69 protein-coding genes, 2 tRNA genes and 1 pseudogene (1 of these 72 only partly in view) are annotated in these 52,326 nt (G+C 71.1%); 19 read left to right on the forward strand and 53 right to left on the reverse strand.

The window, feature by feature from the left end; genetic code table 11:
* The 9 genes and pseudogenes from ACIP64_RS19395 to ACIP64_RS19435 form a co-directional block, all read left to right on the forward strand.
* A pseudogene (locus tag ACIP64_RS19395) lies at positions 1 to 141 on the forward strand (6-phosphogluconate dehydrogenase); the annotation flags it as partial.
* A gap of 66 nt (positions 142 to 207) precedes the next feature.
* Positions 208 to 1,338, forward strand: a complete 1,131-nt coding sequence (gene recF / locus ACIP64_RS19400) for a DNA replication/repair protein RecF (RefSeq protein WP_401588027.1) — start codon at positions 208 to 210, stop codon at positions 1,336 to 1,338.
* On the forward strand, positions 1,335 to 1,871 hold the full coding sequence (locus tag ACIP64_RS19405) for a DUF721 domain-containing protein (RefSeq protein WP_401588030.1): 537 nt from the start codon (positions 1,335 to 1,337) through the stop codon (positions 1,869 to 1,871). Before recF ends, ACIP64_RS19405 begins: the two co-directional genes overlap by 4 nt.
* Before the next feature lie 271 nt (positions 1,872 to 2,142).
* Positions 2,143 to 4,185 (forward strand): DNA topoisomerase (ATP-hydrolyzing) subunit B, encoded by a 2,043-nt coding sequence (gene gyrB, locus ACIP64_RS19410; RefSeq protein WP_401588032.1) that lies wholly within the window; start codon positions 2,143 to 2,145, stop codon positions 4,183 to 4,185.
* Between the two features lie 43 nt (positions 4,186 to 4,228).
* Entirely contained in the window at positions 4,229 to 6,826 is a 2,598-nt protein-coding gene (gene gyrA, locus ACIP64_RS19415; RefSeq protein ID WP_401588035.1) for a DNA gyrase subunit A, read from the forward strand.
* Between the two features lie 6 nt (positions 6,827 to 6,832).
* Positions 6,833 to 7,531 carry a DUF3566 domain-containing protein gene (locus ACIP64_RS19420; RefSeq protein WP_401588038.1) on the forward strand — a complete coding sequence of 233 codons (699 nt, stop codon included), beginning with the start codon at positions 6,833 to 6,835 and terminating at the stop codon, positions 7,529 to 7,531.
* Positions 7,532 to 7,584: 53 nt separating this feature from the next.
* Positions 7,585 to 7,661, forward strand: a tRNA-Ile gene (locus ACIP64_RS19425).
* A 577-nt stretch (positions 7,662 to 8,238) separates the two neighbouring features.
* On the forward strand, positions 8,239 to 8,379 hold the full coding sequence (locus ACIP64_RS19430; RefSeq protein WP_319132034.1) for a DLW-39 family protein: 141 nt from the start codon (positions 8,239 to 8,241) through the stop codon (positions 8,377 to 8,379).
* A 401-nt stretch (positions 8,380 to 8,780) separates the two neighbouring features.
* Complete coding sequence (locus ACIP64_RS19435; protein ID WP_401588040.1) at positions 8,781 to 10,007, forward strand: hypothetical protein; 1,227 nt, start codon at positions 8,781 to 8,783, stop codon at positions 10,005 to 10,007.
* A gap of 12 nt (positions 10,008 to 10,019) precedes the next feature.
* Here the strand turns inward: ACIP64_RS19435 and ACIP64_RS19440 are convergent, their stop codons facing one another.
* Positions 10,020 to 11,135 (reverse strand): serine/threonine-protein kinase, encoded by a 1,116-nt coding sequence (locus ACIP64_RS19440; protein ID WP_401588043.1) that lies wholly within the window; start codon positions 11,133 to 11,135, stop codon positions 10,020 to 10,022.
* Positions 11,128 to 11,706 (reverse strand): helix-turn-helix domain-containing protein, encoded by a 579-nt coding sequence (locus ACIP64_RS19445; RefSeq protein ID WP_401588045.1) that lies wholly within the window; start codon positions 11,704 to 11,706, stop codon positions 11,128 to 11,130. Before ACIP64_RS19445 ends, ACIP64_RS19440 begins: the two co-directional genes overlap by 8 nt.
* Before the next feature lie 109 nt (positions 11,707 to 11,815).
* Here ACIP64_RS19445 and ACIP64_RS19450 point away from each other — a divergent pair.
* Positions 11,816 to 11,888 (forward strand) — tRNA-Ala (locus ACIP64_RS19450).
* Between the two features lie 476 nt (positions 11,889 to 12,364).
* A complete protein-coding gene (locus ACIP64_RS19455) occupies positions 12,365 to 12,598 on the forward strand; it encodes a helix-turn-helix transcriptional regulator (protein WP_401588047.1) in 234 nt (77 codons plus the stop codon).
* A gap of 172 nt (positions 12,599 to 12,770) precedes the next feature.
* Here ACIP64_RS19455 and ACIP64_RS19460 read toward each other — a convergent pair whose 3' ends face one another.
* Positions 12,771 to 12,950, reverse strand: coding sequence for a hypothetical protein (locus ACIP64_RS19460; protein WP_401588050.1), 180 nt, complete (start codon positions 12,948 to 12,950; stop codon positions 12,771 to 12,773).
* A gap of 338 nt (positions 12,951 to 13,288) precedes the next feature.
* On the opposite strand from ACIP64_RS19460, the gene ACIP64_RS19465 reads away from it, so the two are divergent.
* Positions 13,289 to 13,537, forward strand: a complete 249-nt coding sequence (locus ACIP64_RS19465) for a GntR family transcriptional regulator (protein WP_401588052.1) — start codon at positions 13,289 to 13,291, stop codon at positions 13,535 to 13,537.
* Between the two features lie 60 nt (positions 13,538 to 13,597).
* Positions 13,598 to 13,777, forward strand: coding sequence for a hypothetical protein (locus ACIP64_RS19470; RefSeq protein WP_401588055.1), 180 nt, complete (start codon positions 13,598 to 13,600; stop codon positions 13,775 to 13,777).
* 78 nt (positions 13,778 to 13,855) lie between these two features.
* Here the strand turns inward: ACIP64_RS19470 and ACIP64_RS19475 are convergent, their stop codons facing one another.
* A complete protein-coding gene (locus tag ACIP64_RS19475) occupies positions 13,856 to 14,074 on the reverse strand; it encodes a hypothetical protein (protein WP_401588058.1) in 219 nt (72 codons plus the stop codon).
* 154 nt (positions 14,075 to 14,228) lie between these two features.
* Here ACIP64_RS19475 and ACIP64_RS19480 point away from each other — a divergent pair, with 154 nt between their 5' ends.
* Together ACIP64_RS19480 and ACIP64_RS19485 are read left to right on the forward strand one after the other, a co-directional pair.
* Entirely contained in the window at positions 14,229 to 14,393 is a 165-nt protein-coding gene (locus tag ACIP64_RS19480) for a hypothetical protein (protein ID WP_401588061.1), read from the forward strand.
* Positions 14,390 to 14,674, forward strand: coding sequence for a hypothetical protein (locus ACIP64_RS19485; RefSeq protein ID WP_401588063.1), 285 nt, complete (start codon positions 14,390 to 14,392; stop codon positions 14,672 to 14,674). The genes ACIP64_RS19480 and ACIP64_RS19485 overlap by 4 nt, the downstream gene beginning before the upstream one ends.
* A gap of 59 nt (positions 14,675 to 14,733) precedes the next feature.
* On the opposite strand, the gene ACIP64_RS19490 is transcribed toward ACIP64_RS19485, so the two are convergent.
* Positions 14,734 to 15,129, reverse strand: coding sequence for a DUF6205 family protein (locus tag ACIP64_RS19490; protein WP_401588066.1), 396 nt, complete (start codon positions 15,127 to 15,129; stop codon positions 14,734 to 14,736).
* A gap of 92 nt (positions 15,130 to 15,221) precedes the next feature.
* Here ACIP64_RS19490 and ACIP64_RS19495 point away from each other — a divergent pair, with 92 nt between their 5' ends.
* Complete coding sequence (locus tag ACIP64_RS19495; protein ID WP_401588069.1) at positions 15,222 to 15,404, forward strand: hypothetical protein; 183 nt, start codon at positions 15,222 to 15,224, stop codon at positions 15,402 to 15,404.
* A gap of 34 nt (positions 15,405 to 15,438) precedes the next feature.
* Positions 15,439 to 15,720, forward strand: coding sequence for a hypothetical protein (locus ACIP64_RS19500; RefSeq protein WP_401588072.1), 282 nt, complete (start codon positions 15,439 to 15,441; stop codon positions 15,718 to 15,720).
* Positions 15,721 to 15,785: 65 nt separating this feature from the next.
* Here ACIP64_RS19500 and ACIP64_RS19505 read toward each other — a convergent pair whose 3' ends face one another.
* From ACIP64_RS19505 to ACIP64_RS19685, 37 genes are all read right to left on the reverse strand, one after another.
* Entirely contained in the window at positions 15,786 to 16,154 is a 369-nt protein-coding gene (locus tag ACIP64_RS19505; protein WP_401588075.1) for a hypothetical protein, read from the reverse strand.
* On the reverse strand, positions 16,144 to 16,578 hold the full coding sequence (locus ACIP64_RS19510; protein ID WP_401588078.1) for a hypothetical protein: 435 nt from the start codon (positions 16,576 to 16,578) through the stop codon (positions 16,144 to 16,146). The genes ACIP64_RS19505 and ACIP64_RS19510 overlap by 11 nt, the downstream gene beginning before the upstream one ends.
* Positions 16,578 to 16,952 (reverse strand): hypothetical protein, encoded by a 375-nt coding sequence (locus ACIP64_RS19515; protein WP_401588081.1) that lies wholly within the window; start codon positions 16,950 to 16,952, stop codon positions 16,578 to 16,580. Before ACIP64_RS19515 ends, ACIP64_RS19510 begins: the two co-directional genes overlap by 1 nt.
* Positions 16,953 to 17,005: 53 nt before the next feature.
* On the reverse strand, positions 17,006 to 17,959 hold the full coding sequence (locus ACIP64_RS19520; protein ID WP_401588084.1) for a peptidoglycan-binding protein: 954 nt from the start codon (positions 17,957 to 17,959) through the stop codon (positions 17,006 to 17,008).
* Entirely contained in the window at positions 17,959 to 18,252 is a 294-nt protein-coding gene (locus ACIP64_RS19525) for a hypothetical protein (RefSeq protein WP_401588087.1), read from the reverse strand. The genes ACIP64_RS19520 and ACIP64_RS19525 overlap by 1 nt, the downstream gene beginning before the upstream one ends.
* A 59-nt stretch (positions 18,253 to 18,311) precedes the next feature.
* Positions 18,312 to 18,842: a hypothetical protein gene (locus ACIP64_RS19530; protein ID WP_401588090.1), complete on the reverse strand. Its 531-nt coding sequence runs from the start codon at positions 18,840 to 18,842 to the stop codon at positions 18,312 to 18,314.
* A gap of 8 nt (positions 18,843 to 18,850) precedes the next feature.
* Positions 18,851 to 22,051: a hypothetical protein gene (locus tag ACIP64_RS19535; RefSeq protein WP_401588093.1), complete on the reverse strand. Its 3,201-nt coding sequence runs from the start codon at positions 22,049 to 22,051 to the stop codon at positions 18,851 to 18,853.
* Between the two features lie 8 nt (positions 22,052 to 22,059).
* A complete protein-coding gene (locus ACIP64_RS19540; protein ID WP_401588096.1) occupies positions 22,060 to 25,386 on the reverse strand; it encodes a hypothetical protein in 3,327 nt (1,108 codons plus the stop codon).
* A 2-nt stretch (positions 25,387 to 25,388) separates the two neighbouring features.
* Positions 25,389 to 25,517 carry a hypothetical protein gene (locus ACIP64_RS19545; protein ID WP_401588098.1) on the reverse strand — a complete coding sequence of 43 codons (129 nt, stop codon included), beginning with the start codon at positions 25,515 to 25,517 and terminating at the stop codon, positions 25,389 to 25,391.
* Between the two features lie 68 nt (positions 25,518 to 25,585).
* Positions 25,586 to 26,089: a hypothetical protein gene (locus tag ACIP64_RS19550; RefSeq protein ID WP_401588100.1), complete on the reverse strand. Its 504-nt coding sequence runs from the start codon at positions 26,087 to 26,089 to the stop codon at positions 25,586 to 25,588.
* Positions 26,089 to 26,559: a phage tail tube protein gene (locus ACIP64_RS19555; RefSeq protein WP_401588103.1), complete on the reverse strand. Its 471-nt coding sequence runs from the start codon at positions 26,557 to 26,559 to the stop codon at positions 26,089 to 26,091. The genes ACIP64_RS19550 and ACIP64_RS19555 overlap by 1 nt, the downstream gene beginning before the upstream one ends.
* A gap of 9 nt (positions 26,560 to 26,568) precedes the next feature.
* Positions 26,569 to 27,003 (reverse strand): minor capsid protein, encoded by a 435-nt coding sequence (locus ACIP64_RS19560; protein ID WP_401588106.1) that lies wholly within the window; start codon positions 27,001 to 27,003, stop codon positions 26,569 to 26,571.
* Between the two features lie 63 nt (positions 27,004 to 27,066).
* Positions 27,067 to 27,417 (reverse strand): minor capsid protein, encoded by a 351-nt coding sequence (locus ACIP64_RS19565; protein ID WP_401588109.1) that lies wholly within the window; start codon positions 27,415 to 27,417, stop codon positions 27,067 to 27,069.
* 9 nt (positions 27,418 to 27,426) lie between these two features.
* Positions 27,427 to 27,744, reverse strand: a complete 318-nt coding sequence (locus ACIP64_RS19570; RefSeq protein WP_401588112.1) for a hypothetical protein — start codon at positions 27,742 to 27,744, stop codon at positions 27,427 to 27,429.
* Positions 27,744 to 28,418 (reverse strand): hypothetical protein, encoded by a 675-nt coding sequence (locus tag ACIP64_RS19575; protein ID WP_401588114.1) that lies wholly within the window; start codon positions 28,416 to 28,418, stop codon positions 27,744 to 27,746. Before ACIP64_RS19575 ends, ACIP64_RS19570 begins: the two co-directional genes overlap by 1 nt.
* A 2-nt stretch (positions 28,419 to 28,420) precedes the next feature.
* Positions 28,421 to 31,342 carry a hypothetical protein gene (locus tag ACIP64_RS19580; RefSeq protein ID WP_401588853.1) on the reverse strand — a complete coding sequence of 974 codons (2,922 nt, stop codon included), beginning with the start codon at positions 31,340 to 31,342 and terminating at the stop codon, positions 28,421 to 28,423.
* 25 nt (positions 31,343 to 31,367) lie between these two features.
* Positions 31,368 to 31,814 (reverse strand): hypothetical protein, encoded by a 447-nt coding sequence (locus tag ACIP64_RS19585; protein ID WP_401588117.1) that lies wholly within the window; start codon positions 31,812 to 31,814, stop codon positions 31,368 to 31,370.
* Between the two features lie 8 nt (positions 31,815 to 31,822).
* On the reverse strand, positions 31,823 to 32,335 hold the full coding sequence (locus ACIP64_RS19590; protein WP_401588119.1) for a hypothetical protein: 513 nt from the start codon (positions 32,333 to 32,335) through the stop codon (positions 31,823 to 31,825).
* 13 nt (positions 32,336 to 32,348) lie between these two features.
* The gene (locus ACIP64_RS19595; protein ID WP_401588121.1) at positions 32,349 to 32,621 is read right to left on the reverse strand and encodes a hypothetical protein; all 273 of its coding nucleotides are present in this window, start codon (positions 32,619 to 32,621) and stop codon (positions 32,349 to 32,351) included.
* Positions 32,621 to 33,211 carry a hypothetical protein gene (locus ACIP64_RS19600; protein ID WP_401588123.1) on the reverse strand — a complete coding sequence of 197 codons (591 nt, stop codon included), beginning with the start codon at positions 33,209 to 33,211 and terminating at the stop codon, positions 32,621 to 32,623. The genes ACIP64_RS19595 and ACIP64_RS19600 overlap by 1 nt, the downstream gene beginning before the upstream one ends.
* Complete coding sequence (locus ACIP64_RS19605; RefSeq protein ID WP_401588126.1) at positions 33,208 to 33,603, reverse strand: hypothetical protein; 396 nt, start codon at positions 33,601 to 33,603, stop codon at positions 33,208 to 33,210. Before ACIP64_RS19605 ends, ACIP64_RS19600 begins: the two co-directional genes overlap by 4 nt.
* 2 nt (positions 33,604 to 33,605) lie before the next feature.
* Positions 33,606 to 34,670: a major capsid protein gene (locus ACIP64_RS19610; RefSeq protein WP_401588128.1), complete on the reverse strand. Its 1,065-nt coding sequence runs from the start codon at positions 34,668 to 34,670 to the stop codon at positions 33,606 to 33,608.
* 16 nt (positions 34,671 to 34,686) lie between these two features.
* Positions 34,687 to 35,478: a hypothetical protein gene (locus ACIP64_RS19615; protein ID WP_401588131.1), complete on the reverse strand. Its 792-nt coding sequence runs from the start codon at positions 35,476 to 35,478 to the stop codon at positions 34,687 to 34,689.
* A gap of 108 nt (positions 35,479 to 35,586) precedes the next feature.
* The gene (locus tag ACIP64_RS19620) at positions 35,587 to 36,690 is read right to left on the reverse strand and encodes a phage minor capsid protein (protein WP_401588133.1); all 1,104 of its coding nucleotides are present in this window, start codon (positions 36,688 to 36,690) and stop codon (positions 35,587 to 35,589) included.
* Positions 36,671 to 38,242 carry a phage portal protein gene (locus ACIP64_RS19625; protein ID WP_401588136.1) on the reverse strand — a complete coding sequence of 524 codons (1,572 nt, stop codon included), beginning with the start codon at positions 38,240 to 38,242 and terminating at the stop codon, positions 36,671 to 36,673. Before ACIP64_RS19625 ends, ACIP64_RS19620 begins: the two co-directional genes overlap by 20 nt.
* A 174-nt stretch (positions 38,243 to 38,416) precedes the next feature.
* Entirely contained in the window at positions 38,417 to 39,694 is a 1,278-nt protein-coding gene (locus ACIP64_RS19630) for a PBSX family phage terminase large subunit (RefSeq protein ID WP_401588139.1), read from the reverse strand.
* A complete protein-coding gene (locus ACIP64_RS19635; protein ID WP_401588141.1) occupies positions 39,684 to 40,241 on the reverse strand; it encodes a helix-turn-helix domain-containing protein in 558 nt (185 codons plus the stop codon). Before ACIP64_RS19635 ends, ACIP64_RS19630 begins: the two co-directional genes overlap by 11 nt.
* Positions 40,242 to 40,391: 150 nt before the next feature.
* Positions 40,392 to 40,943, reverse strand: a complete 552-nt coding sequence (locus tag ACIP64_RS19640; protein ID WP_401588144.1) for a hypothetical protein — start codon at positions 40,941 to 40,943, stop codon at positions 40,392 to 40,394.
* A 469-nt stretch (positions 40,944 to 41,412) separates the two neighbouring features.
* On the reverse strand, positions 41,413 to 42,168 hold the full coding sequence (locus ACIP64_RS19645) for a hypothetical protein (protein ID WP_401588147.1): 756 nt from the start codon (positions 42,166 to 42,168) through the stop codon (positions 41,413 to 41,415).
* Complete coding sequence (locus ACIP64_RS19650) at positions 42,165 to 42,773, reverse strand: hypothetical protein (protein WP_401588149.1); 609 nt, start codon at positions 42,771 to 42,773, stop codon at positions 42,165 to 42,167. The genes ACIP64_RS19645 and ACIP64_RS19650 overlap by 4 nt, the downstream gene beginning before the upstream one ends.
* Positions 42,770 to 43,117: a hypothetical protein gene (locus ACIP64_RS19655; RefSeq protein ID WP_401588152.1), complete on the reverse strand. Its 348-nt coding sequence runs from the start codon at positions 43,115 to 43,117 to the stop codon at positions 42,770 to 42,772. Before ACIP64_RS19655 ends, ACIP64_RS19650 begins: the two co-directional genes overlap by 4 nt.
* 76 nt (positions 43,118 to 43,193) lie before the next feature.
* The gene (locus tag ACIP64_RS19660) at positions 43,194 to 43,367 is read right to left on the reverse strand and encodes a hypothetical protein (protein ID WP_401588154.1); all 174 of its coding nucleotides are present in this window, start codon (positions 43,365 to 43,367) and stop codon (positions 43,194 to 43,196) included.
* Positions 43,364 to 44,215 (reverse strand): protein transporter Sec31, encoded by an 852-nt coding sequence (locus ACIP64_RS19665; protein WP_401588156.1) that lies wholly within the window; start codon positions 44,213 to 44,215, stop codon positions 43,364 to 43,366. Before ACIP64_RS19665 ends, ACIP64_RS19660 begins: the two co-directional genes overlap by 4 nt.
* Entirely contained in the window at positions 44,212 to 44,436 is a 225-nt protein-coding gene (locus ACIP64_RS19670) for a hypothetical protein (protein ID WP_401588159.1), read from the reverse strand. Before ACIP64_RS19670 ends, ACIP64_RS19665 begins: the two co-directional genes overlap by 4 nt.
* Before the next feature lie 171 nt (positions 44,437 to 44,607).
* Complete coding sequence (locus tag ACIP64_RS19675; protein ID WP_401588162.1) at positions 44,608 to 44,790, reverse strand: hypothetical protein; 183 nt, start codon at positions 44,788 to 44,790, stop codon at positions 44,608 to 44,610.
* Positions 44,790 to 44,996, reverse strand: coding sequence for a hypothetical protein (locus ACIP64_RS19680; RefSeq protein WP_401588164.1), 207 nt, complete (start codon positions 44,994 to 44,996; stop codon positions 44,790 to 44,792). The genes ACIP64_RS19675 and ACIP64_RS19680 overlap by 1 nt, the downstream gene beginning before the upstream one ends.
* Entirely contained in the window at positions 44,993 to 45,244 is a 252-nt protein-coding gene (locus ACIP64_RS19685) for a hypothetical protein (protein ID WP_401588166.1), read from the reverse strand. The genes ACIP64_RS19680 and ACIP64_RS19685 overlap by 4 nt, the downstream gene beginning before the upstream one ends.
* A gap of 148 nt (positions 45,245 to 45,392) precedes the next feature.
* On the opposite strand from ACIP64_RS19685, the gene ACIP64_RS19690 reads away from it, so the two are divergent.
* Positions 45,393 to 45,674 (forward strand): hypothetical protein, encoded by a 282-nt coding sequence (locus tag ACIP64_RS19690; RefSeq protein WP_401588169.1) that lies wholly within the window; start codon positions 45,393 to 45,395, stop codon positions 45,672 to 45,674.
* Entirely contained in the window at positions 45,667 to 46,035 is a 369-nt protein-coding gene (locus ACIP64_RS19695) for a DUF6221 family protein (protein ID WP_401588172.1), read from the forward strand. The genes ACIP64_RS19690 and ACIP64_RS19695 overlap by 8 nt, the downstream gene beginning before the upstream one ends.
* Before the next feature lie 120 nt (positions 46,036 to 46,155).
* On the opposite strand, the gene ACIP64_RS19700 is transcribed toward ACIP64_RS19695, so the two are convergent.
* The 11 genes from ACIP64_RS19700 to ACIP64_RS19750 all read right to left on the reverse strand — a co-directional run.
* Entirely contained in the window at positions 46,156 to 46,347 is a 192-nt protein-coding gene (locus ACIP64_RS19700) for a hypothetical protein (RefSeq protein WP_401588175.1), read from the reverse strand.
* Positions 46,348 to 46,349: 2 nt separating this feature from the next.
* Positions 46,350 to 47,153 carry a hypothetical protein gene (locus ACIP64_RS19705; protein WP_401588177.1) on the reverse strand — a complete coding sequence of 268 codons (804 nt, stop codon included), beginning with the start codon at positions 47,151 to 47,153 and terminating at the stop codon, positions 46,350 to 46,352.
* A 537-nt stretch (positions 47,154 to 47,690) separates the two neighbouring features.
* The gene (locus ACIP64_RS19710; protein ID WP_401588180.1) at positions 47,691 to 48,473 is read right to left on the reverse strand and encodes a hypothetical protein; all 783 of its coding nucleotides are present in this window, start codon (positions 48,471 to 48,473) and stop codon (positions 47,691 to 47,693) included.
* A gap of 90 nt (positions 48,474 to 48,563) precedes the next feature.
* The gene (locus ACIP64_RS19715) at positions 48,564 to 49,478 is read right to left on the reverse strand and encodes a hypothetical protein (protein ID WP_401588183.1); all 915 of its coding nucleotides are present in this window, start codon (positions 49,476 to 49,478) and stop codon (positions 48,564 to 48,566) included.
* A 173-nt stretch (positions 49,479 to 49,651) separates the two neighbouring features.
* On the reverse strand, positions 49,652 to 50,161 hold the full coding sequence (locus ACIP64_RS19720) for a hypothetical protein (RefSeq protein ID WP_401588186.1): 510 nt from the start codon (positions 50,159 to 50,161) through the stop codon (positions 49,652 to 49,654).
* A gap of 90 nt (positions 50,162 to 50,251) precedes the next feature.
* Positions 50,252 to 50,797, reverse strand: coding sequence for a hypothetical protein (locus tag ACIP64_RS19725; RefSeq protein WP_401588189.1), 546 nt, complete (start codon positions 50,795 to 50,797; stop codon positions 50,252 to 50,254).
* Positions 50,798 to 50,903: 106 nt separating this feature from the next.
* Positions 50,904 to 51,074, reverse strand: a complete 171-nt coding sequence (locus tag ACIP64_RS19730; protein ID WP_401588192.1) for a hypothetical protein — start codon at positions 51,072 to 51,074, stop codon at positions 50,904 to 50,906.
* Entirely contained in the window at positions 51,071 to 51,520 is a 450-nt protein-coding gene (locus ACIP64_RS19735; protein ID WP_401588195.1) for a hypothetical protein, read from the reverse strand. The genes ACIP64_RS19730 and ACIP64_RS19735 overlap by 4 nt, the downstream gene beginning before the upstream one ends.
* Positions 51,517 to 51,669, reverse strand: a complete 153-nt coding sequence (locus ACIP64_RS19740; RefSeq protein ID WP_401588197.1) for a hypothetical protein — start codon at positions 51,667 to 51,669, stop codon at positions 51,517 to 51,519. The genes ACIP64_RS19735 and ACIP64_RS19740 overlap by 4 nt, the downstream gene beginning before the upstream one ends.
* Positions 51,662 to 52,009, reverse strand: a complete 348-nt coding sequence (locus ACIP64_RS19745; RefSeq protein ID WP_401588200.1) for a hypothetical protein — start codon at positions 52,007 to 52,009, stop codon at positions 51,662 to 51,664. Before ACIP64_RS19745 ends, ACIP64_RS19740 begins: the two co-directional genes overlap by 8 nt.
* Before the next feature lie 56 nt (positions 52,010 to 52,065).
* On the reverse strand, positions 52,066 to 52,326 hold the 3' portion of the coding sequence (locus ACIP64_RS19750) for a hypothetical protein (RefSeq protein WP_401588203.1). 189 nt of this gene lie beyond the right edge of the window; only the last 261 of its 450 coding nucleotides appear in the window; its start codon lies beyond the right edge, outside the window; its stop codon occupies positions 52,066 to 52,068.

The following is a 52,326-nucleotide window of genomic DNA, read 5'->3' on the forward strand; positions in this document are numbered from 1 at the left end:
GACCACGCCGTGCCGCTGCCCGCGATCACCGCGTCGCTCTTCGCGCGCTTCGCCTCGCGCCAGGACGACTCCCCCCAGATGAAGATGATCGCCGCGCTGCGCAACCAGTTCGGCGGCCACGCCGTCGAGTCCAAGAAGTAGCCGCACCGGCGGTCATGTCCACCGGGTGCCCAGCGCGCCCACGAGGGAAGGAGGCGTCGCACAGCCATGCACGTCGCGCATCTGTCGCTCGCCGACTTCCGCTCCTACGCCCGGGTCGAGGTCCCGCTCGACCCGGGCGTCACCGCTTTTGTCGGCCCCAACGGCCAGGGCAAGACCAATCTGGTCGAGGCGGTCGGCTATCTGGCCACCCTCGCCAGCCACCGGGTCGCCAGTGACGCCCCGCTGGTGCGCATGGGCGCGGACCGGGCGATCGTCCGGGCGGCCGTGGTCCAGGGCGACCGCCAGCAGCTGGTGGAGCTGGAGATCAACCCGGGCCGCGCCAATCGCGCCCGGCTCAACCGCTCCTCCCAGGTCCGCCCGCGCGATCTGCTGGGCATAGTCAGGACCGTGCTGTTCGCCCCCGAGGACCTGGCCCTGGTCAAGGGCGATCCCGGCGAGCGCCGGCGCTTCCTCGACGAGCTGCTCACCGCCCGCGCGCCCCGGATGGCGGGTGTGCGCAGCGACTACGAGCGCGTGCTCAAGCAGCGCAACACCCTGCTGAAGTCGGCGGCCATGGCCCGCCGTCACGGCGGCCGCGGTGCCGATCTGTCCACGCTCGACGTGTGGGACCAGCATCTGGCCCGGGCCGGCGCCGAGCTGCTGGCGCAGCGCCTGGACCTCACGCACGCGCTCCAGCCGCTGGCCGACAAGGCGTACGAGCAGCTGGCACCGGGCGGGGGCCCGGTCGCGCTGGAGTACCGCAGCTCGGTCGGTGAGCGCATGGCGGGGGCGTCCGGCCGCGAGGAGCTGTACGGACTGCTGCTGGAGGCCCTGGGGGAGGTCCGCAAGCAGGAGATCGAGCGCGGGGTCACCCTGGTCGGCCCGCACCGCGACGACCTGTCCCTCAATCTGGGCCGGCTCCCCGCGAAGGGGTACGCCAGCCACGGGGAGTCCTGGTCGTACGCCCTGGCACTGCGGCTGGCCTCGTACGAGCTGCTGTGCGCGGACGGCGGCGAGCCCGTACTGGTGCTCGACGACGTCTTCGCGGAGCTGGACGCCCGGCGCCGCGACCGCCTGGCGGAACTGGTGGCCCCCGGCGAGCAGGTGCTCGTGACGGCGGCTGTGGACGACGACGTGCCGGGCGTGCTGATCGGCGCCCGCTACGCGGTGGAGAGCGGCGGCGTGGAGCGGGTATGAGCGAGCAGCAGGCACAACCTCCCGCGCAGGACAGGCCGCTGTCCGGCGTCGACCTGGCGCGTGTGGCGCTGCGGGCGGCGAAGGAGCAGGCGCGCGCCAAGGGCGCCGCGGCCCAGCAGAAGAAGCAGGCCCGCCGCGGCGGGCTGCGCAGCGGCGCCCGGGCCGACGGCCGCGATCCGCTGCCGCTCGGGGCGGCGATCAACCGGCTGATCACCGAGCGCGGCTGGGAGGCGCCGGCGGCCGTGGGCGGGGTGATGGGCCGTTGGCCGCAATTGGTCGGTGCCGACGTGGCGCTGCACTGCGAGCCGCAGCGGTACGACGAGGAGGAGCGGGTTCTCACCGTCCAATGCGACTCCACGGCCTGGGCGACCCAGCTGCGGCTGCTCGCGCCGACCCTGGTGGCCAGGCTTAATGCCGATCTCGGTCATGGCACCGTTAAGTTGATCAAGGTTCTGGGGCCGGGGGGGCCGGTGCGGTCGTACGGGCGTCTGAGGGCTCCCGGGAGCCGTGGGCCGGGCGATACGTACGGATAGGCCGGAAACCTGCTGTGCGTAATCAGGTCGAAGCCCTGTGCGCCCGCGTGAGCGGTTTTGAGACCCGGTGCGCGTGTAGGGAGTCGGCAGGAGGCACTTCCGTCGGGTACGCGGGAACTCAGGTACCGCCAAAGCCCCATCTATGTCGGCGCTACCGGTAGACTGGTGGCAAGACGCCCGCCCCTGGCCTCCGGCACCCGGGGGGACCCAGCGGGACCCGTCGATCGATGTCGAAGTGATGCAGCCGCTCCCGCTCCGCGGGTCCCGGCTCATGCTGTGCCAGAAAGGGCGCTTCGTGGCCGATTCCGGCAACCCCAACGAGATCAATACGTCCGCAGCCGAAGGCTCCGCCGCGCCCCCGCACGGGGGCGCGTACGACGCCAGCGCGATCACCGTCCTCGAGGGCCTGGACGCGGTTCGCAAGCGCCCGGGCATGTACATCGGCTCGACGGGAGAGCGCGGCCTGCACCACTTGGTGTACGAGGTCGTCGACAACTCCGTCGACGAGGCGCTGGCCGGTCACGCGGACACCATCGAGGTCACGATCCTCGCCGACGGCGGCGTGCGCGTGATCGACAACGGCCGCGGCATCCCGGTGGACATCGTGCCGTCCGAGGGCAAGCCCGCGGTCGAGGTCGTGCTCACCGTGCTGCACGCCGGCGGCAAGTTCGGCGGCGGCGGCTACGCCGTCTCCGGCGGTCTGCACGGCGTCGGCGTCTCCGTGGTGAACGCCCTGTCCAACAAGGTCGCGGTCGAGGTCAGGCGTGAGGGCTTCCGCTGGACCCAGGACTACAAGCTCGGTGTCCCCACCGCCCCCCTGCAGAAGAACGAGCCGGTCTCCGAGACCGGTACGAGCGTGACGTTCTGGGCCGACGGCGACATCTTCGAGACCACCGAGTACTCCTTCGAGACGCTGTCGCGGCGCTTCCAGGAGATGGCCTTCCTCAACAAGGGCCTGACGATCTCGCTGACCGACGAGCGCCCCGAGCACGCGGACCTGGAGAACGAGGGCCAGCCGCGCACGGTGACGTACCACTACGAGGGCGGCATCGTCGACTTCGTGAAGTACCTCAACTCGCGCAAGGGCGAGACGGTCCACCCCTCGGTGATCGACATCGAGGCCGAGGACAAGGAGCGCCTCCTCTCGATCGAGGTGGCGATGCAGTGGAACACCCAGTACAGCGAGGGTGTCTACAGCTTCGCGAACACCATCCACACCCATGAGGGCGGTACGCACGAGGAGGGCTTCCGCGCCGCGCTGACCACGCTGGTCAACAAGTACGCGCGCGAGAAGAAGCTGCTCCGCGAGAAGGACGACAACCTCACGGGCGAGGACATCCGCGAGGGTCTGACGGCGATCATCTCGGTCAAGCTCGGCGAGCCGCAGTTCGAGGGCCAGACGAAGACCAAGCTGGGCAACACCGAGGCGAAGACCTTTGTCCAGAAGGTCGTGTTCGAGCACCTGACGGACTGGCTGGACCGCAACCCCAACGAGGCCGCGGACATCATCCGCAAGTCGATCCAGGCGGCCACCGCGCGCGTCGCGGCCCGCAAGGCGCGCGACCTGACGCGCCGCAAGGGACTGCTGGAGACGGCGTCGCTGCCGGGCAAGCTGAGCGACTGCCAGTCCAACGACCCGAGCAAGTGCGAGATCTTCATCGTCGAGGGTGACTCCGCCGGCGGTTCGGCCAAGTCCGGCCGCAATCCGCAGTACCAGGCGATCCTCCCGATCCGCGGCAAGATCCTCAACGTGGAGAAGTCGCGGATCGACAAGATCCTGCAGAACACGGAGATCCAGGCGCTCATCTCGGCCTTCGGCACCGGTGTGCACGAGGACTTCGACATCTCGCGGCTGAGGTATCACAAGATCATCCTGATGGCCGACGCCGACGTCGACGGGCAGCACATCAACACCCTGCTGCTGACCTTCCTGTTCCGCTTCATGCGGCCGCTGGTCGAGGCCGGTCACGTCTATCTCTCCCGTCCCCCGCTCTACAAGATCAAGTGGGGCCGGGACGACTTCGAGTACGCGTACTCCGACTCCGAGCGCGACGCCCTGATCGAGCTGGGGCGGCAGAACGGCAAGCGCGTGCGCGAGGACTCGATCCAGCGCTTCAAGGGCCTCGGCGAGATGAACGCCGAGGAGCTGCGGGTCACCACGATGGACGTCGACCACCGTGTGCTGGGCCAGGTCACCCTGGACGACGCGGCCCTCGCCGACGACCTCTTCTCGGTGCTGATGGGCGAGGACGTCGAGGCCCGGCGCTCCTTCATCCAGCGCAACGCCAAGGATGTCCGCTTCCTCGACATCTGAGTCGGCCCCCATCAGCCGCAGCTCGAAAGGACTTTGACCAGCAATGGCCGACGACACCTCCCCTGCCTCCGGCGGGGATTCCCCCACCCCCGTCACGCCCGAGGGCGCCGCCGCGACGGGCACCATGCGGATCGAGCCCGTGGGCCTCGAGACGGAGATGCAGCGCAGTTACCTCGACTACGCGATGTCCGTCATCGTCTCCCGCGCGCTGCCCGACGTCCGCGACGGACTCAAGCCCGTCCACCGCCGCGTGCTGTACGCGATGTACGACGGCGGCTACCGCCCCGAGCGCGGCTTCTACAAGTGCGCCCGCGTCGTCGGCGACGTCATGGGCACGTACCACCCGCACGGCGACTCCTCGATCTACGACGCGCTGGTCCGCCTCGCGCAGCCGTGGTCGATGCGCATGCCGCTGGTCGACAGCAACGGCAACTTCGGTTCGCCCGGCAACGACCCGGCGGCCGCCATGCGGTACACCGAGTGCAAGATGGCGCCGCTGTCGATGGAGATGGTCCGGGACATCGACGAGGAGACCGTCGACTTCCAGGACAACTACGACGGCCGCAACCAGGAGCCGACGGTCCTGCCGTCGCGCTTCCCCAACCTGCTGATCAACGGCTCCGCCGGTATCGCGGTCGGCATGGCGACCAACATCCCGCCGCACAACCTGCGCGAGGTCGCCGAGGGCGCCCAGTGGTGCCTGGCCAACCCCGACGCGACGAACGAGGAGCTGCTGGACGCCCTCATCGAGCGCATCAAGGGCCCCGACTTCCCGACCGGCGCCCTCGTGGTCGGCCGCAGGGGCATCGAGGAGGCGTACCGCACCGGCCGCGGCTCCATCACGATGCGCGCGGTCGTCGAGGTCGAGGAGATCCAGGGCCGGCAGTGCCTGGTCGTCACCGAGCTGCCGTACCAGGTGAACCCGGACAACCTGGCCCAGAAGATCGCCGACCTGGTGAAGGACGGCCGGGTCGGCGGAATCGCCGACGTCCGCGACGAGACCTCGTCGCGCACCGGCCAGCGCCTGGTGATCGTGCTGAAGCGCGACGCCGTCGCCAAGGTCGTGCTGAACAACCTGTACAAGCACACGGACCTGCAGACGAACTTCGGCGCCAACATGCTGGCGCTGGTCGACGGCGTGCCGCGCACGCTCTCGCTCGACCAGTTCATCAAGCAGTGGGTGACCCACCAGATCGAGGTCATCGTCCGCCGGACCCGCTTCCGGCTGCGCAAGGCCGAGGAGCGCGCCCACATCCTGCGCGGCCTGCTGAAGGCCCTGGACGCGATCGACGAGGTCATCGCCCTCATCCGGCGCAGCGCGACGGTCGACGTCGCGCGAGAGGGCCTGATGGGCCTGCTGGAGATCGACGAGATCCAGGCCAACGCGATCCTGGAGATGCAGCTCCGCCGTCTGGCGGCCCTGGAGCGGCAGAAGATCGTCCAGGAGCACGACGAGCTCCAGGCGAAGATCAACGAGTACAACCGCATCCTGGCCTCGCCCGAGATGCAGCGCGGCATCATCAGCACGGAGCTGACGGCGATCGTCGAGAAGTTCGGCGACGACCGGCGCTCGGCACTGGTGCCCTTCGACGGCGACATGTCCATCGAGGACCTGATCGCCGAGGAGGACATCGTCGTCACGATCTCCCGCGGCGGCTACGTCAAGCGCACCAAGACCGACGACTACCGCTCCCAGAAGCGCGGCGGGAAGGGGGTGCGCGGCACGAAGCTGAAGGAGGACGACATCGTCGACCACTTCTTCGTCACCACCACGCACCACTGGCTGCTGTTCTTCACCAACAAGGGCCGGGTCTACCGCGCCAAGGCCTACGAGCTGCCGGACGCCGGCCGCGACGCCCGCGGGCAGCACGTGGCCAACCTGCTGGCCTTCCAGCCGGACGAGCAGATCGCCCAGGTGCTGGCCATCCGCGACTACAACGCGGCGCCCTACCTGGTGCTGGCCACCCGTTCGGGCCTGGTGAAGAAGACCCCGCTGAAGGACTACGACTCGCCCCGTTCCGGCGGTGTCATCGCGATCAACCTCCGGGAGACCGAGGACGGCGGCGAGGACCTGCTGATCGGCGCGGAACTGGTCGGACCGGACGACGATCTGCTCCTGGTGAGCCGCAAGGCGCAGTCCATCCGCTTCACGGCGACGGACGAATCGCTGCGGCCGATGGGCCGGGCCACATCGGGCGTGAAGGGCATGAGCTTCCGCGAAGGGGACGAACTGCTCTCGATGAATGTCGTCCGACCGGGTACGTTCGTCTTCACCGCCACTGATGGCGGGTACGCCAAGCGGACCAGTGTGGACGAGTACCGGGTCCAGGGCCGCGGCGGACTCGGCATCAAGGCGGCGAAGATCGTCGAGGACCGGGGTTCACTGGTCGGGGCGCTGGTGGTCGAGGAAACGGATGAGATCCTTGCCATCACACTCGGCGGCGGAGTGATCCGCACCCGCGTCAACGAGATCCGCGAGACCGGGCGTGACACCATGGGCGTCCAGCTGATCAATCTCGGCAAGAAGGATGCCGTTGTGGGCATCGCGCGCAATGCCGAGGCGGGGGCGGAGGCCGAAGAGGTCGTCGCCGCCGAAGAGGCCGAGGGCGAGCAGCCCGCGGCTGCCGAGTCGGAGGAGTAAGTAGCCGTGAGTGGAGCCGAGGGCGCCGCGGGTGGGACGGGAGCGGAAGGGGCGCAGCCGATGCCGGCTGCGGCTCCGGACGCGATCGGTGGTGCCCCTGGCTCACGTACGGACAGCGGCCCGCATCAGGGGGGAACCACCGTGACTGACACCCGTCCGCCGCACCACCAGCACGCGGTGCGACAGCAGACGCAGACCTACGGGGCCGTGCCCGGCGCCGTCGAGCAGGCCCCCCAGGGCCCGCACCAGCCGCCGCAGGCGTACGCGCCCCCGGCAGGCCCTCCGGCCACCGCTGGCGTCCGCCAGCCGCGTCCGGCGGCCCGGCAGGTCCCGCGGACCCGCAAGGCACGGCTGCGGGTGGCCAAGGCCGACCCGTGGTCGGTGATGAAGGTCAGCTTCCTGCTCTCCATCGCCCTGGGTGTCTGCACGATCGTGGCGGTCGCCGTGCTGTGGATGGTGCTCGACACCATCGGCGTCTTCAGCACGGTCGGCGGGACCCTCAGCGAGGCCACCTCGTCCGGCTCGGACGGCGGCTTCGACCTGGTGTCGTTCCTGTCGCTGTCGCGCGTGCTGACCTTCACCTCGGTCATCGCCGTCATCGACGTCGTGCTGGCCACCGCCCTGGCCACGCTGGGCGCCTTCATCTACAACATGTCGGCGGGCCTGGTCGGCGGCGTCGAGCTGACCCTGGCGGAGGACGAGTAACCGATTTTGGGACATGGCCCCGTGTGCGCTAATCTTTCAACGCGACGCAGCGCGGGGCTATAGCTCAGACGGTTAGAGCGCTTCCCTGATAAGGAAGAGGCCACAGGTTCAAGTCCTGTTAGCCCCACCAGCGTGAAGGGCCCCGGGAAATCTCCCGGGGCCCTTCGGCATTTCCGGGCCCGTTCCCCGGATTCCCGCCGGCCTCCTGGGGCCTCCTGGCCTCCCGGCGGGCGGCCCGCGGTCAGGTGGCCGGAGCCGGGCTGGTCGCGCCGGTCCTGGCGACGACGCCCGCCTGGACGCTGTACGTGCGCATCGGGCACGCCCCGGCGGCGTGGGCCCCGTGGTGGTGGAGCTGAGGATGCCTGCGCGTCTCCCCGGCCGGTGACGTCTCCACCGCCGGGCGGCTCGCCGGACGACTTCGCGGCGCCGTCCAACCGCTCGTCAAGCGGGCCCTGTTGCGTCCGCCGCGGCGCGGTCCGGGCCGCGGCGCCGGTTTCCCGTGGAACCGCCCCGGCAAGGACGGCGTCCCACCGGCGGGAAGGCCGCCCCCGATGACCTGGGCGGGGTCCGGCTTTCATTCGGACGGACCGTTTCCTCACCTCGCGTACTACCGTTGGGGTGGATAGACAGATCACCGTTCGATATCGACCGGTGTGTATAGTCGGGCTGGTCGGAGGACCCCCACGCAAGAAGGACGAGGTCGCGCGGTGAAGAAGTTGCTCCTGGTCGCACTGGCCGCCATCGGCGGTCTTCTCGTGTACCGCCAGATCCAGGCGGACCGCGCCGAGCAGGACCTGTGGACGGAGGCGACCGACTCCGTTCCCGCCGGTTCCGGCGCGAGCGTCTGAGGCGGGCAAGGCCCGCGTCACACAAGGATTCCCGAAGCCCCGGCCACGGTGTGGCCGGGGCTTCGCCGTTGTGCGACCGTGACGGGATCCCCTTGTATTTGCTCTCGCAAATCAATAGCGTCGCCGCAGCCGACGATGTGCGAGGGGGAACGGCACATGCGACGAGAACGGCCGCGGCCGGGCGGCCGCTGCCCCCGGGGCAGGACGGCCCTGGGAGCCGCTGTGGGGGGCGCACGGGCCCGGCGGGACACCACCGCGGGCCCCGGCCCCGGCGACGGCTCATACGACGCGGCAGCGCCCGTACGGCAGTTGGCGCGGACGGCGCCCGGCCTGACGCCCGGTCAGCGCACCGGCACCGGTGCGACGCCGGCCGCACCGGGCGGGCGGCGGAGGGACCCGGCGTGATCCGCAAGGCGGTGGCGGTCCTGGTGGCCGCGCTCCTGCTGCCGGCCGGCCCCGCGGCGGCGGCCTTCGCCGACACCGCCGCGCCGTCCTGGCAGCCGCGGGGCGAGGCCGTACGGGGCGAGCCGAGCACGGCCGACGCCCCCGGGCTCACGGCCGGCGTGCTCTACCGGGACACGCTGCCCCCGGGTGAGGACGCGCGGCGCTACGCCGTCCAGCTCGACGCCACGAGCTCGGCCTACCTCGCTGTCTTCGCGCTCCCCCGGCCGGGCAGCGAGGTGGCGTTCGGGGACGGTGTCGACCTGAGCCTGGAGAGCACCGACGGGACCCGCTGCGACAGCGCCTACCGCACCTTCTCCGGCGACGGCGCCGCCCGGCCGCTGGGCACCTGGGTCACGCGCACGATCGGTGCGGACGAGCCGTGCCAGCAGGCGCACGCCTACATCCTGTCCGTGACCCGCAAGTCCGCGGGCACCTCGGACCGGGCGCCGTGGCCGCTGCAGATCCGCCTTACGACCGAGCCCGCGCTCCTCCCCGGTGCCACGCCCGGGCCCGCCGCGAGCGCGGGTACGCAGACCCCCGCGCCCGCGGCCGGCACCGCGCGCGGGACCGCGGGCGGCACCGACTTCGCGGGGGCGGCGCGGCTCGGCGCGGGCGTGTGGAAGGACCGGGTGCGGCCGGGGCAGACCTGCTTCTACGAGGTGCCCGTGGACTGGGGGCGGCAGGCATGGATCGACGCCGAGTTCGCCAACGCGCCGGTCACCGGTACCGGGGGCTTCGCGGTCTCGGGGGTGCGCCTGGAGGTCTACAACCCGCGCTGGGGATTTGTCACCGGCGCCACCGGCTCGTACTCCGGGCGGCAGACCTCCGTCACGGCGACCACCGGGACGGTCGCCTACGCCAACCGATGGGAGTCCCTGGACAAGGTCTCTGCGGCGCGCTTCGCGGGCCCGTACTACGTGGCGGTCACCGTCCACCGGGACGTCGCGGGGCTGGTACGGGGCGCCCTTCCCGTCACGCTGCGGATCGGCCTGGAGGGCGAGGCGCGGGCCGCTCCGCGGTACGACGGCGACCCCACCGCCGACCTCGGCCTGCCCGGGGAGGACGGCTCCGGGGGCGAATCCGCCCTGCGGCTGGCCGGGTTCGCCTCGCTGGGGACCGGGACCGTACTGCTGCTGTCCCTGGCGGTGTGGGCGGCCTCCGCCCGGCGGCGCGCCGCAGGGTGACCTGGCGCGGCCTCAGGAGGAGGCCGCCACCGCCCAGATGCCGAAGGCGAAGCACAGCGCCGCCACCAGCAGTACGGGCACGACCACCCGGGCGGTGGGGCCGGGACGCCCGACCGCGACGGCCGGTACGGCGGGGGACGCCGTGTACGGGCGGGTGGGCGCCGGGGTGACCGGGGGCCGGGTCGGCGGCAGCGGAGGCGGCAGCCGGAAACTGCCGGTGTCCTCGGTGTCTTCGGTGGCCGGCGCCGGGTGCTCCGGGCCGTCCGGGGTGAAGCCCCCGGGCAGCGGGCCGATCTGGTCGAAGACCTCGACCGGTTCCTCGCCGGGCTCCGTCGCGGGCAGCAGGTCCACGGCGGCGGCCAGCGCCTTGCGGGCGCCGGACGCGGTGCGGAAACGGGCCTCGGGGTCGGGCTGCAGCAGCGTCCCGACGACCTCCCACAACGGGCCCGGGACTCCGAGCGGCGCCCGCGGCATCCCGTGGGTGTACTGGGTGACGATCGCCTCGGCGTCCGGCTTGGCGCCGCACAGCAGGTACAGCGCGACCAGCCCGGCGGCGTACAGGTCGGCGGGAAAGTCCGGGTCGGCGCCCATCATCTGCTCGGGCGCGAAGTAACCGGGCGTGCCGACCACGTAGTCGGCGGCGGTCAGGCGGGGTTCGCCCTTGCGCATGGCGATGCCGAAGTCCGACAGCCGCAGATGCGGGCGGCCGGTGCCGGTCGCCTCCATGAGGAGGTTCGCCGGTTTGATGTCGCGGTGCACCACGCCCTCGGCGTGCACCGCGGTCAGCCCGGACAGCAACTGGTCGAGCAGGGCGCACACATAGCGCGGGGGCAGCGGGCCGTAGTCGCCGATGAGGTGCGCCAGCGAACCGCCGCGCACCAGGTCCATGGTGAACAGCACCTTGTCGTCGTCGGCCGCCCAACTCGTGGGGGCGAGGACGTGCGGGTGGTCGATGCGCAGGGCCTGTTCGCGGACGAAGCGCAGCAGCGCGTGGGCGTCGCTCTGCTGGAGGACCTTGGCCGCCACATAGCGGCCGCGCCGCCGGTCCCAGGCCCGCCACACCGCACCCGAACCGCCGCGCCCGACCGGGTCGACCAGTTCGTACCGGCCCGCGAAGACCTCACCCATGCCCGGCGTCCGCCCCCTGGTCCCGCTGCTGGTGCGCCTCGTAGTGCAGGACCGCGTCCTCGGCGGGCCCGGCGCCGTACACACGGAGGAACTCTGCCAGTTGGGGGTGGGCCGGGGCGAGGGCGTCGGCGGCCGCGGCGATCTCGGCGGGCGGCGCCGTGGCGCGCAGCAGCGTGCGCAACTCGTGGACCACGCGGCGGGCGGGCGGCAGGTGCTGCCCGCCGGTCGAACTCTGCGTCGTCCCGAGGACCGGGGAGCCCTCGGACCGCCGGATCTCCTCCATCCGGCCGGCCGCCTCGTCGGCGGTGACGGTCCCCCCGGCGGCCTCCGCGCCGAGTTCGCGCAGCGCCTGGAGCCGCTGGACGACCGACGGATTGCCGATCTTGGCCCGCTGCCCGCTCATCAGCTGCGACAGCATCGGTGCCGACAGGCCCAGGACCCCGGCCAGCCGGGCCTGGTTGAGCCCCAGATCGGCCATCAGCCGCCGGAAGAGCGCCCCGAGCGGTTCGCCGTACCAGGTGCGCTGCATCTCCCGGGCGCGTGCGGTGGCATCCTGCGGGGAGATGTCCATGCGGGCTCCTGACGGGTGACCTTTGCGGCCGCGAACTTGCCCGTCATCCTACGGACACGGATACTCGGTCGGTGATCGTCGCGGCAGCCGGTACGCTGGTCTGCGGCACGGGGCCTTAGCTCAGTTGGTAGAGCGCCGTCTTTGCATGGCGGATGTCAGGGGTTCGACTCCCCTAGGCTCCACAGCAGGTCAGACACCCTCCGGGAGATCATCCCGGGGGGTGTTTGCATGATCAGAGTCCGCATAGAGTCCACATCCCCTTTTGATCATGCTCGGCAGGTCACCCGTTCGAGTTAATGTGAACGATCACGGGGTGACGTAGCATGACGATCTCGACGGGGCTGGCGGGCTCCCCACCTACGCCAGACGCGCGCCGTCGTGTACCTGCGGGGTGCCTCTGGGGAGAGAGCCCCCGCAGGAAGCTGAACCCCCGCTGAATGAGTCAGCGGGGGTTCTTGCCTACAAGGTAAACCGCCCCACCCCCATGCGGGGGTGGGGCGGGACGCCTTGACCGAAGCCTGGCGTCTGACGGCCGGGCGGGTGGACGCGCGTACACACCATGACCCGACCGCTTCCGTGCCGTCCTCGGGGCGACGGCCGTATCTGATGTAGCAGATCTGCTACTGACAAACGATCAAGGTGCCACCAGATTCGAGGGGTGCCACCCGATCCTCCGCCGCCCTGGCTGATGCGCCAGCGCCGGCAGGTCGGTCACCGCATCAGGGACTTACGCGAGGCCGCGGAGCTCACCCAGGAACAGCTGGCCTACCGCGCGGAGATCTCCAGGGACTCGGTGCTGCGCACGGAGAACGCGACGCACTCACCGTCGCTCGACGTCCTGGCCCGGATTGCGCGGGCGTTGGGGACCGATGTCGGTTCGCTTTTCAATTGATGCACGTGCCAGTAATCCCCGATGGTCCGTCACGAGAAACCGACGGTTGTGTCGCAGGGATGTCATGGCGTCTTTCCGTCACGAAGCAGGTGAGCCCCTGCTGCGTGGCACGTAGCAGGGGCTCGTACCGTCCGCCTCCCGTGGTGCTTGCCGTCGGAGGCGACCGGCAGTCTCAGGAGGGCGCGGTCCAGCGCGGCGCGGGGGAGCGGCTGACGCACGCGGCCGCGTCGATGCAGATGTCGCCCAGGCCGCCAGGGCCGGAGCCGCTCTCGACCATGAACGGGACGGTCTCGGTATCGCTTCTCCCGCAGCGCGCGCAGCGGCGCGGCATGCCGTTCTCGCCGGCGGTCACTGCTGCCCCCCGCGGGCTTCGGTCCACGCGCTCCACAGGCTGGTGCCGAGGCCGCACCGGGCCTCTCCATGGCATGCGGGGCAGTCGACCAAGTGGTCGAGATACAGGCGATGGGTGCGCTGTGCAGCGCCTTCAAGCCGGGTGAGTTGGGCAGCTACGCGCGAGCTGCCGTGGGCGGTACCGTGAGCCATGTCGGCCCCCTATCCGGTCGACCGTGCCCCGGGCCGTCGTGAGCGGCTGCGGGGCTTTCTCCTGGTTCGACCTTACCGCGCCTTACCGCGGGTTGACGAGGGATGCTGCGGTCGCACGGCATGGTGCGGGAACCTACGGTCACCTGCATGAGCACGGATCTCGATCGCACCCGGGCGGTGTGGCGGCAGGTCGCCGGGATCGTCATCGCCCGTATCAAGGACGGCACCTACGCGCCGGGCGCCCGCGTGCCCTCGACGCTGGAGCTGGCGACCGAGCTGGGCATTGCGACATCGACGAGCCAGAAGGCGCTGGCGTACCTGCGGAACGAGGGCTGGCTGCGCGGCGAGACCGGCATCGGGACGTTCGTCGCGGACGAGCCGCCAGCCGAGGACTGACATATGCCGGTCGTGACCTGCGGATACCCCACTGTCACACCGGCCGCATATCCTTGATCCATGCCCCCCGAGCCCTCGCCGCCGGCGACCCCTGCGCGCTGCGCCGCGGTGGTGAACGAGCAGATCCGCGCGCTGTTGGCGGGCCGCTCCGGGTGGACGAATGCCGAGCTGGACGAACTGGCCGGGCTCCAGGCGGAGTGGCTGAGGGCCCGCCGCGCCGAGCAGGTGGCCACAGCCTGACGGCACACTGACGCGACGATGCCCCCGCCACTTTCCCTGGCAGGGGCATCGCTATTGGGCTGGGTCGGGCGGCGTTGGTTACGAGCGCGGGGTCCAGCGGCACAGGGAGTGTCCATCACTGGTGACGACGACCTTGCCGTTGGCCCGGACGCCGTGGCCGTGCTGGTCGGCCCAGGCGGCGGCCGCTTCGACGGCGCCGGAGCAACTGCCGGAGGGGCCCGCCTCCCAGGTGCGTCCGCCATCGCGCGAGATGTCGGTGTCGTACTTCTTGTTCTCGTCGAGGTTGAGCTTCCTCATTACGGTCTCCCCTGCTTGTCGCCTGTTCTTGTTTAACAAGAATGACCCGCATGGGCGCACTTGTCAATCCTTCATGCCTAGTGGATGCTAGATTTTGTTAAACACTTACCGAGGGGGAGCGATGGGCCGACCCGCCACCGGACAGACCAAGGTCATGGGATTCCGACCACCCAAGCCACTGCGCGACGAGTTCGAGGAGCTGGCCACAGCAGAAGAGCGCACGCCTTCCGACGCGCTCATCGAAGCCATGCACGACTGGGTCAAGAAGAAGCGCAAGGAGCAGCAGGCCACGGAGCAGCCCGAGAGCGGCCAGGCATGACGCAGCACCCCGCGCCACTCCCGGAGGCCGATGCGGTCGAGGCGCCGCCGTGGGATCCCGCGAAGCGGCCCGGGCCGGCCATCCGCTCCTACGGCACCCAGCGGCCGCGGATGCGGATCCGCATCGACGGGGTGTGGCGGGACGCGCAGGTGATCCAGCGGCAGGACTGGCCGGACGGCCGGATCCGCATGCTGTGCGACGTCTATCTGCCGAGTGAGGTCGGCTGGGTGTGGCTGGTCCGCGGCTACTGGTGGGACTCGGCGGCTATGCGGCCCGCGTAAGGTGACGCACAGATGCCCCAGCCCGGTAACGACGGGCTGGGGCATCGCTGTTGCTGGGGTCAGCCCTCGTCGGGCCAGACGATGCGCGGCGTGACTTTCACAGCGCGACCTTCGCGGATGACAACGCGCCACAGGTCGCCGGTTGCCTCGCCTTCACAGTCCAGGCGGCCAGTGAAGGCGTGGCCAGGGAAGGCGTCGATGACCTGCTGCACGTGCTCGATGAGGTGGTGGTACTTCCGGCCCTCATCGGTCTCCGGGGTGAGCGCAGCGGCCGTCTTGCGGATCAGCGACCCCTCGTCGGTGTCGACGCGGTCTTCGACGACGCGAAGCCGGACCTCCTTGAGGCCGTCCCATGCGTCGATGCTGGTGCTGTTGAACGGACTGTCCCGGAATTCGGCCCAGGTTAGCGGCGGCTCGATCTGGAACTCTCCGGTGACAGTGGTGTAGTACCCCATGCGGTATGCCTCCTAGCAGCTCACGGGTGGCTTGCCACCTCTAATATGGCACACCCTTTGACGGGTGGCAAGCCACCTGGGAGCATTACTTCATGGCCAATCAGCACAAACACAAGCAGCGCGTCGTGCGCGGCATCGACGACGCACTGACCGAGGACTTCGACGCGGCTGCGCGCGCTGCCGGGAGCGACCGGTCGGCCATCACGCGCGCCCTGTGGGAGTGGTACGTCCGCCGCCCCGACGCTCAGCTCCCCGAACGGCCCGAAGCCGACTGACCGCACTGTCAGACCCTCGTCGTAGGGTCCGCTCATGGCCGACATCACCATCTCCGACGCCCTCGCTGAGCTGCAGCGAGCCTCCGACGCCGCCCGCGAAGCCGTCGGCGCCCACCACCGCGCTGTCGGGACGCCCGTGCTGGAGTGGAGCGACGAGGAGCGCGCCGAGGGCGACCGGCTCCAGGTCGTCCGCAAGGAGGCGGCCGCCGCGTTGCAGGCCGCGATCGAGGCCGACGGGCAGGAGGTCGGCAATAGCTACGACTTCCGGCGGGCGCTACGGAAGGCGGCGTACGGCCAGGACTACGCCGGGCAGTAGCCGCGCCCGGGCATGACGAAAGCGCCCCCGTATCCGGCCCGTAGGCCAGACACGGGGGCGCCGTGTCAGACACCGACGTCATGCAGGTACGGCCGGACCTCAGCTGGGACGGGCTGCGGAGGCGGCGGAGGCTCCAGCCCCGAAGCGCGGATGTAGCCGACCATGTCGCGGATCCAGCTGGCCAGGTACCGGATGGTGAAGTCCTGGGTGGTGATGCGGGCTTGCTGCTGCTCGGCTTCCGCTTCGAGGTCGTCGATGCGGGCGCCCTGCCGGTTGATCTCCTGCTGCATGCGGTCGGTGAACACGGCGAAGTCGTCACGCCTGGACTGGCCACGCGGCTGCCTGCGACCGATGACCACCGTGGCAACCCCGCCCCCGGCAGTGACAACCGCCACCCCCAGCGCGCTCGCCGCGGTCAGCATCTCAGGGCTCACGGCGCCCCCCTGTTCTGCCGCGGCTGGGCTCGGGCCAGCCGACGGCGACCAGGCACACCAGGCCGAACGCGCCGAAGATCGCGGCGGTGACCCAGCCGCGGGGGTTGTCGTGCAGCGGCCACCAGGACGCCAGGTAGGACAGTGCCCAGGGCACCGACACGGCCCATACGGCGAGGAAGCCGGGCCAGTCCCTGTCCTGCCCGAGCCACGCGGCTACGAGGGCGATGGTGCCCGCGGTGATCCAGGCCCAGGCCCAGCCGGTGATGGGCATGAGGTGCAGGGCGAGGCGTAGGCCGCGGGTGTCGGGGATGGGTGCGGCCAGTTGGGCGTAGCCGTAGAGCAGGGCGATCAGGCCCTTGAGGCTGAGCATGGTGCCGCGGCGGCCCAGCCGCCTGGCGAGCCGGCGGGCCGCCGGGCACCGCATCAGGCTCCCCGGGGAGCGATCGGGCTGCGCTGCTCCACGGGCAGCCCGGACACCGGCGCGGTGACGGCGGGGTGTTCGATCACGGCGAGGACCGCGGCGACGAGGGACATCCACCCGGCCTGCTGCGTCGCGGACAGGTCGAGGCCGAAGCCGACGAACAGGGCGAGCGCGGCCTGGGCGAACTGCAGGATCGCCGCGTACACGGCACCGGTCTTCAGGACGATCGCAGAGACGATCGCGACGGCGCAGGCCAGCACGGTGTTGATGAGGGTCTGCTGGGTCTCGGTGACGCCGACGCCATAGGCGGCGAGCAGCTTCAGGAAGACCGCGATCGCGGCGAGGATGACGACGGGCTCTCTGCCGAAGATCTTCATGGTGGTGGGGTCCTTCTGGAGGTGGAGCCGCAGGCGCGGGCGCGCCCGCGGGGTCAGACGTTCGGGACCTTGAGGCGATCCCACGTGGTTTTGCCGGGCGGCCACTTCGCGTCGTCGCCGGTGTAGCCGCACGCGCGCTGCCAGGCCTCGTAGCTGGCCTTGTCGCCGGGGCCGATGACGTCCTTGTTCGCGGTGCTCTTGTACTTGTTGCAGCCGACGGCGACGAGGCGGGCGTGCATCGCGGCGACGATCGGCGACTTGCGGCCGGTGGTGAACCAGGCCGCGCCGGGGAAGGGTTCGTACTTCGGCTTCGCCGGGGGCTTCTTCACCGGGGGCTTCGTCGGGGTGCCGGACACGGGCGTGCCGGCGGCGGTGCGCGCGTAGCCGAGCAGCTTGGCGAAGTTCAGGGCGCCCGGGTCGCCGTGCGAGTTCTCCGCGACGTGCTGGTGGCCGCAGATGCCCTCGAAGGCGTTCCACTGGGGGAAGCTCATGCGCTGCCCGCCAGAGCTGCCGTAGGACCGCGGGTAGGGCAGCCACAGCGACGGGCCGGTCAGCGGCACGTCGTGCTCGGTGTGGGCCCAGGCGAGGAACTTCGCCAGCTCACGGAGCGCCCACTCGGGGGCCTCGGGCCAGTACACGAAGTCGACATCCTGCTTGAGGCCCTGCTTGATCCACTTGTTGCGGGTCTCAGGGTCACAGGTACCGACGAGCTCCACCTGCACCACGTTCAGCGTGTTCGTCTCGACGCCGCCCGGCCGGTTCTCCAGGGCGCGGGAGGAGATGTCGATGTCGAAGTGCTGGAACCATCCCAGCTTCTCGGCCTTGCAGTCGGGCTTCGCGGTGAGGTTCGGCGCGGTGGCGCCGCCCTCATAATCCGGGAGGGTGCGGCTCTCGGTGGTGTGGAGGACGACCGCGTTGACCTCCATCACGTCGCCCGGGTAGTCGTCCTGGTACCGGTGGGTCTGGTCGGCCCCGGGGAAGCGCTGCGGTCCGGTGCGAGTCGTCATCACACACGCTCCGGCCAGTGCCAGGAGCCGCCTGCGTGGGTCTCCTCGTCCTGCGGCACGTTCTCGTTGAAGAAGTACCCGGTCGGGTTGAAGACGGCCAGCGAGGCGAGCCACTGCCCCTGGGTGCCGTTCGGGCAGCCGTCGAGGGGCTCAGCGGTCAGGTGCGCGGGGACGTCGGTGACGATGGCGGCCCGACAGACGGACGGGTATGCCTGGGTGCCGTCCTCCCGGGGTGGCGTGCCGTGGCTGACGTAGTGGACGCGCCGCCCCACGGACGGCTGTTGCTCGGGCATGCGATGCCTCCAGGGCATGAAAAAACGCCCCACGACGGGGGCGCGACTTAGGGGGAAGGTCAGGACGCAGGCCCCGCGTACGTCACCGCCATGAACGGCGCGTAGGTGCCGGTGCCCGTGTTGACCGAGATCGAAGCGTTCTGCAGCGGGATCAGCTGGACGTAGTCACCCGCGTTCAGGAGGTACGGAATCGATCGGGCCTCCACCGTCATCGGGCTGGTGCCGATCGTCCCGGAGAACGACCGGGCCCGGCCTGCGGAGACCGTCGCCCCGTTGACATACCACAGCGCGTCCCGCAGGGTGCCCGGGGTCGCCGGGGATGTCACGCCGACGAAGCTCACGGCGCCGTCCAGGCGCCACCAGCCGGCCATAGGCACCGTCCAGCGCGTTGCTGACCCGGCCGACCAGGCGCCCAGCAGATCGAGGTCAACGGTGTCCCATTGAATGGCGTTGGCGACGTCCTCGGTGCCGCTCGTGATGGACTGCCCGGAGCCGCGGATCGCGCGGAACACGGTCGCGCCGATCATGTCGTTGAGGTTCATGCCCCCCGCGGTGAGGCGCTGCCCAGCCTTGTTCGGGGTGAATGCCACGGTGCCTCCTAGAGCGCCAAGTAGGCGGGCTGCGCCAGGCGCACATCTGTGCCCGAGGCCTGGGCCTTGACGATGCCGTTGACGGAGCGGATGACGGTCATGGTCTGCGGCGACGTCGTCAGGACCGATGTGGCCGGGACGAGGCGGACGCCCCACGCGTAGTAGATCGCCGAGGACGCCGGTGTCCCACCGTGCCGGGCCCGGACCGCGGCCCGGGACGAGGACGCTGGGGCGACGAGGGTCTGCACGAGGAACGTCCACGACCCGGCTGGCACCGCGGTGCCGCTGCCGAGGCCGCTGGACAGGAACGTGCCGGCGGAGTTGTACCAGTCGATGCAGGCCCGCAGGTCCGAGTGCCCGCCCGGGGAGTACACCCAGCCCATCGCGACGTACGACGCGCCCGGCGTGATCGTGCCGGCCGTGGAGATCGGCATCTGTGCGATGCCGCCGGACGCGGTGACCCCATCGGGTGTGACCAGGCAGGCGCCCGGCGTGGTCACGTAGGGGTGTGTGACTGCGTTCGACCAGGCGAGGGTGCCGCCGCCGGCCGCCCAGCCGGAGGCGTCCGAGGCGAAGAACGGGTTGGGGTTGAGGACCGTCCCGAGTGCGGCGACGGTCATGACCTCGCCGCCGACCATCACGTCGAACGGCGTCTCGACGTGATCGGTCGTCCACGTCGGCCCGCTGGTGACCGCGACGCTGATCGAGGTGGCCGTGGACGTGACGGACGAAGCGAGCTGCGAACCGTCTGTGTCCTCACGCGTATCCGGATCGTCGGCGACAGCCACGGTCCATGGCGCGGCTGGCGTCCCGGTCAGCGTCATGCGCCACGAGCGTTCGTGGAGGACCTCGGTGTAGCCCTGCATGAGCTGGTCGATCGTGCCGGGCGGGATGAACGGCGGTGGGTTGGCGATGGTGAAGCGGTCGCCGATGTCCATGCTCGCGGCCGCGTCGATGAGGTCGGTGGCCTTGTGGAGGAGCAGCGTGACCTCAGGGAACCTGGCCTTCCCGGAGGTGGCGAGGTGCAGGCTCCACCAGGCGTGCTGTTCGGGCTGGTCGTCGTTGTACAGGTTGAGGGTGACCGCGTCGTCGTACAGGCCGATGCCCGTCGGCGGGTCCTGGGTGGACAGCGGTCCGGTGGCGAGGACGGCCCGGCCGCTGCTGCCGCCGTCGCGGGTGACCGTCCTGTCGTTGCGAACGGACTGGTCGTCCGGCTTCGGGCGTAGCGGCGGCGCGATGTGCCCCCGGCCGCGGTAGTCCAAGGCGAGCCTGACGGGCTGGTTCTCCAGGGAGATCCGGTCCCGGTAGGCGAGGCCGAGGGTCTGGCGGGGCTCGTAGAGGATGCCGCCGTCGACGTCCGCGGAATCCTGCAGCAGGGTCAGGAAGATGTCGGGCCGCTGCGGGCCGACCCGCTCTTGCAGGGCGCTGTCCCCGTACACGGCCACGGGCACCTTCTGCTCCCCGGACAGGCGGGTGAGGCGGGCGCCCGCGGTCTCCCCAGCGAACCCGAGGTCGGCGCTGTTGTAGATCAGGCTGCCTGTGGGGGATGACACGCTGATGTGTCCCAGGCGCATGCCGTCGAGCTCGCTGGCGTAGCCGCCGGGCGGCCCGTGGATGCCAGTGACGCGGCCTACGGACCCGGCGAGGCTGCCGGAGACCTGGCCGCCGGACCCTCCGATCGGGATCCACAGGCTGACCCAGTCGACGTTGCCGCCGTTCTGGGTCGCGGTGAACCGCCAGCGGGTCCAGCGGTTGTAGATGGTGGTGGTCGACACGCCCTGGTTGAGGATCTCGGTGCCGTCGGGGTCGTAGGCGTGGATCTCGGCGCCGCCCGCGTTGACCATCAGGCGCCAGGTGCGGACGCCGCCGTTGGTCTCGAAGTAGAGGAAGGTGCGGGTGGTGGCGGGCCCGGCCTGGAGGAAGTAGACGAGTTCGATCTGCCACGAGGTCTGCCCTGCGGGGGGTGAGGGGACGCTCGCGGTGAGGCTGGCCAGGCTGGCGATCGAGGGCAGTGCGCTGGATCCGGCGAGGGAGTCGTCTGCGCCGAAGGTGATCCCGCTGGTCGTCATCGGCCGCACGCCTGGCATCGGCGAGTACGCCTGCGTGGCGTTGGCGCCTTCCTCCATGGGCCAGTAGGCGACGAGGGTGGGCTCGGTGGGGATACGGCGGCGCAGCGTGGAGTCCAGGGGCTTTTGCCCCTGTCCGAGGCGGCGTTGGATGCCGGTGGCCTCCAGCACGGTGTACGCGTTCTGGCCGTTCGGCGCCCACTCGGAGGGCCAGGACGGGATCTCGCCGACGAAGCGGCGCCGCCGGTTGGTCAGGAGGGCCCCGCCGTCCAGCGTCCAGGTGATGCCGGAGGTGTCGACGAAGGAGGTGGCGCCCTTGGTCTGCGCGGTGAAGTCGACGTTGGCGACGGCCGGACCGTTGATGCCGTTGCGGAGCTGGAAGGCGTAGAAGGACCCGGACGGGTCGATGAAGCTTGTGTTCGAGGTGGCGCCGACGTCGGTGAGGGCGGTCCCTGCGAACACCGAGGTGGTGCCCGCGGTGACGACGGGGTTGCCGAGCTGCGTCCAGGTCCCGTTGATGCTGTCCGAGGTGTAGAACGTGACGGTGTTGCCGCTGGCGCCGTTGTTGACGTCGAGGGTGACGCGGATGGCGATCCGGCCGGACGGCGGGATCAGCGGCGATGCGGTGGACTGCTTGAGGATCTCGGTGCTGCCGTCAGTGGTCCAGTAGAACCAGATGCGCCCCTGGAAGGCGATGACACGCCAGGACTTGTTGCTGGGGGTGCCCCACCGGCCGACGAGGTCGAGGGCGAAGGGGATGCCGGACCAGTCGTCGAGCTGGGCCTCGAAGCGGATGTCGAGGTCGCCGGTGAGGCGGAGCGCCGCGGTATCGGTCGCCCGGGCCCGGTCGGTCCCGCCGGTGAGCCACAGCAGATTGCTGCCCGCGTGGACGGACACACGGCATGGGGTGTTGGTGCCGATCTGCCCGTAGTAGGGCGACAGCGGGTTGTCGGGGCTGAACTGGCCGTCCTTGTTGTTGATGGTGAAGCGGCACTTGGACACGTCCACGCGGGCGGATTCGTCGCCCCGCCCGCGTGTGATCGTGACCGGATCTGTCAGCCGACACTGGGGTGTGACGTCCGTCCAGGTGCCGCCGAGGTTGAACTCGATGAGCGTGCCGAGCGGGTCGGTGGGAAACGGCATGGACCCTCCTACTGCCCGAAAGCGGATTGAACATCGCCGCCGAAGTCGACGCGGACGAGCTCCTTGACGAACTGGGTGAACTTGTCCTGACCGCCGCGGAATTCAACGATCATCCGCGGGGGCTTGCCCGACCGGCCGGCGCCCGCAGTGCTGCCGCCTGGGCCATAGCCCGGCGCGCCGGCCGCAGCCGGGGAGGCGGTGAGGTTGCCCATCGGGGTGCCGTCCGCGGCAAGGCCCTGCTGTGCAGCGGCCATGAGCGCGGACGCGGCGCCCCCGACGCGGCCCTGCTGCTGGGCCAGGCTCGCAGCGAGGGTCTTGCCGATGGATTCGCCGGAGTAGGAGACCCAGCCGCGGCCGGAGAAGGGGCCCTTCTTGGCAGGGCTGAACGGGAAGTAGTCGCGGGCCGCGCGCATGAGGCTGCTCGCGGTGCTGGTGACGCCGGACCACATCGACGCCATGCCGTTGATGAACCCGCGGATCAGGGACTGTCCTGAGCGGTAGAGGACGCCGCCCAGGTTGGACAGGGCGCTGCTGGCCCGACTGGGCAGGCCACGGATCCAGGCGACGGCGGAGTCGAGGCGGGACTTGATCGCGTTGACCATGGACGTGCCGGCGGCCGCAGCGCGCCCCGCGATCCGCGAGCCGAGCGAGGCCAGCGCGTCGAACGCCCTCTTCGGGAGGCCCGCGAACCACCACACGATCTTGTTGATCATGTCGGGGATCACGGAGTGGCCGACGAGGTGGTCGGCGAGCCACTCGAACTTGCGGGAGATCCAGCCGACGACGTCGTCAACTGCCTGCTTCGCGGGGCGGAACTTCTCCTTCATCTCCTTGAACCAGTCGACGAGCTCCTGGACAGCCCCGATCACCTTGGTGGCGATGGCCGTCTGCAGCTGCAGGAACGCCACCGTGATCTTGACTAGAGGCGGCAGGAGCGGCAGCAGGGCTGGCAGCAGCTCCTCGGTGACGGTGGTGCTGAGCAGCAGGATGTCCGGCAGGAGCGGGGCGAGTTGTAGGAGCAGTTCGGCCATGGAGTCCGACAGCTGCAGCGCGACCGGGGTCAGCTTGATGAACGCATCCATCCACTGCGGGATCTGCTCGATGAGCTTGTCGCCGTACTTGTCGACGAGGTCGATGATGACCTGGCCGAGCGCCTCGAAGACCGGCACCCAGACGGTGCCCAGGGTGTCGCCCCACTTCTTGATCAAGGGTGCGCTGCGGGCGAACACGTCGCCGATCTTCTTCATGACCGGCGCCAGCGGCTGCAGGATCGCAACCAGCAGATCGCCCAGCACGGGCAGCAGCGGCGACACCGCGTCGAGCAGGTCGCCGACCGCGTCCGCGGTCTCGACCAGGACGTCGCCGATGACGTCGATGACGGGGCCCAGGGCCTTGCCGAGTTGGGTGATCAGCCGCTCGACGGGCGGTCCGAGCCGGGTGAAGATCGGGGCGATCGCCGACAGTGCCCGCGACAGCAGCGGCGCCGCGGTCGTGGCGAGCTTCGAGAAGACGCTGAACAGGGCGCGGAGCGCGTCCTGCACGGGCTTGGAGGCGAAGGTGTCGGCCAACTGGCCGGTGATCTTCTGCAGGGTGTTCAGGAACGACCCGCCGGTCTCGTCGGCCGCGTCGAAGATGCTGCCGATGATGCGGCCCACGTTCAGGCCGACGGACACGAGCTGGCCGATGAGGTCGATGGCGCGCTCGATCGACTTCTGCATCCGGCCCGACTCGAAGCTCTTGCTCAGTCGGTCGCCGAGGCGCGCCGCGCCCTCGCCCAGCGCCGACGTCAACCGCTCGAAGGACGGGCCGGCCGCCGCGGCGAACTGCGTGAACGACTTGAGGGCGATCCCGGGGATGCCCGACAGGTTGTGCAGGCCGGCCGACGCGGACGCCAGGGCCTGCCCGAGCGTGCCGTTGGACGCCAGCTGCCGGGCGGCGGAGCCGACGCCCTTGGCCATGTCGTTCAGCGCGGACGCGGAGCTGACGAGGTTCTTCTCCAGGATCGGCAGGACGACGGTCGCTGTGGACCGCAGCTCGCCCGCGAGGCCCTTGAACAGGGCGTCCTGGACCTTCAGCTTCAGCGCGTCGAGTGCCGGCTTCAACCGGATGATCTCCTCGACGAACTTGCGGGCCTCCGGCGACAGCTTCGCCAGCGCCTCGGCGAGCGCGTTGACGCCGCCCCCGCCGCCCGCCGCGCCGCCGGCGGAGTCGTTGAGGGCCTCGTTGGCCCGCTTGATGTTCTCCAGGCCCTCCGCGGCCGTCCTCGCCTGCTCTTTCTGCGCGTCCTTCAGCGCTCGGACGGCGTCCGCGACGTCGCGCTGGGCGTCGGCGACGTCCTGCTGCGCGTCGGTGTACGTCTTGGAGCCCTCGACGCCCGCGGCGTTGGCCTTGGCGGTGTCCTGCTCCAGGCGCTTGGTCTCGGTCTGCTGCTGGTCCAGGGCCTCGACGGCCTTGTCGTAGCCGAGCTGGGCGGCCTCGATCTCGTCGGCGGACGCCTCGGCGCCCATGGCGCGGACCCGGGCGAGCTCCTTCTCCGCGTCGTGGAGGTCGAGGACGTCCTGCCGCTGGTTCAGCCTCGCGTCGTCGAGGCTGTTGTTCATGTCCTCCAGCTCGCGGGTGGCGTCCTCGCGGGCCTGCGTGAGCTGCTCCTGCGCGCGCTTGGCGGCCTTCTGGGCGTCGGCGAGGTTGCGTTCGGCGTCCTCGACCTGCCGCGCCGCGCGCTCGTTGGCGAGGGCGGCCTGCTGGGTGGCGTCCTTGACGGCGCGCAGCGCGTTGGCGTGCTGCTTGGCCGCGCCGGTGGCCCCCCCGCCGCCGCCGCCTCCTCCCCCGCCGCCTCCACCGGTGAACACCGCGGACAGGGCCGCTCCCACCCCGCTGGTGCCGACCTTGAGCGCGGCCAGAGCCGAACCCAGTGCGAACACCGCCGAGGCGCCGACCGCGGCCGCCGGTGCGATGTTGACCAGAGCGGCAGCCAGGCCGGCCGCGATGGGGATCGCCGCGCCGAGCTTCGCCGCGATGAGCCCTGCCTGCCCTGCTACCGCGCCCAGAGCACCGGCGGCGCTGCCGACGCTGCTCAGGGCGGAGCGCAGCCGGTTGCTGTCACGATCAGCCTGCTGGACGTGGCGGCCCGCGGAGCGTGCCGACTGCCCGACTTGGCCGAAGCCGTGCGCAGCGGCAGCGCCTGCCGCCGCGAACCGTCCGTCGAGCGTCCGCAGGCGGCCTTCGGTGTCGACCTGGAAGCCGCGCATAGCGAGTTCGGCGCGGGCCAGGCCGCTGGTCATGCCGGAGGGGTCCGCGTTGATGTGCGCGACGAGCTCGCCGACGGACAGGGCCATGGCTACCGGCCTCCTCGCTTGGGTTCGGGCGTGAAGTGCCGGTTGGTGCGGCTGTCAGTGGAGAGCAGGCCGAGGATCCGGGTGCGGAGCCAGGGCCAGGTGCGCTGCTGGAGCAGTCCCGGCGTCCCCATGTCCAGCCCGTAGGTCTGGTGGAGGTCTGCCTCGATGAGCGGCCACTGCTCCAGCAGCGCGGCCCACGTCAGGCCGTCGCGGCCCGCGGGGCGCTCTTGGTAGCCGGGCGGCCGCTCGTACCACTCGTAGAGCCCCGTCGCGGGGTCGCGCTCGCCTTGGCCGATCCACTCTTCTTGGCCTTGGCGCGGCGCGCTGCCCGATTCGGGGCCTTCCCTTCCGGGTGGCCTGCCGCGGCCCAGAAGTTCCGGGCGGTGTCGACGCCCTGGGTGATCCACAGCATGGCGGTCATGCCCGCGTGTCGGACCCATGCCCAGTCGACGTTGTTGGCGGCCATCTCGGCGTACGCGGTGCCGAGGCAGCGTTCGATGAAGTCGCGTTCCTCGTCGTCGTCGAGGAACTGGGTGTCGTCGGGGACTTCGCCGCCTGCGTGGAGGCGCAGTGCCAGATTGGCGATCTTCTGGATCTTCAGGCCGTCCTCGGCGGACGGCGACGGGATCCGGTAGGTCTTGCCCTGGACGGGGAGTTCCAGGCTGTCGTCGAAGAGCTCTTCGAGAGCTTCGAAGCGGGCCACTACGGCGTCACCGGGTTCGTGATCATGTTGAGGGGGCCCTTGCCGGTGAGGGTGACCTCGACCTGGTCCAGGGCGGTGCGCTCGCCGCCGGACGGCGCCCAGGTGACCAGCGCGTAGCCCTGGTACGCCTCGGGGAGCCCGTCGCGGTCGTAGAAGCGGATGTCGACGCGGGCCTCGTCGCCGAAGCCGAACGCGGCGGCGCGAAGCTCCTCGTGGACGGGGCTGTAGGTGGTGGAGTCCGGGGACGCCTTGCGGTTGAACGTCGCCGTCACGGACCAGGCCTGGCCGGTCTTCTCGTTGTCGGCCCACCCACCGTCGTCGTAGGTGCTGCTGTCCTCGTGGTTGGGCGGGGCCTCCCACTGGAAGTTCGTGATGGCGGGGCACAGCTGGTAGTCCGGCGAGCCGGACGTGCCCATGTTGACGTCGAGGCGCCACCGGCGGGCGAGTGCGGTCTCCGTGGGTGTGGACATACCCGTCTCCTATTCGTGAGCGTGGGTCTGGGACCGGATGGTCCGGAGGTAGTAATTCGCGGTGAGTTCCTCGCGGCCGACCGTGTCAGCGCCCCAGGGGAGCTGCGAGAACCTCCAGGCCAGGTCCACGGGGACCGTGCCGAGGGTGAAACGCGAGCGGTTGTCGAGCGCGTCGAATACCGCGTCGGCGAGGTCAAGGACGTCGGTTGGATCCGCGCCGCAGCGAATGCGGAATTGCACGGCGGTGATGGTCTCCGGCATTCCGGTGTCCTCGACCGGGTAGGGGTTGAGGCAGATCACCCGGTCCGGTGCGGCAGGCATGTTGCCCAGCACGATCGCCGTGTCGCCTACCGTGAAGGGCGGCCCGTTCGGGCGGTACGCGCCGATGCCCGCGTCGTCGAGGAGCTGCGCGAGACCCGCAACGAGGTCGCTTGTGTAGCCCACCGGTCACCCCTTCCAGGCATGCAAAAGGCCCCGACATGGAATGCCGGGGGCTTGCGGAGCAAGTCAGCTACGGAAGAGGGCTCTCAGGGGAATGGCCATGATGCGGAGCATCGCTTCCCTTTCATTCCGGAAAGGAATTTCGAGGTACTTCGCGGAACGGCCCGGCGCGTGTCTCCACGTCAGCTCCTCGTGCTGGCGCCTCGCATAAACGCTGTCGTAGACAATCGTTCCGTCGAGCCCATCGACCACGACCCGCCCGCTGTTCATCAGCGTCCCCTCGTCCAAGGGGACAATTTCCTTAGACTTGCCGAGCGTGTGCTCCAGAGCGTCCCGCAGACCGCGCGATGCAGCCTGCTGCCCCCGCCCGAACCACAGCCGGCGGCCCTCCCACTGCATCGTCACGCGCTGCACCATCGCGGCCTCCTACGTGAGCTGGACTTCGAGGTGGTCGGGGGTGGGCAGGCCCCCGCCGTCGTGGCGGAGCGCGGCGATGACGGTGGTCTGCCGGGCGCCGGGGAGGGTGACGCGGGATTCGGGCGGGCAGGTTTCGCCGAGGTCGCTGTAGAAGGTGCTCGACGAGGTGACCTCGCGGCCCTCGGCGTTCCGGACCATCCGGGTGCGCTCTTCCAGGAAGCACCGCACGACAACGGGCGGGCCGTAGAGGGGGCCGTGGGAGCCGTCACCGAGGTAGGGCTCGACGGTGACCTCGTGCCGCATGAAGCGGCGCGGGAGGCGGCCCATCACCGCCACCCGCAGGAGCCGGTGGCCACGCCCTGCCGGAACTTGTCCGCGGGCAGGACCGCGAACGCGCGGTAGACGCGCGCGCCCGAGGTGGTGGGGCTGACGCGGTTGTCGCCCGCGCCGTACTGGATCTGAGCCGACCCGATACTGACGCCCTGGATCGGCCCGGCGGTGTCGGTGTCCTCGCCGACCTCGCCCCAGAACTCCACCTGCGCGCAGGCCGCGAGGGCGAACGCGGCCGCGACCTGAGGGTCGGTGGGCATCCCGTCGTCGTCCGTGTCGTACACCGCGGTCAGCAGCACCTCGGCGTCCAGCATCTCCGAGGCGCGGGCCAGCAGCCGATCCGCGTCCAAGGGCGGCGCGGCCCCCAGGTAGTTCGCCAGCTGGGTGCTGTTCGCGTACACCCGGCCGGTCTCCACGACGATCCCCGGTGCCACGGCCACGCGCTGGATCTCGCGGCCGGCACCGGTCCCCGTGACGGTCCAGTCGAGGACCCATACCCCGGCCAGCGTGTACGTCACCGGGGCCGTCCACGTGGCGCCGCCGTCCGCGCCGGTGACCACCGGCGAGGCCGTGGTGCCGTCCGGGCGGGTCACCAGCAGCGTCGCCGCGGTAGTGCCGTCGGCCGGGTTCACGGCCAGGCGTGCGGCGGCCAGGTCTCCCACGTCGGGCATCGTCAGCCTCCAGAGGTCGTCGTGGCCGTGGGGTGCGGCCCGCTGGTGGACGAGGTCAGCCCCGGCCCGGCCGTAGCCGCGGTCAGTACCGGGTCGGTGGTGTCGGGCGCCAGGGCCGGGCCGGCCGCGCTGGTGGTCAGCGTGGGCCCGGACGCGGTGGCATCAAGGCGGTCGGCGAACCGTTGGCGGTGGCCTGCCAGTGCCTGTGCCTCGGCGTGGTCGACTGCCCAGGTGAGGCGGATGGCCGGACCGATCAGGGCCCGGTCCGTCTCCAGCGCGACGCCCAGCAGCCGCGCCTTGCCTGCGGCCAGCGGCCGGACCAGGGCCGACGCCCCGGCGGCCGCCAGTGTGCTGGTCTTCCGCCGTCCGGCCGGGAGGGCGGTGTCGGACTGGGTGGCGCGCCCGAGCTGGCGGGTGGCGTGCCGGCCGAACTGCCGGGCCTCGTCGAAGCTGTCGACCCTGGGCAGGCTCGCCCGCTTGCCCCCGGTCAGGGGCCGTGCGGTGGAGGTTTCCTCGGCGGGTGCCGCGGTGCCCGGGATGAGGAGGCGCTGTGCCGTGGCCGTTTCGATAGCTGCGGTGATGGCGGCCTGCTTGGCCGGGGCCGGTTGCCGTCCGCTGCTGAGTTCGGCCGCCGTCCCCAGCGCGACTGTCTTGCGGCGTGCCAGCGGGAGTGCGGTCTCGGTGGTCGCTGCGGCGCCCTGGGGCTTCGTCTTGCGGCTTCCGGTGGCCTGCGCGGTCGCGGTCTCGCCTGCGGGCGTGAGCGCACCGGCGGAGATCGGCGTCAGACCGAGCGCCTGCGTGGTCTCGACGGCCGCAGAGAGCGGCTGCGCCTTGGCCCCGATCAGGGGGCGTGCGGTCGCGGTCTCCGACGTCCGCGCCAGGTCGGTGCGCTTGCGGATGCTCAGCGGGGCGGCGGTGGTCGTCTCGGCGGCTGCCCCCAGCGGCGCGTGCTTGGCCCCGGTGAGCGGCGTGGCCGCGTCCGCTACCTGCGCCGAGCCCAGCAGGGAGGCCTTCGCCTGGCCCATCGGCCGCGCTGCGCTGGTCACTTCCGCTGCGGCCAGCCCCGAGGCCGGGGGCAGCGTCAGCGCCGTGCCGCGCTCGACTGCGGCCCCCAGCGCACGGGTCTTCACGCGGCCCAACGGGCGGGCCGTACTGACCTCTTCGGTGAGGCGCAGTCCGGAAGCCGGGGCCAGCAGCTGGGCCGTGCTGGTCTCACTGGCAGGCGTGAGCACGAGCCTCTTGACTCGGCCCACCGGTTGCGCCGCGGCGCTCTCGCCCGCAGGCGTGAGTGCCACGCTCCCGTGCCGGCCGACGGCCTGGGCCGTGCTGGCCTCGGTCGCCTGCCCGAGGGCCAGCGTCTTCCGCGCGATGAGCGGCTGGGCCGTCTCGCCAGCCAGGGGCGTCGGGAGCGTCTTGCGCTTGATGCGGGCCAGGGCCTGCCCGCTGTCGGTCTCGGCGGGCGCAGGGAGCGGGCTGGCCCGCGTGTGCCCGAGAGCTTGCCCAGCGTCCGTCTCGCCGGCGGGGGCCAGGGCGCGGGCGCGCGTCCGGTTGGGGGCCAGGGCGGTGCTGGTCTCGGACGCTGTGCCGAGCGCCAGGGTCTTGCGGCGTCCCAGCGGCTGCGCCGCGTTGGTCTCCGCCGCGGGTGCGGCGGCGCGCGTCTTGCGGCGGGCCAGTGCCTGGCCGCTGTCCGTCTCGGCCGACGCAGTGGGCGCCTTGGCCTTGGTGCGTCCTGCGGCCTGGCCGGTGTCGGTCTCGGCCGCGGTGCCGAGGGCGGCCGAGGTGACGGGGATGAACTCGACGAGCGCCCACAGCGTGCTGATGCGGCGGGTCGTCGACTGGGAGACGTTGGAGCGGTATCCGATCTGCGCGGTGGCCAGCGCGGACCGGGTCCATGCCGCAGAGGTCTGCGGGTTCGTGTACGCGGTGATCCCGTAGAGCTTCGGTACGGCGCTCTTGTTCGTCGCCCAGCCGGATACGGCGACGCTGGTCGACGCGGACTCCGTCGTCGTGCCGCTGGACTGGCCCTTGAGGCGGGTGACGATGCTTGCCGCGGTCGTCGCCGTGGAACCGACGCGAACCCCCACGGAGACGAGGGTGATGGTGTCCGAGGCGCCGATCCCCGCGGTGGTCGGCGAGGACACGATGAAGTCGTCGATCGTCGTCGTGCCCGTCACCGTGGTCGCGTTGTAGCTGGTCGCGTCGTTGGGAGTGATCTCGTTGACGCGCGTGAAGTTGTTCGCGGCCCCCGCGGTGCCGCCAACAACAGTGGCGAAGCCGTTGTTGTCGCCCTGCCCGGCCGGCTGGAGGTGCACAACCGAGCCCGGCCCCGGAAGGCCGTTCTGCACGGACCCCGTGGTGTCGTTGACGGCGATGTCGTCGTAGTAGAGGTCGAGCGTCGTCGCGCTGTTGAGTGCGCCTGCGCGGATGCGGGAGAAGCCGTTGATGTTGGTGCACATGACGGAGCTGACCAGGGCGCCGTCGATGTACAACTTGAACGCGGAGACACCGGCCGTGAGCGTGCCGGAGACGTCGTCGAAGTCGGCCTCGATCCGGTACCACTGGTTCAGGTTGAGCGCGGAGGTGGCGGAGCCGAGATCCGTGTTGCTCTCGCCGTCTCGGAGGATCAGCGTGCCGTTGGTGTTGAGGCGGATGAGGCCGGGGAAGTAGGCGTTCTGGCCGATCCCGTAGATGTTCGTCGCAGCGGCCGGGAGGGCTGCGATGCGGAGGTAGAAGCGGTGCATGGTCCGCATGACCGTGCCGCCGGTGAACTGGTGCTCGATGTACGACGTGGCTCCGGACGGGGCGACCCGCAGTGAGGCCGCCCCGGCCCGGTGTACCGACGTGTTGATCGCGGCGTTGCCGTTGGTGATCTGCCACTCGATGTCGGCGGTCGCGGTCTGCAGCTCGAAGCCGCAGGTCCACATCCGTGCCACGACGCCTCCCGGTGGGTCAGGATGCGGACGAGATGCGCACGAAGTCGCTGATCGTCAGCGTGAAGTCCGACCCGTCCGGCGTCATGCTCACGTCGTGCTTCGTCAGCGGGACCAGGTCCGCATCGGTGCCGGTCGTGGTGTCCGGGTCGTAGCAGATGACCACCGCCGAGATGGCGTTGCCCGTCGCGGCTGTCCACGTGACGTCCGCACAGTCGATGTTCCACCGGTCGTTGGTGTCGTCGACCGCCGAGGTGACCGACGCCAGGGTCTTACGGCCCATGGTCGTCTGCTCGTTGGACGCGCCCGCGAGGAGCGTGCCCAGGTCGTCGTAGTCCCGCATGACGGAGTCGGCGACGATGCCGGACGTCTCGATCGGCACCATGACCAGTGCGTCGTTCGTGGCGGGAAGGCCGGCGTAGTACGCCAGCCGGCCGAGGGCGATGTTGAAGACGATGTTCGCCACGGTGCCCCCTACACGCTCGCGCCGATGAGGACGATGTCGTACTGCACCGACGTCGACCCCGCGCTGTTGGCCACCTTCAGCAGGTCGCCCGTCGAGGCCGTCACCCCGTAGCCGGTCGCGTCCGCCGCGCCCGTACCCACGCCGACGAACGCCCCGGGGCGGAGGGTCATCGTGCCCGTGGTGTTGAGGAACGTGGCCCACTGGTTCGAGCTGGCCGCGCCGACGACGACGTTGTTGGTGTTCGCCGTCGCCGCGGCGATCAGGAGGGCCTTGATGCGGGCGAAGGTGATCGCCGTCCCGAAGGCGTCGACCAGGACGCCCGCGAGGTCGAGATCTTCCGTCGCCGACGCCGCGAGGGTCCGTCGGCCGTGGTAGATCCTGTCGGCCTTCCCCGCGCCCGTGCCCGAGGCGAGCTGCATCGCCCGCTTCACGTTGAGGGGGACGTCCGCGGTGGCGAGCGCGAGCGCGTTGGTGAGCTCGCCGCTGATGGCGATGGAGATGCCGGGGTTGTTGAGTGCCATGGTCGTACCCTCCTTAGGTCGCGAAGACCGACGTGTTGAGCAGCGAGACCTTGTCGAGCGTCACGTAACACGCACGCCCCGGGATCTCGTTGATGGCCTGCGCGACCATGCCCATGAAGTCCTCGACCGACGCCGCCGACGACTCGTGCACGGCCGCCGGGCCGACCATCGTCAGGTCTGCGGCGAACTCGGCCGTTGTGTTCGGCTCCGCGTCCTCGAAGAGCACCGACAGGTTGAGACGCCAAACTGGCTGGCTGGTCCCGTCTACGCCTACGACCGCCGACATCAGGTGATCACCACGTACGGCACGAACTGCTTCGCGGTCGGCGTGGCCGCGATCGTCGCCGGAGCCGTCGCTGTCAACGACGACGCCGGACCGGACTGGGACAGGTTCCGCTCCCCGGTCGCGATCGCCGGAGCGGCGATGCAGCCCAGCAGCGTCGGGGTCGCGGTGGCCTTCACCATGATCCCGACCCAGTACACGCCGGACTCGACGATGGTCTTCGGCGAGGCCAGCGCGAGGGTCTTCGTGGTGTTCGCGGCCCACGCGGTCGACGTCTGGTCCGCGGTCTGCCCGAGCAGCGCCGGGGTCGGGTCCTTGCTGTACAGCGCGAACCAGTAGTTCGTCGGGGTGTCCGCGGCCGTCGCACCCGAGCGGACGCTGATGTTGGTGACGACATCCCCGGCGTGCAGGTAGACCGGCACGCTGGTCATCACGCCCGTGGCGAGCGCGACCTGCCCGGTGTCGCCAGCCGAGTCGTACAGGCCAGTGCGCGGCAGGTTGCGGCGGAAGAACGTGTCCGGGCTGGCCGGGTCGGACAGGTTGTAGTGCGCGAGCGCATCGCGCACGTTGCGGGTGTAGCTGCCGAGCGTCATGCGCCCGCCTCCTTGTCGGTGATGGTCTTGCGGTTCTTGCCGGCGCGCTCGGCGGCGATGATGCGGTCGAACTCGGCCTTGGCGTCCGGGTCCTCGGTGTCGAGGGCGTCGAGGTGCGCGATGACCTCGTCGGCGTTGTGCTTGGACGGGTCGTAGGGGCCGTCGGCGGGCGGGGGCGGCGGGGTGTCGTCTCCCTGCTGCGCCTCGGGGTCCTGCGAGGGCTCGTCCTCGGTGTCGGCGGAGACGGTGTAGCCGCGGCGCCGGAAGTAGTCCAGCGCTGCCCGCCCCTCGTTCGTCCCGTCCGTGACGCGGCCGGTGCCGTTCTTGAAGGCGACGCCGCACGACTCGCCGTTGAACCCGGCGACCGGAGCGGTAACGGTGAAGTCGGTCATGGTCAGCCGACCTTTACGTTGCGCAGGGCGCCACACGCCCTGACGTTCCGCAGGACCATCGCGGCGGGGCCCATCTCGATCTCGCCTTCCTTCGCGGCGCCGGACTGCGAGAAGTCCGGCATCCAGGTCTGCACCAGCGGGTTGCCCGCGACAGAAGCGCCGTGCAGGGCGTCCAGGCCGAACGACGCGGCGTAGATGTCGGTGAGGTTCGTCGAGGTACCCGAGTCGGCGGAGCCGCCGTGGGTACGGGTCTCGTTGGGGATGATCGGCGCGGCGCCCATGGCGTTGTCACCGAGGTCCTGGAGCACCCACGGCCCGTACGTCTCGATCTCGCGGCCGAGGTCGTCCTTGGTCTGGGTGTAGATCCCGGCCCAGCGGGCGAGCGCGCGCAGGCGCGTGATGCTCTTGGTGTTGCCGAGGATGGCCTTCACACCGGGCGGGAGCGCGCCGGGCATGCCCTGGTCGCCGCCACCGGTGTGGGACGGCACGATCCGCGACAGCCAGTCGTCGACGATGTCGAGCTGGGCCATGGCCTCGGCCTGCGTGTCGATGGTGCCGCGGGTCCAGTCGAGGATGCCCGAGGTGACGCCCTCGCTGAGCGGCACGAACTCGGTGGGCTGGCCGGTGAGGCTCTTGTCGAGGCCGTCGTAGCCGTTCGCGTCGACTGCGGTGTCGCCGTTGATCAGCTCGTCCTGGAACTTCGTCCGCGTGGCGGTGAGGAGCTGCTGCATCTGGAACGAGATCTCGTTCGACGCGGCCGAACCCAGCCGGGCCAGGACTCGGTCCACGGTGAACGCGCCACCCAGCGGCTTGAGCTGCACCGAGTACGGCGTGCGGGTTGCCTGCGACGGGGTGTACTCGGTGTTCAGCGCGCGGAACTGCGCGGAGCGCGCCGCGGTCAGCCGCACGTACCCGTACGTCAGCGTGCCGCCGCCGGTGCCGGGGCTGACGGTGTCGTCGAAGACGATCTGGTCCAGCAGCCAGCTGTAGCGGCGGAGGTTGTCGATGACGGCGAAGTCGATGTCGGTCTGGGTGTTGACCTGCGCCTGTGCGAGCGTGACGGGCACGGTGGGCCTCCTGCTGTTAGGTGTTGAAGGTGCCGCGTACCGCGGCGCTGAGTGAGGTGGGGCGCTGCTTGGTCTTGCCTTCGCCGGAGCCGCCGCCCTGGTCGCCGCCGGACCTGCCGGCGGTCTGCGTTCCGTAGGCGGGGTTGGTCTTGACGGCGTCCTTGATGGCGTCGTCGAGGGCCTTGGTGAATCCGGACGCGGCCGGGTCGAGGCCTGCGATGGCCTTGACGAACGCGCGAGAGTCGAGGAGCGCCCCGGCGCGGGCTCCGGCCTTGTCGGCTCGGGCCCACACGGCGAGTTCGACGTTGAGGCCCTGGATCGTCGAGTCCCGCTCGGCGATGGTTCCGGCCTGCGCGGTGATCTGCTCGACGAGCTTGGCGGGGTCCGGGGGGCCGTCCTCCTTGACGAGGCCGAGGGCCTTGCCGATCTTCTCGGTGAGCGATGCGACGGCTTCGTCGGCGGCCTGCTGCTTCGCGGCGGTCCGGGACTTCGCGGCGTCCTTACGGGCGTCGGCAAGATCCTTCTCCAGCCGCTTGATGGTCGCGGTGTGGTCGTCGCCCTTGCCGAAGTCGCTCTGCTGGCCGCCGCTGTCACCAGTCCCGCCGGTGCCTGCGTCGCTGCCCGCGTCGTCTCCTCCGCTGCCGTCGCCCGCTCCGTCGTCGCTGCCGGATCCGGAGCCGCCGTCGTCCCCGCCGTCCGCGTACAGGTACGGGGAGAAAGGGCCGTGGCCGTAGGGGTGCGACCAGACGATGTCCCGACGCGCGGACGCGTGCGGGCCGCCGTAGCGGGCGAGGTGCTTCCTGCTCATGGGTGCCCTCCCGGGCGTGCTGCGCCCGCACCTGGCGGACGACTGGGGGTGGCCCCGCGCCTGGCGGGTGCCGTAGGTCCCCGGCCCGCGCCTGGCGGGCCGGAAGTCTCAGTGCGCGTAGTCGATCTGCTCGCGCTCGGGCTTGCGGCGCTGCCCGGTCTCCCGGGTCAGCTCGCGGAGCTGCGCCTGGTAGCCGCGGATCCGCAGCCGGGCGGCCGCACGACCCTCGTTGTCCATCGCGGCCAGTTCGCGGCGCTTCCACCGGCGGACCTGCCGCTCCAGGTAGCGCTGCTGCTGCAGGTCCTCGTAGCGGTACGCGCCGGGCGGGGCGGTCGGCAGTTCGGTCACGCCCGGCAGGTAGAGGCTGATGCCGTGTCGGCAGTTGGCGTGCTGGAACCCGACCGCACGGGCCTCCATCAGGGAGCCTGCAACGTGCACGGTGACCGTATGCAGCGCGCGGGTTGCGTGCGGCAGCCGAATGTCCCGGGCGCCGGGCGGGCCCGCCAGGGCAAGCACCTTGCCCTCCCACGGCGCGCACAGCGGGCACGACCCGCCCGGCGCGCCGACGTAGACCAGCTGGTGGCCGGCGGCGGCGAGCCGGTCGGCGTGGGCCTGGACGGCGGCGCGGCCGCACGCGGTGCGGACGGCCATCGCGATGTAGGCGGTCAGCTCCCAGTTCCGGCCGCGGGAGTCGACGAAGCCGCTGACCCCGCGGTTCGCGAAGTCGTCCAGCGCGCGCTGCGCGGCCTGGCGGCGGGTGATCTGCCCTTCGAGGACGCCGGCGGAGGCGCGGGCGATGACGTCGCGGTAGACGTCCTGGGGCTGGCGGAGGATCCGGGCGTATGCGGGCTCGAAGTCCTCGTCCAGGGCGCGGATAAGCCGGTCGGCGGGCGTGGTGTCGAGGTCGTCGGGGCCGGGCGGCAGGTGGTGCTCGTCGAGTTCGGCGCGGGCGGCGCGGTCGCCGATGCGGTGGGCTTCGGTGACCGCGTGCTCGGCGGCCGCGGCCGCGCGCTGCCGGAGGCCGGGGATGAGGCGTTGCAGGGAGCGGCGCAGCAGGCCCGAGGCGGCGGTGCGGGCGCGTGCCCATCCGGGCCGGGTGATGCCGGGGGTGAGCATGTCGCGCAGCAGCTCGATGACGGTCTGCTCCGCGACGCCGAACTCTGCGGCCACCGCCGCGGCGAGGTGCTCGGCATCACCCGGGGAAACCGCCACCGCCGGTACCTCCCGTATCGGGTTCGGCCTGGCCGGCGCGGTCGCCGATCGTCGTCGGGTCCTCGACCGCGCGCCCGGATTCCTTCGTGATCCGGGCGACCTCGGCCTTCTGGCCCTTCTCGTCCCAGTCGGGGTGGACGAGGGCGACCAGGGTCTCCGTGGACGCGGCCTCGGCCTGCCGGAGCGCCAGCGCGGTGTCGGCGAGGGTCTTGAGGTCGTCCTGCACCGAGTCCTGGAAGACGACCTCGGGACGCTGCACCTGCACCGGCGGGGCGCCCGGGAACAGGTTGGACGCCCATAGGGCGAGGGTGGCCTCGACGATGTCGGCGATGGCCGGTTCGGCGAGTTCAGCCTTCCGCGCGCGCGTCGACATGGACCGGGCGTTGCGGGCCTTGATCTCGGTCGCGGTCAGCGCGGCCCCGTCGGAATCGTCGCCGAAGGTTCCGCCGGAGTACCCGGCGTTGCGAATGATCTTCCCGAGGAGTTCCTCGGCGGTCGCCTTGTGCTCGGCGTGCCGGATCTCGAACTGGTTGAGCGTGATGCCCTTCCCGCTCTCGGTCGGCGGGATGTTCATGCCGACCATGACCTCGCGGTCTTCCCATGAGGCGCCGCGCCCAGGGCCGTTGGACTGCAGGTAGCCGTCCGGCACGATGATCCGGGACTTCGCCAGGCGCACGTCGCGCATCCACGAGGTGTACGTCTCGTCGAGCGCGTCAAGAAGCGTCTCGGAGCCCTGGTAGTCCGACTGGCCTAGGCCCGCCGTGCCGGGGATGTCGCGCCAGTCCCGCGCGGTCACCGTGTTCGGCATGTACGAGATCGTCAGCCGGTCCGGCGCGTCCAACTGCCGCTCGGTCAGCAGATCGCGGGTCTGCTCGAACGCCTTGACGCCGATCGGCTTGCCCAGGTTGTCGACGGTGCCCCGGTACACCTCGTGGAGGATCCAGCCGCGCTCGTGGCGCTCCAGGTGCCGGATGACGGTCTGGCCGTCAACTTCGAGGACGTCGGTGATCGTCACGGCGAGGAGGCGACCGTACCGGAACTCGGGGATGCCGGCGTCTCCGGCAACGGTGGAGATCCACGGCCGGTCGGAGATGGCCAGGTCCCACGAGGTCCGCAGGTAAGCGCCGCCGAGCGCGGCACCGGTCTCGCCTGCGGTGAGCAGGGTGCGGCGCAGGTCGGTGGCGAGCATCTCCTCCAGCTGCTCCTGCGTCGCGGGGTCCTCGACCTTCAGCGCGGGCGGCTCGGAGAACAGCAGGTCGGAGCTGGTGCGGGCGATGTCCGCGGCGAGCGGCACGTGCAGCTTGGTGCGCTTCTCGCCGAGCGGGGTGGGCTCGCCCCAGAACATACGGGCGAGGCCGCCGATGATGCCACCGCGGTACTGCGAGGGGCGGTTGCGGGGCTGGCCGTAGCGTCCGGCGTGGGTCTGCCGGTTGTAGTAGCGGTCGGCGATGCGGTCGGGGTTCGCGGAGTACCAGGCGGCCCAGTCGTCGAGGGAGCAGCGGATCTCGGGGGCGACCGGCGGCCACGGGGTGCCTTCAGCGGGCAGCGGCATCGTTCGGCCACCTCCCCGTGAGCATGCGCCAGTACGCCCACCAGTAGGCGCGGCGGGTCATCCGGACTTTGACGTCGAGCACGAGGGCGCCGTCTTGGACGCGGGTTGGCCCGGCGGCTTCGGCGCTGGCGCCTGTCCACCGTGGGAAGCCCGGGATCGGGCCGAGTCGAACCGTCACGCCGCCTCCTTCAGGTCGGTGCGGATCAGGCCGCGCCACTCGTAGGCGCTGGAGTGCAGGGCGTACCTGAGGGCGTCCACGCTGTGGTCGTCGATCTTCAAGGGCTTGTCGTCGCCCTTCGCGGCCGCGGTCTCGTCCCACGCATACGCGGGCAGCTCGCCGATCAGGCCCGCGCACGAGCGGTGCACGGACAGCAGGCCGGAGCCCAGCGCCACCGACACGGACCGGATCCCGTCGAGCACCGAGTTGTCTGCCTTCGCCACGCCCGGGACGCCGTCCGACCACAGCTGCGTCATGAAGCTCGCGGCCGAGGGGTCGACGAAAATCCACTGCGGGTCGGCGCCCGTGCCGGCCGAGTGCCGGACGCCGGCGAGCCAGTCCTGCAGTGCCCGGCTGTATTGGGCGTCGGTCATCTGCCGGTGCGCGGTGCGGGAGTCGTGCCGGTACTCGGAGGCGACGTACAGGCGGTTGTCGACGCCGTGGCCGATGAGCAGTGCGCTCAGCGGGTTGACGGTGCCGTAGTCGAGGCCGACGCAGGTCCAGCGCTGCATCGCGGGGAGGATGTCGACGACGTGGCGTTCGTCGTCCCACATGTCGTAGACGACGCCTTCGGCCAGGCACCATTCGCCGAGGATGAAGCGGCGGTACCACAGGCCGGTGTACTGGGCCTTGAGGCGCTTGACGACGCCCGGGTCCATGGACGGGTTGTCGTCGAGGGTGAAGTGCCAGGACGTCAGGCCGACCTCGTCGGCGCGGGCCATGAAGTCCTTGCGGAGCCAGTGGAAAGGTCCGTCCGGGTTGGTTGTGGCCAGCAGGCGGGACTTGTTGCCGACGCGGAGACGCGACAGCAGCATCATCCAAAAGCTCTGCGGGACGAGGGTGGCCTCATCGACGTAGGCGAGGGCGATCGTGGCGCCTCGGATGCGGCCCTCGCTGCGGCTATCGGATGCGCCGACCAGGTGGACTGTGCGGCCGAGGATGATCGCGGTGGTCGATCCGGTGGTGTGGTGGACGTGCCGGGCGAGCGGCCCGAACAGGCTGACCGACTGCAACGGGTCGATGATGTTGCGTTCGATCGTTTGCAGCGTGCGGCCGATGACCACGATGAGGCCCTGGTCGGGTGCTGCGACGAGCGCGATCAGGAACGCGATCAGGCTCGCGATCGTCTTGCCGCTGGACACGGCCCCGGACCACAGTGCGATCGGGGCGTCTTCGGCCTCGACGATGCTCGTGATCTGCTTCGGGGACAGCGGCATGGCGAGGTCACGGAGCATCACCCGCCCCCTCGTCTGCGGCGACCGGATTGTCGTGCTGCTCGCGGGCGATGGCCTTCAGGCCGGACATGATCTCGCCGACCAGGGAGCGCGCGGCGTCGGTGCCGTCATCGTTGCCTGCCGGGAGGAGGCGCAGGGAGCGGTCGATGGCCATGCCGGCTGCGGCGACGAGGTTCTTCTTGGCGTCGGCCGGCGGCTGAGCGACGTGCTCCTCGGTGTACGTGTTGTCCTTGCCGCCGATGTTGAAGACGACGGTGGGCTGCCAGAGCTGTTCGGTGAGGCGCAGCGCGTCGTCGGTGAGGGCTTCGGCGAGGATGGTGCGCTTCTCGGCGAGGTCGGCCATGCGGGCCTTCGTTGCGGCCTCGGTGGCGGCGCGGTCGAAGGTGAGGCCCATGTCGTGGGCGACGACGGTGATGGTGCGGCCGGAGCGGCCGAGTTGGCGGGCGATCTCGTTGCGGCCGAGTCCTGCCGCGTGGAGTGCGCGGATCTGGTCGCGTTCTTCTTCGGGGAGTGGGTCGACGGAGTGGCCGTAGGGCGGGCGCGCCATGGTCACCTCCGGGGTACGCGAAAGCCCCGGCGGCGGTATGCGCGACCGGGGCTTTCGGTGATCGTGTGAGTCCGGGCACGCCGGACGTGAGGCCCATGATCGGGCATCATCGCGGGTTTTGCAACTAGGTGCAGTGAACCCGGGCCGCGCCTACTTCACGTCGCCGCCGAAGACGGTGGTCTCCGACTCGAACGAAGGGGCGACCTCGATCTGCACGTACTTCTCGGCCTTGGGGAGCGAGCAGCCGGTGAGGATGCTGGCGGAGCGGCCGGGGCGGAGGTGGACGTTGGGCGGGCCGTTGAGGCCGTGGTCCGAGTCGAAGATGGCCTCTCCGCCGGTGAGGTCGTGGCCGTAGGCGCAGGTGATGTTGAGGAGGTTCAGGTCGAGGGGTTCGCGGCTGCCGTTGGTGACCTTCACGGTGAACCGCAGGTACGGCGTGCTGCCGGGGGATGCGTACTCCGAGGACGTGGCCCGCTGGAACCCGACAAGTTGGACGGCGACCTTGTTCTCGTAGGTCGAGGTCTGGGTCAGGCCGAGCGTCTTGTCGTTCCCGCTGTTGCCGGAGCCGCCGGGGTCGGAGGCCGCGGTGACGGAGTCGTCGGCGGCCGGCTTGTCGTTGGTGATGCCGTTCGTGGTGCAGGCCGTGAGGGCTGCGAAGGCGGCTGCTGCGGCGAGTGCGGTGGTGATGGTGCGGGTGCGCATGGGCTTGTCCCCCGGTGTGGTGATGCGTGTGGGTGCGCCCAGGGTGGCGGGGCGTGTGGGGGCTTGTGGGCGTTGTGACGGTTCTGTGACGTAGCGGGTGGAAAGGGCGAGGCCCCTTCCGTTTCGCGGTCGGAAGGGGCCTCGCTGTGTCTCCGGGGGCCTCTTGCCCCGCTGCGGCGTTGCTCCCGGCGGGCGCGGCGTGTGTGCGGGAGGGTCCAGTTGCCTGGTCCCGGCCTTGTCCCGGCAGACGTTCGGTGGGGCGGCGGCCGTCACCGCCAGGTGTCCCGGGAGGTTCCCGAGGATCGTTGCCGCCCGGCACCAGTGTGGCACGACGAAGCCCCGCCGCAGGGGGGGTTCGGCGGGGCTCCGGTTCGAGTGTTGCACGGTCGCTACTGGTGTGGGCAGCCTTCCACCCACCAGCCGCACTTGCCGCAGTACGTCGGGGCGAACCGCGCGAGAAGGCGACGGATCATGCCGCACCCCTCTCGCCGACCGGCTGACGGCGGTCCGCAGGCGGCTTGATGACCAGCCCAGCCCCTCCCCCGACCTCCTCGATGACCGGGGTAGCGGTAGCGGTAGCGGCCCTGACCTGCTGCTCTACCTCCTCGCCGACCTCCTCGGTAGCGGGGGAGGGGAGCGGCGGCAGGTCCGCCCGGTGCACCCCCACAGCGACGCCGACGCCCCGCACCTTCACCGAGTGCCGCACGGGCACGCCCGCGTCGGCCAGCAGCTGGCGCACGTCGGCCTGGCTCCAGGTGCGGTGCGGGAGTTCGGCGGCGAGGCGTTCGCGGACCGCGGACAGGTGCACGCCGGGCCGGTTGTCGAGCAGCTGGCGGACGAGGTCGACGGCGACGTCCGGGTCGGGGTCTTCGTCGGCCTGGGCGGTCGTCGGCTTCGGCTTGCCGCCCGCGCGGTACGCGGCGACCAGCCACACCCCGCACGCCCACCACGGCGCGCCCGGGATCGCCCGCCAGACGCCAGCCACCAGGTGCAGCGGGCCCGGGGCGACGCGGAGCAGCACCCGGCCGCCGACGTAGAGCAAGCCCCAGCGCAGGCAGGTGTCAACGATGCCGCTCCCCTGCCCCAGCCAGCGCGACACCCCGGCCGCGCGGTCCCGGCCGGCCTTGGCGCCGAGGCGGATGATCCGCCCAGCCAGGACCGCGGATCCGTCGCCGATCCGGCCCGCGGCGGCGCGGAGCCACTCCGCTGTGGTCGGCGCGCTCATACGGCCCAGCTCCCGTTCGTGATCGAGCCGATGAGCTGGGCGCCGAGGTCGTTGGCGGTGGGGACGACCATCTGGCCGAGGAACGCGAACAGGCCGGAGCTGATGCCGAGGAGGGTGCCGCACCACACCCCGCTGCCGAACTTGCCCTTCAGGGCCTTGGCGAGGCGCTTCCACGCGACGATCACGAGCAGCATCGCGACGACGACGATGAGCGCGCCGTTGCCGTCGAGGCCGGGCGCGGATCCGTTGGCGACGGTTGCGGTGTTGTGGCCGGTCGCGGCGCGGGTGACGCCGTCGCCGATACCGTTGCCGATGCCGCGGAGCAGGCCGGCGAGCTTGCCGAGGAGCCCGGCGGGGCAGGCGACCATGAGCGTGCCGAACGCCAGGCCGGAGGCGAACGGCAGCAGGGCCTTCGGGTTCCGGGCGCCTCCCCCGCCGGCCGCGGGCGGGCCGCCCTTGCCCTTGCCGCCCGGTGCTGCGCCGCCTCCTCCCCCGGTGCGCCACCACAGCCACAGTTCGCGCGAGAGCAGGAAGACGCCGATGGCGAGGCCGCCGCCGGTGATGGCGGTGGTGCCCTGGAGCAGGGCGGCGGACGTGGTGATCATGCGGCAACTCCGGTGATCAGGTAGACGGTGGCGGCGACGACGGGCAGCGCCAGGACGAGGCCGAGCAGCGCGGCGAACAGGGCGACGCGGGCGAGCCAGCGGCGCACCGTGAAGGCGCGGTAGACGTGGACCATCCCGGCCCCGCAGGCGGCAAGCGCGATGGCGGTGAACCAGGCGCCGGCCGCGTGGCCCTGCTCCTGGCCGTGGCGGAGGGCCTGGCCCCACCACTCCCCCGGGGCGAGGGCAGCGGCGAGGGCGGTGCCGTTGTAGACGGGGCGGAGCGGGGTCCACCACGATCCGGATGCGGGCTCCGGGTCCGGATCCGGGGGGAACGTGGCGTACACGGGCTCCGGTTCGGGCGGAGTGAGCGGCACAGGTGGCGCGGGCGGGGGCGGGGCGGGGAGGCGCCACCAGTCGACGTCAGGCACCGAGCCCCCAGCCCACGAGGCGGACCACGCACAGGACGTAGGCCACGCCGATCAGCCCGAGGCCGAACCCGGCCAGCCCGGACGCTGCCCGGCCGAGGGGACGGCTGTTGAGGGCTGCCACGACGAACGCGATGACGCCGGTGAAGAACAGGCCGAGCGCGGTCATCCGCTCCTCCTCAGGCCGCGGAGGTAGCGGTCGACGGTCTCCTGCTTCGCGTTGGCGTTGGCGACCTTGTGGACGTAGCGGAGGACGGCGTCCGGCTCCTGGATTCCGCAGTCCAGGGCGGTCCGGACGGCGTCCCGCACGGTCATGGGGCCGTTAGCAATCGGCACGACGTCGGCGTCCGGATCTCCGGACTCGCGCGGATCCACGTCCGGATTCCGGTCCGGATCCGCAGCGCCAAGGGCGGCGGCCTCGGCGTCGACGGCGCCCTGCGCCCGTTGCAGCTCCCGGCGGATCGGCACCATCGCCAGCTGCCCGCCGACCCGTGCGCGCTGGATGTCCACCCACTGCTGGGTCCGCCCGTCCAGCGGCTTGGCGTGGCGGCTGAGGACGACGGTCCACAGGCCCTTGACGATCCCGGACACGGCGGCGCCGATGACGCCGATCGCGGCCTGCCCGGCGAGCCAGCCGTGCGTGCCGACCGCGACCATGGCAACGACGAGGGCGAGGTGCCCGGCGATGCGCGGGCGGCGGGCGCCGGCGGGGTCGTAGCGGGCGAGCCACTCGACGGCCATGCACACGATCCACGCGAGGTCGAACGCGACGGCCGCGGCATACGCGGCGGGGGTGACGGTGACGCGGGCGAGGAGGTCGCCGATGCTGGCGGTGGACCAGACGACGGCCACGCCCAGGAGCAGCGCGGCGATCGCGGTGACCGCGGCGAGGATGATGCGGTCCCAGTCCCGGGGCGGGACGGGGGCGTCGGTCCAGTACGCCTCGCGGACGAGTTCCTCTTGGCCGTCGACGGTGTGGGGGACGAGGCGTTCGCGGCGGACGCGGCGGGTCTTCACCGGGGGTCTCCGTTCTTGCGGGTGAGGTGGCGCCAGATGACGAGCGCGGCGACGGCGAGCCCGAGGCCCCAGAGCTGGCGGCTGATCCGACCGGCCGCGAGGTACACGCCGATGCCGACGAGGAGCGCCAGCTCGGGTGCGTAGAGCAGCACCAGGAGGCCCGCGGTGACGGCGGCGAGCGCGCTGGCGGCGAGGAGGATCAGGGCGGTGCGGACGGGCATCGGGGGCTCCGGTCAGTGGGTGGCGTTCCAGGCGATGGCGAAGATCCCGGACGCGATGCTGGCGGCGATGGCGAGGGCGTAGACGAAGCGCTCCATGGCGGGTCCTTTCGGGGGCATAAGGCCGGGCCCGCGGCGTGGGGATTTTGACCGCGGGCCCGGCTGTCGGTGGGGTTATCGGAGGCGGTCGAACTCGCTGTCCACCCAGGCCTGGCCCTTGCGGGCGGCCTTGGTGGCGCCTCCGTTGCGGTGGCCGTGGCGGCGTTCGCGGGCGGCCTTCGCGGAGGCGGACTCGCCCCCGAGCTGCTTCGCCAGGTCGCGGTCGTTGCCGCCGCGCAGCCAGCCGAGGAACGCCATCAGTCGTCCTCCGCCTCGTAGTCGTCGTCGATCTCGTCGTCGCGGAAGCGGACGGTGTCGTAGTCGAGGGACTGCCACGGCTCGGGGTCTCCGGGGCGCCGGGCGTCCCAGACGGTCTCTTGGCCGCTGACGGTCATGTGGATCTGTGCCTGGCGCTGGATGCCGTTCTCGTCCCAGGTGTGGGCGTACGGGTAGCGGCCGCTCACAGGTCGGCCTGCATGCGTCGGGTCGCGGCGTGGAGCGCCTCGTGGGCGGCGATGCCCTGCTCGATCCACTGGATCTTCGCGACGGGGTGCTGCGCCTGGGCGTAGTCCTCGGCGGCGAGGGCGAGCAGTCGGCGGGCCTCGGGCGTGGGCTCGGGGCGGGGCTCCGGCTCGGCCGGCGGAATGTCGGGCACGGCGGGGGGCCATGTCGCGGTACTGGGCTGGCTGGTGGTGCGGTCGGTACCCTTCACGTGGATCTCCGTGGGTCTTTGCAGGGCTTCGGAGGTCTGGCCCTCGTCCCGTTTGCTGCCAGGCGCCGGGACGAGGGCCGTCTTGTTGCCAGCTTCAAAGTACAGACCTTGTTGCCACGTGGCAACAGGGTCAGACAGGATGGTGCCCATGGCCGAGGCCGAAGGAGGGCCGGACATGGTGTCGTTCCGTGAACTTGCGCGGAGACTGGTCGCTGAGGGGATCGTCGAGAGGATCACGCATCAGCGACTGTCGAAGATCGCCCAGGCGGACCCGGACTTTCCGCCGATCTCGAAGGTGGGCAGCTCGAATGCGGTCGACTACCGGCTGGCGGCGCCGTACTTCCGGAATCGGGTGACGCGGCCTGGGTGGCGGACGGACCTGAAGGGCAGGCCTCCGGCGGAGGGTGAGGAGCAGCAGGCCGATGGATGATCTGGTGGGGTTCCTGCGGGCCCGGCTCGACGAGGACGCAGCCGTGGCGCATGCGGCTGCTGACGGGCCGTGGACGCCGTGGCGCAGCACGCTGCACGGGCTCGGGGATCTGCTGCACCCGGTCTCGACAGCTGGGCAGAAGCCTGGAGCGCGGGCAGGAATCGCCACCTCATCGTGGCTGGATGCCGAGCACATTGCCCGCTGGGATCCGGCGCGGGTGCTCGCCGAGGTCGACTCGAAGCGACGCGCGTTTGAGCTGCTGCACGACGAGGGTGGCGACCTGATGTTCGCCGACGTCTTCAAGCTGATGGCCCTGCCGTACGCCGACCACCCCGACTACGAGGACGGCTGGCGGCCGTAGCCCGCGCACACGGCGAAGGGCCCGCCCTGGGCTTCGGGGCGGGCCCTTCTTCCTGTCCTGCATCGCATCCGGCGAGGTGCACTCGGAGCCTGCCTGGGGCTCGCGCACGCCGGACAGTGCTCAGCGTCGCATGCGGTGCGTCAAGATCGCGACTTCGGCAGTCTCGAACGCCCTCGCCAGCTCGGCAAGCGCGGCCGCCCGCTGGTCGGGGAGCAGCGTCTTGATGTCGTTCGCGTGCTGCTCGATGGCGCCGACGAGCGCGGCGTAGGCCTTCTCGCGGCCGGTGGCGTCGCGGTCTTCGGTGTTCGTCATGGTCACTTCTCCTTGGTGAGGTCGGCCACGAGGGCCGAGGTGATGTGGGTGCCGGGCGGCACGTTCGCGTCGGCGATCGCGGCGGCCTGCTCGGCGGTGATGCGCCGTCGGGCGGTGGTGATGACGGGGTGCTCGGCCCAGTCGTCGATGTCCTCGGCCCAGTCGTCGCGCGCCGGCTGCGGGCGGGTGGCGAGGGCGCGTGCGGTGGCCAAGAGTTCCGTCCACCACGCGTCGAAGCTGTCGTGGCCCTGGTGTTCGACGCCTTCGTGCGCGGGGAGGCCGAGCGCGGTGTGCAGCTCCAGCGCGAGGCGGGCGGGCTGATCGTCCGGGGTGATCTCCAGCGCTTTGCCGAGGAAGTCCAGCAGGTAGTCCGGCGTCGGGGCGTGGCCGCTGTTCTTGGCGCGGGTGAAGACGATGCGCATGGCGCCGATCACTGCCTCGGCCTTCTCGGCGCGTTCGCGTTGGCAGCGCACCCGGCGTTCGGTGTCCTGCCGGTACCACTCCGATCGGCGGAGCTGCCGCGCCAGGTCGATGCTCTCCCCGCTGCCGGTAGGCGTCTCGCTGGGCAGCGGTGGCAGCGGTCGGAAGCCGAGGCGCGGTTCGGGTCCGCCACCGAGCCAGTCGACGGTCACACCGAACGCGGTCGCGATCACCGCGAGGTCGGTCGAGGTGGGGCGCTGCGCCCCGTCGATAATCGCTTTGAAGCGGTGCGGGTCCATGTCGACGGCGGCGAGCCGCTCGCCTGAGTCGTCGGTGTTGGCCCAGGCCTGGCGGATGCGGGGCAGGTAACGGGACTGTTCGGTCATCGCTGATCCCTTGCTGTCAGCCGGGAGACCCCGGCTCTGTTGATGGTCTTCGGGTCGTCTCGCAACTTGCGACGCATGTTGTGGACGGCAGCCAGCGATCGACCGATCTGGAGAGCGACTTCTCTGGCCGATAGGTCGGGGCGGCTGGCCAATTCCAATTCCGGCCCCGTCCAGTGCGCGTAGTGCCGCGTAGCGCGTTCCAGGGTCTTGGACTGCAGTTGGCGTTGGGCCTGTGCCGCCCGCTCAGGGTTCCGCTTTCCGTATCGCGCAACAGCAGGTCGGATCAAGTCCAAGTGCTGGGCAGTACACACTTCACAGCGACACCCCCAGTTCGAGTAGGCCGCCGCACCGTGCTTGAAAGTGGCGGTGGATAGCCTCGACCGCCTTTCCTTTCGGCCTTTTCGGGCGCGTTCTGTCGCTGCGGCGCGGCATTGGTCGCAACGGCACCCGCGGTTATACGAAGAAGCCTTCCCGTGGGTGAGTTTGTCGAGCTTCGGATCGACGGTGGGCTGTTCGGTCATGGTCTTCTCCTTCGGTTCAGGCAGCTGTCTCGGTCTCGGCGGTCCACGTCCGCCCGCAGCCCACGCACGACACGGCAGGCGGCGCCCCATCTCCCCCGTGCAGCAGCAAGCTCTGACGGCAGTGAGGGCACGGCTCCGGCAACGGCACCGCGTCCCGCACCAGGTCCAGGGCCCGCGTCACCTGCTCCGCGACCTGGCGCGCCACGCCCGCGATCTCGTCCCGCTGGCGGCCCGACAATGGCACGAACGGGCCCGGCTCCCCGTTGAGGCGCCGGATCAGCCAGTTCGCGGCCTCCTTCGCGGTCCGTGCCGTCGGCGGCCCGCCCAGCCGCTCCCGGTACGGCCGGGTCGCGGCCTCGTTGGCGCCGCGGGCGAGCACGGGCCACGTCCAGCGGCGGGGGTCCTCGGCGTCGGCTGCGGCGAGTTGGTCGCGGGCGGCGATCTCGGCGGGGGTCCAGCCGGCGCCGCGCGGGGCCGGTCGCATGGGCGGGCGCTGCACTTCGGCGGCGGTGACGTCGGCGCAGTAGACGAGGGCCTGTTGGACGTCGCGCATGGTGTCGAGGACGGTGAGGCGGATCGGGGCCGGGGACTCGCCGAGGGCGTCGGGGGTGCTGTCGGCGCGCTCGTCCATGCGGCGCTGGGCCCGCTCGTCGCGTTCGGCCGTGGTAAGGGTGGCGAGGTGGTCGCGGAGGCGTGCGGAGGGGGGCCAGGTGGTGCCGTGGTGGGTGGTGAGCATGTCGTGGAGGTCGCCCCAGTGGGCCGTGACGAGGGTGAGGTTGTCGATGGGGGTGCGGGTCATCGCTGCTCCTGTGGTACATGGGGCGGTACAATGATCGGCACCGAGGGGCGCGCCGGTCCGGGAAGACTTCAGGCGCGCCCCGGTCGCGTCTCAGGCGGTCTCGTGGAGGCGCTTGGACTCCAGCCACAGGTCCTTGAGGATTTCCTTCATGACGAGGCGCATGGCGCGGGCGTGCTGGTGTCCTGCGGACAAGGGCGTCCCAACCGCTGCGGGCTTCCCAGACGGGCCGCAGCGGCGGCAGGCGGTCTGATGTAGCGCGTCGGCGTACTTGGCCCGGCCAGCGTCGTACACGGCGCGGTACGGGGAGCGGGCCTGCTTGATGCAGGACTCGGCGACGAGGTACGCGCGGGTCTTGGCTGTGGTGGACCAGTTGGCGCGTTGGCCTCGTGCGCGGGTGGGGGCGACCCCAGCGGGCTTTGCGTGGGAGCCGATCCGGCTATGGCCGGGGTCGCCCTGCTTGATCACCCCGGCGCTCGACAAGTGGGAGTCGAGTCCACCATGGCCGGGGTGAGTCTGGCCCCCGCCGCCGAACGTCCTCAGGGGTCCGTCGTGAACATGGGCGGCGGGGAGAACGTGGAGGCCGCAGTACGCCCACAACTCCGAGACGAGTCGCGGCCTGTCATGCAGCGTATTCCAGTACGGGTCACCGATCGCAGCGATCAGCCGAGCGCCCTGCTTCTCCCCCACGCCTACGGTCGCCTTCACCCACGGCCCAAGTGGGTGCTTCCGCACAGCGCGCTGAAGGTTGAGGGTCGAAGCGTGCTCCATCTTGCCGAGCGCGTCCACGATGTCCGCGAGGGCGGCGACCTGGGGCTGATCGAGGGTGAGGCCGAAGCCGCGTTCCTCGCCGTCGCTGTCGGGCTCGTCGCGGGTGAGCTGGCGGAGGCGGTTCTCGTTGGCGATGCGGGTCCGCTCGATGTCGTCGAGGGCGTCGGCGAGGAGCGCGAGGAGCGGGGCGTTGCTGTCGGTCCAGGGGGTGGACGCCAGCACCAGCGCGGGTACCAAGGGGTCCGCACGGGCTGTGGCCGGTGCTGGCGTGTCCTGCTCCCCGACAGCGCTGGCAGTGTGGGTCGCGGACCTACTTTGGCCGCCGGGGAAATCTGCGGTACCAGCAGCGGTACAGGTATGGGGATCGCAAGACCGGTGGCCGCTGGTGCCTGCCTGAAAGTCTAGAGCCATCACGCAGCCTCACTCTCGAACTTCGCCCGCAGCGTCTCCGCAGGCAGATCCCGGACCCTGCCCACGCCCGCCGTGCGCAGCGCCTCCGCCAACTCCTGGTACTCCTCGGCCTTCGCCGCGTTCCGCACCGCCAGCTCCCGCCGCTCGGCCGCAGCGAACATCAGCTCATCGAAACCGCAGTCACCCAGCAGCCTCCAGTCCGACGCCGCCGGGCCGATGTGGATGCGCTCACGCAGCCGCTGCGCCCACATCGCGCGGATGCCTGACACCTTCGCTGACCGCGCCGGGGCCGCACGTCCGCCCGGGGTCTCAGCCATGGGCGCAGTGGTCAGGTTGCGGGACTGGCGGATCTGCTCCCGCACCACGTCCGGCAGGCACTGGGCGAGCGCGGTGCCGTAGTCGTCGGGCGGGATGCGGCCGTAGACCTCGGCGGCGAGGTCGCGGGGGTCGGCCATGGTGCTGGCGGCGAGGACGTCGCGGACGATCTGCCGCAGGTTGAAGTCGCTCACGGTCTCCGGTCCTTTTCCGTAGGGTTGGAGCGTTGCGGTGTTGTGGGGCGCGCCTGGCCTGGGGAGGTTGTGGGCGCGCCCTTCGTCATGTCAGCGACCGTCGCCGCTCCTCCGGACGTACTCGCGGACGAACTCGGTGAACCTGTCGCCGTCGCCCTGGATGTTCAGCACGATCCGCGCGCCGGGCGCCGGCACCGTGCACGCCCGGTCGTAGGTCTCCTGGCGGATCCGCTCGTACTTCTCGTCGGTCGTGTGGCCGTCCCACTGGGCGCGCCGGTCGCCGACAGTGACGTGCTCGACGTGGACGAACAGGTCGGCATCGCGGGGGCTGATGTGCCAGGACGCCTGGTGTCCGCCGATCTTGAGGTGGGCGATCTGCCAGCCGGCGTCCTCGACGTCGGGCGCGGGTGCGATGACGGCGCCTTCGGTCATGGCTGCGAGGAGGGCGACGAGGTGGGCGCGTTCGCGGTACGCGCCGTCGCGCTCCGCCTCTGCCTGCTCGGCACGCTGCTGCTGCTCCCGGATGGTGGCGGCCCTGCCATGAATGGCACTGATGGCGGTCTCGGGGAGTTGGCCGGGTGCGATGCTCAGGGCCTCGTACACGGCGTCGCGGAATGTCTCGGCCTGCTCGGTCATCGGTCTTGGTCCTTCCGGTTGCGGGTGGTCTTGGTCGAGGCCCAGAGGCCGGTGCAGATGATCGCGGTGATGCACACGGCGATCACGGCGGCGAGGTCGGTGCCGGTCACGAGCGGGGCTCCTGTCGGTACACGGGGACGGTGGCGAGGTCCGGGCGGAGGATCGCGAGTGCCAGCTCAAGCGGTGACGGCGGCTCGGGTGGCATGTCCCAGGCGAAGTCCGCGACGCCGGGGACCGCTTGCCACTCGCCGTCGAGGAGGACGTGCAGGCCGCTCACGAGCTGGGCTCGTTCGCGGTGTTGGCGATCGCGCCGTGCAGCTCGACAAGCCGGGCGTCCCACCAGCGGGCGATCGACGTGCCAATCGGAGGCGGCCCGGCCTTCGTCCACCGCTCGTACAGGTCGATGACCCGGGTGACGTCTTCCTCGGCGGAGCGGTGGAGCGCGGAGAGGACACGGGAGGTCGTCTCGGCTTCGGTCGCGGCCGGAGCGTCGTCGATGAGGCGCGGGTCGTTGTCGGCCAGCAGCCACAGCGGGGCGAAGCTGCCCGGCTCGTGGTCGGCCGGACGCTCGTCGAGGGCGTAGAAGGCTCCGCTCTGGCCGTGCCAGCCGATCTGCCGCCAGCGCTGGACGGTCGTGTCGGTGAAGGTGCGCATCGCGTCGCCGCAAGGCTCGGAGGCGCGGCGGTAGGGGCGGGTGTTGGGCGGCGGGGGGAGGCTGCTCACGGTCGGGGCTCCTGGTTCGGTGTCGGGTGGGGTGTGACGCGCGCGGTGTACGCGTCGTGGCCGGCGAGCCATGCGGTGAGGGCGAGCGCGCCGAGGGCGAAGGCGAGGGTGAGGGCGGCTGCGGTGGCTGCGCGGGCGGCTCTACACATCGGCGGGCTCCTGGGGCTCCTGGGGCTCGGGGAGGCCGTCGAGTGCGCGGATGGTGGCGCAGGGCCAGGGAGCGCGGTCCTCGCACTCGACGCAGTGCGCGCAGTAGGCCGGGCTGCCGGATGCGGGCTGTACACGGGCGTGGAGCTGCCGGACGCGGTCGATCGCCCCGGGCTTGCTGTTGAGCGTCGCCAGGGCTGACAGTGCGGCCTGGATCTGGTCGCGGAGTTCGCAGCCGGCGCAGGCGTAGTTGGCGGCGAGGTTGTCGTGGCGGCCGACGCTGCCGTGGAGGGCGGAGAGGTAGTGCTCGGTGCGCTTGAGGAGGTCGATGGGGTTGGTCACGTGGTGCTCCGGGGCTTGGGGCCCGGCCGCGCGCGGTGGCGGCCGGGCCAGGCGGGTCAGGGCTTCTGGACGGTCGGGTCGATGTAGTGCGCGAGCTCCCGGCCGTACCGCGCGAGGTCCTGCTCCCCCTCGGTCTGGCGCAGGTCGGCGTCCTTGCGCAGCAGCTCGGCCAGCTGATGGGCGTAGGCGTCGAGGGCGCGGTCCATCTCGGACTCGGTGGCGTCCGTGGACCGCATGGCGTGCAGCTGCGCACGCGGGTCGTCGGCGAGGAGGACGCGGCAGCAGCGGCGGTCGGAGAGATGGACGTCGCTGTCTGC

The sequence above is a fragment of the Streptomyces sp. NPDC088733 genome (genome assembly GCF_044751185.1).
Taxonomy (GTDB): Bacteria; Actinomycetota; Actinomycetes; order Streptomycetales; family Streptomycetaceae; genus Actinacidiphila.

Coding starts and splice junctions, on each gene's coding strand:
- ACIP64_RS19525 (WP_401588087.1), bottom strand. CDS start 18,252: ATGCCCGAGCAACAGCCGTCCGTGGGGCGGCGCGTCCACTACGTCAGC.
- ACIP64_RS19705 (WP_401588177.1), bottom strand. CDS start 47,153: ATGACCGAACAGTCCCGTTACCTGCCCCGCATCCGCCAGGCCTGGGCC.
- ACIP64_RS19695 (WP_401588172.1), top strand. CDS start 45,667: ATGGATGATCTGGTGGGGTTCCTGCGGGCCCGGCTCGACGAGGACGCA.
- ACIP64_RS19675 (WP_401588162.1), bottom strand. CDS start 44,790: ATGGCGTTCCTCGGCTGGCTGCGCGGCGGCAACGACCGCGACCTGGCG.
- ACIP64_RS19510 (WP_401588078.1), bottom strand. CDS start 16,578: ATGCGGTGCCCGGCGGCCCGCCGGCTCGCCAGGCGGCTGGGCCGCCGC.
- gyrA (WP_401588035.1), top strand. CDS start 4,229: ATGGCCGACGACACCTCCCCTGCCTCCGGCGGGGATTCCCCCACCCCC.
- ACIP64_RS19580 (WP_401588853.1), bottom strand. CDS start 31,342: ATGTGGACCTGCGGCTTCGAGCTGCAGACCGCGACCGCCGACATCGAG.
- ACIP64_RS19710 (WP_401588180.1), bottom strand. CDS start 48,473: ATGACCCGCACCCCCATCGACAACCTCACCCTCGTCACGGCCCACTGG.
- ACIP64_RS19650 (WP_401588149.1), bottom strand. CDS start 42,773: ATGATCACCACGTCCGCCGCCCTGCTCCAGGGCACCACCGCCATCACC.
- ACIP64_RS19640 (WP_401588144.1), bottom strand. CDS start 40,943: ATGCGCACCCGCACCATCACCACCGCACTCGCCGCAGCAGCCGCCTTC.
- ACIP64_RS19440 (WP_401588043.1), bottom strand. CDS start 11,135: ATGGGTGAGGTCTTCGCGGGCCGGTACGAACTGGTCGACCCGGTCGGG.
- ACIP64_RS19495 (WP_401588069.1), top strand. CDS start 15,222: ATGGCCAATCAGCACAAACACAAGCAGCGCGTCGTGCGCGGCATCGAC.
- ACIP64_RS19635 (WP_401588141.1), bottom strand. CDS start 40,241: ATGGCGCGCCCGCCCTACGGCCACTCCGTCGACCCACTCCCCGAAGAA.
- ACIP64_RS19470 (WP_401588055.1), top strand. CDS start 13,598: ATGCCCCCCGAGCCCTCGCCGCCGGCGACCCCTGCGCGCTGCGCCGCG.
- ACIP64_RS19535 (WP_401588093.1), bottom strand. CDS start 22,051: ATGCCGTTTCCCACCGACCCGCTCGGCACGCTCATCGAGTTCAACCTC.
- ACIP64_RS19500 (WP_401588072.1), top strand. CDS start 15,439: ATGGCCGACATCACCATCTCCGACGCCCTCGCTGAGCTGCAGCGAGCC.
- ACIP64_RS19590 (WP_401588119.1), bottom strand. CDS start 32,335: ATGGCACTCAACAACCCCGGCATCTCCATCGCCATCAGCGGCGAGCTC.
- ACIP64_RS19740 (WP_401588197.1), bottom strand. CDS start 51,669: ATGTGTAGAGCCGCCCGCGCAGCCACCGCAGCCGCCCTCACCCTCGCC.
- ACIP64_RS19570 (WP_401588112.1), bottom strand. CDS start 27,744: ATGGGCCGCCTCCCGCGCCGCTTCATGCGGCACGAGGTCACCGTCGAG.
- ACIP64_RS19670 (WP_401588159.1), bottom strand. CDS start 44,436: ATGCCCGTCCGCACCGCCCTGATCCTCCTCGCCGCCAGCGCGCTCGCC.
- ACIP64_RS19565 (WP_401588109.1), bottom strand. CDS start 27,417: ATGGTGCAGCGCGTGACGATGCAGTGGGAGGGCCGCCGGCTGTGGTTC.
- ACIP64_RS19445 (WP_401588045.1), bottom strand. CDS start 11,706: ATGGACATCTCCCCGCAGGATGCCACCGCACGCGCCCGGGAGATGCAG.
- ACIP64_RS19555 (WP_401588103.1), bottom strand. CDS start 26,559: ATGTCCACACCCACGGAGACCGCACTCGCCCGCCGGTGGCGCCTCGAC.
- ACIP64_RS19600 (WP_401588123.1), bottom strand. CDS start 33,211: ATGACGCTCGGCAGCTACACCCGCAACGTGCGCGATGCGCTCGCGCAC.
- ACIP64_RS19540 (WP_401588096.1), bottom strand. CDS start 25,386: ATGGCCCTGTCCGTCGGCGAGCTCGTCGCGCACATCAACGCGGACCCC.
- ACIP64_RS19595 (WP_401588121.1), bottom strand. CDS start 32,621: ATGTCGGCGGTCGTAGGCGTAGACGGGACCAGCCAGCCAGTTTGGCGT.
- ACIP64_RS19480 (WP_401588061.1), top strand. CDS start 14,229: ATGGGATTCCGACCACCCAAGCCACTGCGCGACGAGTTCGAGGAGCTG.
- ACIP64_RS19605 (WP_401588126.1), bottom strand. CDS start 33,603: ATGACCGACTTCACCGTTACCGCTCCGGTCGCCGGGTTCAACGGCGAG.
- ACIP64_RS19700 (WP_401588175.1), bottom strand. CDS start 46,347: ATGACGAACACCGAAGACCGCGACGCCACCGGCCGCGAGAAGGCCTAC.
- ACIP64_RS19625 (WP_401588136.1), bottom strand. CDS start 38,242: ATGCCGCTGCCCGCTGAAGGCACCCCGTGGCCGCCGGTCGCCCCCGAG.
- ACIP64_RS19630 (WP_401588139.1), bottom strand. CDS start 39,694: ATGCTCCGTGACCTCGCCATGCCGCTGTCCCCGAAGCAGATCACGAGC.
- ACIP64_RS19615 (WP_401588131.1), bottom strand. CDS start 35,478: ATGAGCAGGAAGCACCTCGCCCGCTACGGCGGCCCGCACGCGTCCGCG.
- ACIP64_RS19475 (WP_401588058.1), bottom strand. CDS start 14,074: ATGAGGAAGCTCAACCTCGACGAGAACAAGAAGTACGACACCGACATC.
- ACIP64_RS19545 (WP_401588098.1), bottom strand. CDS start 25,517: ATGGGGACGCCGGGACTGCTCCAGCAGCGCACCTGGCCCTGGCTCCGC.
- ACIP64_RS19515 (WP_401588081.1), bottom strand. CDS start 16,952: ATGAAGATCTTCGGCAGAGAGCCCGTCGTCATCCTCGCCGCGATCGCG.
- ACIP64_RS19575 (WP_401588114.1), bottom strand. CDS start 28,418: ATGCCCGACGTGGGAGACCTGGCCGCCGCACGCCTGGCCGTGAACCCG.
- ACIP64_RS19405 (WP_401588030.1), top strand. CDS start 1,335: ATGAGCGAGCAGCAGGCACAACCTCCCGCGCAGGACAGGCCGCTGTCC.
- ACIP64_RS19485 (WP_401588063.1), top strand. CDS start 14,390: ATGACGCAGCACCCCGCGCCACTCCCGGAGGCCGATGCGGTCGAGGCG.
- ACIP64_RS19465 (WP_401588052.1), top strand. CDS start 13,289: ATGAGCACGGATCTCGATCGCACCCGGGCGGTGTGGCGGCAGGTCGCC.
- ACIP64_RS19725 (WP_401588189.1), bottom strand. CDS start 50,797: ATGACCGAGCAGGCCGAGACATTCCGCGACGCCGTGTACGAGGCCCTG.
- recF (WP_401588027.1), top strand. CDS start 208: ATGCACGTCGCGCATCTGTCGCTCGCCGACTTCCGCTCCTACGCCCGG.
- ACIP64_RS19690 (WP_401588169.1), top strand. CDS start 45,393: ATGGCCGAGGCCGAAGGAGGGCCGGACATGGTGTCGTTCCGTGAACTT.
- ACIP64_RS19520 (WP_401588084.1), bottom strand. CDS start 17,959: ATGACGACTCGCACCGGACCGCAGCGCTTCCCCGGGGCCGACCAGACC.
- ACIP64_RS19645 (WP_401588147.1), bottom strand. CDS start 42,168: ATGAGCGCGCCGACCACAGCGGAGTGGCTCCGCGCCGCCGCGGGCCGG.
- ACIP64_RS19660 (WP_401588154.1), bottom strand. CDS start 43,367: ATGACCGCGCTCGGCCTGTTCTTCACCGGCGTCATCGCGTTCGTCGTG.
- ACIP64_RS19490 (WP_401588066.1), bottom strand. CDS start 15,129: ATGGGGTACTACACCACTGTCACCGGAGAGTTCCAGATCGAGCCGCCG.
- gyrB (WP_401588032.1), top strand. CDS start 2,143: ATGCTGTGCCAGAAAGGGCGCTTCGTGGCCGATTCCGGCAACCCCAAC.